Annotated in this window: 40 protein-coding genes and 1 tRNA gene (1 of these 41 only partly in view); 20 read left to right on the top strand and 21 right to left on the bottom strand. The window is 64.4% G+C overall.

Annotated features, from left to right (window positions below; all coding sequences use genetic code 11):
- The 3 genes from sbcB to XcyCFBP4188_RS09190 form a co-directional block, all read left to right on the top strand.
- A protein-coding gene (gene sbcB / locus XcyCFBP4188_RS09180; protein ID WP_104591979.1) for an exodeoxyribonuclease I crosses the window boundary here: on the top strand, positions 1–1,366 show its 3' portion. It extends 80 nt beyond the left edge of the window; 1,366 of the gene's 1,446 nt are visible here — the last part of the coding sequence; its start codon lies off the left edge, out of view; it ends in the stop codon at positions 1,364–1,366.
- On the top strand, positions 1,363–2,049 hold the full coding sequence (locus XcyCFBP4188_RS09185) for a DUF2461 domain-containing protein (RefSeq protein ID WP_006450282.1): 687 nt from the start codon (positions 1,363–1,365) through the stop codon (positions 2,047–2,049). The genes sbcB and XcyCFBP4188_RS09185 overlap by 4 nt, the downstream gene beginning before the upstream one ends.
- Before the next feature lie 124 nt (positions 2,050–2,173).
- Positions 2,174–2,740: a DUF2939 domain-containing protein gene (locus tag XcyCFBP4188_RS09190; RefSeq protein WP_043908592.1), complete on the top strand. Its 567-nt coding sequence runs from the start codon at positions 2,174–2,176 to the stop codon at positions 2,738–2,740.
- Positions 2,741–2,820: 80 nt separating this feature from the next.
- Here the strand turns inward: XcyCFBP4188_RS09190 and XcyCFBP4188_RS09195 are convergent, their stop codons facing one another.
- The 8 genes from XcyCFBP4188_RS09195 to XcyCFBP4188_RS09235 form a co-directional block, all read right to left on the bottom strand.
- Entirely contained in the window at positions 2,821–3,564 is a 744-nt protein-coding gene (locus tag XcyCFBP4188_RS09195; protein ID WP_043908566.1) for a spermine/spermidine synthase domain-containing protein, read from the bottom strand.
- Positions 3,561–4,526, bottom strand: a complete 966-nt coding sequence (locus XcyCFBP4188_RS09200) for a 5'-nucleotidase (RefSeq protein WP_006450285.1) — start codon at positions 4,524–4,526, stop codon at positions 3,561–3,563. Before XcyCFBP4188_RS09200 ends, XcyCFBP4188_RS09195 begins: the two co-directional genes overlap by 4 nt.
- Positions 4,527–4,699: 173 nt before the next feature.
- The gene (locus XcyCFBP4188_RS09205) at positions 4,700–5,476 is read right to left on the bottom strand and encodes an NAD kinase (protein WP_006450286.1); all 777 of its coding nucleotides are present in this window, start codon (positions 5,474–5,476) and stop codon (positions 4,700–4,702) included.
- 206 nt (positions 5,477–5,682) lie between these two features.
- Positions 5,683–7,818: a bifunctional 23S rRNA (guanine(2069)-N(7))-methyltransferase RlmK/23S rRNA (guanine(2445)-N(2))-methyltransferase RlmL gene (rlmKL, locus tag XcyCFBP4188_RS09210; protein ID WP_006450287.1), complete on the bottom strand. Its 2,136-nt coding sequence runs from the start codon at positions 7,816–7,818 to the stop codon at positions 5,683–5,685.
- 166 nt (positions 7,819–7,984) lie between these two features.
- Positions 7,985–9,598, bottom strand: a complete 1,614-nt coding sequence (locus XcyCFBP4188_RS09220; RefSeq protein ID WP_043908595.1) for an ABC-F family ATP-binding cassette domain-containing protein — start codon at positions 9,596–9,598, stop codon at positions 7,985–7,987.
- A gap of 183 nt (positions 9,599–9,781) precedes the next feature.
- Positions 9,782–10,288, bottom strand: a complete 507-nt coding sequence (locus XcyCFBP4188_RS09225) for a GNAT family N-acetyltransferase (protein ID WP_104591992.1) — start codon at positions 10,286–10,288, stop codon at positions 9,782–9,784.
- Positions 10,289–10,328: 40 nt separating this feature from the next.
- Positions 10,329–10,856 carry an alpha/beta hydrolase gene (locus XcyCFBP4188_RS09230; protein WP_006450290.1) on the bottom strand — a complete coding sequence of 176 codons (528 nt, stop codon included), beginning with the start codon at positions 10,854–10,856 and terminating at the stop codon, positions 10,329–10,331.
- Positions 10,853–11,344 (bottom strand): MOSC domain-containing protein, encoded by a 492-nt coding sequence (locus tag XcyCFBP4188_RS09235; RefSeq protein WP_006450291.1) that lies wholly within the window; start codon positions 11,342–11,344, stop codon positions 10,853–10,855. Before XcyCFBP4188_RS09235 ends, XcyCFBP4188_RS09230 begins: the two co-directional genes overlap by 4 nt.
- 23 nt (positions 11,345–11,367) lie before the next feature.
- Here XcyCFBP4188_RS09235 and XcyCFBP4188_RS09240 point away from each other — a divergent pair, with 23 nt between their 5' ends.
- A complete protein-coding gene (locus XcyCFBP4188_RS09240; protein ID WP_006450292.1) occupies positions 11,368–11,943 on the top strand; it encodes an N-acetylmuramoyl-L-alanine amidase in 576 nt (191 codons plus the stop codon).
- 9 nt (positions 11,944–11,952) lie between these two features.
- Here the strand turns inward: XcyCFBP4188_RS09240 and XcyCFBP4188_RS09245 are convergent, their stop codons facing one another.
- From XcyCFBP4188_RS09245 to XcyCFBP4188_RS09260, 4 genes are all read right to left on the bottom strand, one after another.
- A complete protein-coding gene (locus XcyCFBP4188_RS09245; RefSeq protein ID WP_006450293.1) occupies positions 11,953–12,906 on the bottom strand; it encodes a DUF1684 domain-containing protein in 954 nt (317 codons plus the stop codon).
- Between the two features lie 92 nt (positions 12,907–12,998).
- Entirely contained in the window at positions 12,999–13,871 is an 873-nt protein-coding gene (locus tag XcyCFBP4188_RS09250; protein WP_104591980.1) for a sulfurtransferase, read from the bottom strand.
- Entirely contained in the window at positions 13,868–14,665 is a 798-nt protein-coding gene (locus XcyCFBP4188_RS09255) for a CoA pyrophosphatase (RefSeq protein WP_104591981.1), read from the bottom strand. The genes XcyCFBP4188_RS09250 and XcyCFBP4188_RS09255 overlap by 4 nt, the downstream gene beginning before the upstream one ends.
- A 125-nt stretch (positions 14,666–14,790) precedes the next feature.
- Positions 14,791–15,489 carry an FKBP-type peptidyl-prolyl cis-trans isomerase N-terminal domain-containing protein gene (locus XcyCFBP4188_RS09260; RefSeq protein WP_104591982.1) on the bottom strand — a complete coding sequence of 233 codons (699 nt, stop codon included), beginning with the start codon at positions 15,487–15,489 and terminating at the stop codon, positions 14,791–14,793.
- 163 nt (positions 15,490–15,652) lie between these two features.
- Between XcyCFBP4188_RS09260 and XcyCFBP4188_RS09265 the strand changes: the two genes are divergently transcribed.
- From XcyCFBP4188_RS09265 to nth, 3 genes are read left to right on the top strand one after another with little or no spacing between them, the layout of a single operon-like run.
- A complete protein-coding gene (locus tag XcyCFBP4188_RS09265; RefSeq protein ID WP_104591983.1) occupies positions 15,653–16,435 on the top strand; it encodes an enoyl-CoA hydratase-related protein in 783 nt (260 codons plus the stop codon).
- 10 nt (positions 16,436–16,445) lie between these two features.
- Complete coding sequence (locus tag XcyCFBP4188_RS09270) at positions 16,446–16,826, top strand: hypothetical protein (RefSeq protein WP_043908569.1); 381 nt, start codon at positions 16,446–16,448, stop codon at positions 16,824–16,826.
- Positions 16,823–17,533, top strand: a complete 711-nt coding sequence (gene nth, locus XcyCFBP4188_RS09275; RefSeq protein ID WP_006450299.1) for an endonuclease III — start codon at positions 16,823–16,825, stop codon at positions 17,531–17,533. The genes XcyCFBP4188_RS09270 and nth overlap by 4 nt, the downstream gene beginning before the upstream one ends.
- Positions 17,534–17,778: 245 nt before the next feature.
- Here the strand turns inward: nth and XcyCFBP4188_RS09280 are convergent, their stop codons facing one another.
- From XcyCFBP4188_RS09280 to XcyCFBP4188_RS09290, 3 genes are all read right to left on the bottom strand, one after another.
- Positions 17,779–19,347, bottom strand: a complete 1,569-nt coding sequence (locus XcyCFBP4188_RS09280; RefSeq protein ID WP_043908599.1) for a SulP family inorganic anion transporter — start codon at positions 19,345–19,347, stop codon at positions 17,779–17,781.
- 11 nt (positions 19,348–19,358) lie between these two features.
- Complete coding sequence (locus XcyCFBP4188_RS09285; protein WP_006450301.1) at positions 19,359–20,039, bottom strand: carbonic anhydrase; 681 nt, start codon at positions 20,037–20,039, stop codon at positions 19,359–19,361.
- A 113-nt stretch (positions 20,040–20,152) separates the two neighbouring features.
- Complete coding sequence (locus XcyCFBP4188_RS09290; RefSeq protein WP_172839303.1) at positions 20,153–20,473, bottom strand: hypothetical protein; 321 nt, start codon at positions 20,471–20,473, stop codon at positions 20,153–20,155.
- Between the two features lie 339 nt (positions 20,474–20,812).
- Here XcyCFBP4188_RS09290 and XcyCFBP4188_RS09295 point away from each other — a divergent pair, with 339 nt between their 5' ends.
- From XcyCFBP4188_RS09295 to rnt, 9 genes are all read left to right on the top strand, one after another.
- The gene (locus XcyCFBP4188_RS09295) at positions 20,813–22,063 is read left to right on the top strand and encodes an OprO/OprP family phosphate-selective porin (RefSeq protein ID WP_006450303.1); all 1,251 of its coding nucleotides are present in this window, start codon (positions 20,813–20,815) and stop codon (positions 22,061–22,063) included.
- 197 nt (positions 22,064–22,260) lie between these two features.
- Positions 22,261–23,280, top strand: coding sequence for a phosphate ABC transporter substrate-binding protein PstS (pstS, locus tag XcyCFBP4188_RS09300; RefSeq protein ID WP_104591984.1), 1,020 nt, complete (start codon positions 22,261–22,263; stop codon positions 23,278–23,280).
- Positions 23,281–23,468: 188 nt separating this feature from the next.
- Entirely contained in the window at positions 23,469–24,563 is a 1,095-nt protein-coding gene (gene pstS, locus XcyCFBP4188_RS09305; RefSeq protein WP_006450305.1) for a phosphate ABC transporter substrate-binding protein PstS, read from the top strand.
- A gap of 112 nt (positions 24,564–24,675) precedes the next feature.
- Positions 24,676–25,650 carry a phosphate ABC transporter permease subunit PstC gene (pstC, locus tag XcyCFBP4188_RS09310; protein WP_006450306.1) on the top strand — a complete coding sequence of 325 codons (975 nt, stop codon included), beginning with the start codon at positions 24,676–24,678 and terminating at the stop codon, positions 25,648–25,650.
- Complete coding sequence (gene pstA / locus XcyCFBP4188_RS09315) at positions 25,650–26,513, top strand: phosphate ABC transporter permease PstA (RefSeq protein WP_006450307.1); 864 nt, start codon at positions 25,650–25,652, stop codon at positions 26,511–26,513. The genes pstC and pstA overlap by 1 nt, the downstream gene beginning before the upstream one ends.
- A gap of 22 nt (positions 26,514–26,535) precedes the next feature.
- Positions 26,536–27,366 (top strand): phosphate ABC transporter ATP-binding protein PstB, encoded by an 831-nt coding sequence (pstB, locus tag XcyCFBP4188_RS09320; protein ID WP_023903589.1) that lies wholly within the window; start codon positions 26,536–26,538, stop codon positions 27,364–27,366.
- 128 nt (positions 27,367–27,494) lie between these two features.
- Positions 27,495–28,199: a phosphate signaling complex protein PhoU gene (gene phoU / locus XcyCFBP4188_RS09325; RefSeq protein ID WP_006450309.1), complete on the top strand. Its 705-nt coding sequence runs from the start codon at positions 27,495–27,497 to the stop codon at positions 28,197–28,199.
- 128 nt (positions 28,200–28,327) lie between these two features.
- Positions 28,328–28,738 (top strand): RcnB family protein, encoded by a 411-nt coding sequence (locus XcyCFBP4188_RS09330; protein WP_043908578.1) that lies wholly within the window; start codon positions 28,328–28,330, stop codon positions 28,736–28,738.
- A gap of 142 nt (positions 28,739–28,880) precedes the next feature.
- Positions 28,881–29,522 carry a ribonuclease T gene (rnt, locus tag XcyCFBP4188_RS09335; RefSeq protein ID WP_006450311.1) on the top strand — a complete coding sequence of 214 codons (642 nt, stop codon included), beginning with the start codon at positions 28,881–28,883 and terminating at the stop codon, positions 29,520–29,522.
- Between the two features lie 190 nt (positions 29,523–29,712).
- Here rnt and XcyCFBP4188_RS09340 read toward each other — a convergent pair whose 3' ends face one another.
- The 4 genes from XcyCFBP4188_RS09340 to rnr form a co-directional block, all read right to left on the bottom strand.
- The gene (locus XcyCFBP4188_RS09340; protein WP_043908586.1) at positions 29,713–32,757 is read right to left on the bottom strand and encodes a ligand-binding sensor domain-containing diguanylate cyclase; all 3,045 of its coding nucleotides are present in this window, start codon (positions 32,755–32,757) and stop codon (positions 29,713–29,715) included.
- A 254-nt stretch (positions 32,758–33,011) separates the two neighbouring features.
- Positions 33,012–33,761 (bottom strand): 23S rRNA (guanosine(2251)-2'-O)-methyltransferase RlmB, encoded by a 750-nt coding sequence (gene rlmB / locus XcyCFBP4188_RS09345; protein WP_006450313.1) that lies wholly within the window; start codon positions 33,759–33,761, stop codon positions 33,012–33,014.
- 214 nt (positions 33,762–33,975) lie between these two features.
- A complete protein-coding gene (locus XcyCFBP4188_RS09350) occupies positions 33,976–34,449 on the bottom strand; it encodes a GFA family protein (protein WP_006450314.1) in 474 nt (157 codons plus the stop codon).
- A gap of 140 nt (positions 34,450–34,589) precedes the next feature.
- On the bottom strand, positions 34,590–37,148 hold the full coding sequence (rnr, locus tag XcyCFBP4188_RS09355; protein WP_043908602.1) for a ribonuclease R: 2,559 nt from the start codon (positions 37,146–37,148) through the stop codon (positions 34,590–34,592).
- A gap of 121 nt (positions 37,149–37,269) precedes the next feature.
- On the opposite strand from rnr, the gene XcyCFBP4188_RS09360 reads away from it, so the two are divergent.
- Positions 37,270–37,356, top strand: a tRNA-Leu gene (locus XcyCFBP4188_RS09360).
- Between the two features lie 120 nt (positions 37,357–37,476).
- Here XcyCFBP4188_RS09360 and XcyCFBP4188_RS09365 read toward each other — a convergent pair.
- Positions 37,477–39,000, bottom strand: a complete 1,524-nt coding sequence (locus tag XcyCFBP4188_RS09365; RefSeq protein WP_104591985.1) for a platelet-activating factor acetylhydrolase IB subunit — start codon at positions 38,998–39,000, stop codon at positions 37,477–37,479.
- A gap of 328 nt (positions 39,001–39,328) precedes the next feature.
- Positions 39,329–40,477, bottom strand: coding sequence for an acyl-CoA dehydrogenase family protein (locus XcyCFBP4188_RS09370; protein WP_104591986.1), 1,149 nt, complete (start codon positions 40,475–40,477; stop codon positions 39,329–39,331).
- Between the two features lie 122 nt (positions 40,478–40,599).
- On the opposite strand from XcyCFBP4188_RS09370, the gene XcyCFBP4188_RS09375 reads away from it, so the two are divergent.
- The 3 genes from XcyCFBP4188_RS09375 to metH all read left to right on the top strand — a co-directional run bounded on the left by XcyCFBP4188_RS09375 (position 40,600) and on the right by metH (position 45,561).
- Positions 40,600–41,595, top strand: coding sequence for an ArsR/SmtB family transcription factor (locus XcyCFBP4188_RS09375; RefSeq protein ID WP_006450494.1), 996 nt, complete (start codon positions 40,600–40,602; stop codon positions 41,593–41,595).
- Positions 41,592–42,725: a homocysteine S-methyltransferase family protein gene (locus XcyCFBP4188_RS09380; RefSeq protein WP_006450495.1), complete on the top strand. Its 1,134-nt coding sequence runs from the start codon at positions 41,592–41,594 to the stop codon at positions 42,723–42,725. Before XcyCFBP4188_RS09375 ends, XcyCFBP4188_RS09380 begins: the two co-directional genes overlap by 4 nt.
- A 79-nt stretch (positions 42,726–42,804) precedes the next feature.
- Positions 42,805–45,561: a methionine synthase gene (gene metH / locus XcyCFBP4188_RS09385; protein ID WP_104591993.1), complete on the top strand. Its 2,757-nt coding sequence runs from the start codon at positions 42,805–42,807 to the stop codon at positions 45,559–45,561.
- The last annotated feature ends 133 nt before the right edge of the window (positions 45,562–45,694 follow it).

Genomic DNA, 45,694 nt, shown 5'->3' on the forward strand with positions numbered 1-45,694 from the left:
CGTGCGCACCGATGCGCAACTGCGCGTGATCGAAGAGCCGATCAGTTTCTACGTGCAACCGGCCGACGATCTGCTGCCCTCCCCGTACGCGACCATGGTCACCGGCATCACCCCGCAGCACGCGCTGCGCGAAGGCGTGAGCGAGGCCGAAGCGTTTGCGCGCATTTCCGAACAGATGAGCCGGCCGCAGACCTGCACGTTGGGCTACAACTCGATCCGCTTCGATGACGAGTTCGTGCGCTGCGGTCTGTTCCGCAATTTCTACGATCCCTACGAGCGCGAGTGGCGCGGCGTCAATTCGCGTTGGGATCTGCTCGATGTGTTACGGCTGGTGCATGCCCTGCGCCCGGATGGCATCGTCTGGCCGCAGCGCGAAGACGGCGCCACCTCGTTCAAGCTCGAACACCTGGCCGATGCCAACGCGGTGCGCGAAGGCGATGCGCACGAAGCGCTCTCGGACGTGTACGCCACCATCGGCATGGCGCGCAGATTCCAGCAACATCAACCGAAATTATGGGAGTACGCGCTGCGTCTGCGCGACAAGCGCTTTGCGGCGACGTTGCTGGATGTCATCGCCATGCAGCCGGTACTGCATATTTCGCAGCGCTATCCCGCCGCGCGCATGTGCGCCGCCGCAGTGCTGCCGCTGACGCGCCATCCGCGCATCGACAGCCGCGTGATCGTGTTCGACCTGGACGGCGATCCGGAAGTGCTGTTGCGCCTGAGCCCGGATGAGATCGCCGACCGGTTGTATATCCGCGCCGCCGACCTGCCCGAAGGCGAGCAGCGCATTCCGCTGAAAGAGGTGCATCTGAACAAGTCGCCGGCGTTGGTGGCCTGGCAACACTTGCGGGAAGCGGATTTCCAGCGCCTGGGCATCGACCACGACGCGGTGTTGGCCAAAGCCGCGCGCCTGCGCGAACTCGGCCCCGAGCTCGCCGAAAAAGTGCGCCAGGTGTACGGCAACGAGCGCGCTGCGGCACCAGCGGTCAACGACGCCGATGCCTCGCTCTACGACGGCTTCCTGGCCGAAGGCGACAAGCGCCTGCTGGCGCAGGTGCGTGCCAGTGCGCCGGCCGAACTGGGCGCGCTGGAATCGCGCTTTCGCGACCCGCGCCTGATCGAGTTGCTGTTCCGCTACCGCGCGCGCAACTGGCCGCAGACGCTGTCGTTCGAAGAGCAGGAACGCTGGAACGTGTACCGCCGCCAGCGCCTGCTAGAAGACCGTGGTTTGGGCGAAGTCACGCTCGACCAGTTCCATGCGCAGATCGCGGATTTACGGCTTGCTCACCCCGACGATGCTACCAAGCAAGCCCTACTCGACCAGCTCGCCGCCTGGGGTTCGGACCTCCAACGCACGCTATGACCACCTATTTTTCCGACGCCAGCTTCAAGTTTTTGCGCGCCCTGGCCCGCCACAACGACAAGACCTGGTTCAACGACCACCGGCATCAGTACGAGGCGCACGTGCGCCAACCGTTTTTGCAGCTCATCACCGACCTGCAGCCGGCGCTAGCCGAGGTCAGCGAACACTATCGCGCCGATCCCAAGACCCAGGGCGGTTCGCTGTTTCGTATCTACCGCGATGCACGGTTTTCCAACGACAAATCGCCGTACAAGAACTGGCAAGGCGCGCGCCTGTTTCATGAGCGCCGCCGCCAGGTGCCGGCGCCCTCGTTCTACCTCCATCTGCAGCCGGGCGAGAGCTTTGTCGGTGCGGGGTTGTGGCACCCTGAGCCGGATACCCAGCGCAAGCTACGCCAGTTCATTTTCGACAATCCCGCCAACTGGAAAGCGGCCGCGTACGAACCCAAACTGCGCCGCAAATTCGCGCTGGACGACAGCGAAAAACTGGTGCGTGCACCGCGCGGATTCCCCAACGAGTTCGAGTTCATCGACGATCTCAAGCATCGCAATTGGGCCTATCTGCGGCATCTGGAGGACACCATCATGACCGGCCCGCGCCTGCGCCAGACCATCGAAGCGGATCTGGTGGTGCTGGCGCCGTTTGTCGATTATCTGTGCGCCGCACTGGATCTGGAATTTTGATGCAGCGCGCAGCGCAGGCAGCGATGCAAGCTGCACCGGCCATCGGCGTGAGCTGGCGGTTTTCCACTGCGTGGCGCTGTATCTCGCGATCTCGCCTGCCACCACCAGCAATGGAATGCACACCATGAAAAAACGCTGGTTGCTAGTGCCTGTGCTGGCCGTGCTGCTACTGGCCAGTTATGTCGTTGCAGGCCCGTACCTGGCCATTCGCGGCATCAGTGAGGCAGTCGCCAATCGCGATGCCGGGCAGCTGGAACGCCACGTGGATTTCCCCAGCCTGCGGGTCAACCTCAAGGCGCAGCTGGACGATTATCTGATTCGCCAGGCCGGCAGCAGCATGCAATCGAGCCTGCTCGGCGGGTTCGCCTTGCAGCTTGCCAGTGGCATCAGCGGCGCCGGCGTGGACACGCTGGTCACCCCGCTCGGCATCGGTGCATTGCTGCAAGGCCATAGCGTGTGGAATCGCGTCACTGGCGAGACCGTCAGCCCGGATACCTATGCGGCGCCAGCGCCGGCGCGTCCGCTGCAAGGCGCCGAGCAGCGCTTCGAATCCACCCGCCGCTTCACCGCGACCACGCGCACCGCAACCGGAGCGCCGGTGGTCTTCGTGCTGACCCGACAAGGCTTGCGTTGGCGGCTGACCGATATCCAGTTGCCGCTGGCTGACTCCGGGAATTCGCTCACCCCGTAACGGTGCGCTTGCAGGCGCGACTGTAGTTTCCTACATCACGCCCGCTTGCAACGAGTGTCAAACCGCCCAGCTAGAGCGGCTTACGCATACCGCCAGGCCCGTTCCATCCATGCCGCCTGCAGCCGCAGCATCGCCGGCCGCAACTGCCGACGCGCCGACCACGGCAACGACGCCAACGCCTGCTCCGCAGTGCCCGGCGTGCGTTTGCCATTCCAGGCGTACAGCACCTGATTGCGCAGATCCGGTTCGGGCAACAGCAGCACCCGCCCATCGAAGACATCGCGCAGCTTGGCCAGATGCCCGGCAAGCGGCACCTGAAACAGGTTCAACGCCAGCACACCGCTGGGCGTCAGCGCAGTGCGGCAATCGGCGTAGAACTCATGCGTGCACAGCGCGGGCGGAATGCCGTCGGCATCGTAAGCATCCAACAGCAACAGGTCGTAGCGCCCTGCGCGCGTGCCGATCCACTGCGCACCATCGCCGTGCGTAACCTCAAGCCGCGCATCGTCGCGCGGCACGGCAAACGCATCGCGCAACGCCAGCACCTGCGCATCGGCGTCCACCGCCTCGATGCGCGTGCTGCGCAGATAACGATGGCAGAACTTGGCCTGCGCGCCGCCGCCAAATCCAACAATGCCGATGCGCTCGGGACGCGGCTGCAGCCATAACGCAGCCAGCATGCCGCGCGTGTACGGCAGCATCAGCCGAGACGGCGCCCAGCGCGACATGCGGGTCTGCACGGTGTCGTCGGCGAAATACAGCTCCAACTGACGCCAGCTGGAGCGCAGTGCGGCGCGTGCAGACGGCTTCGGTGCGTCGCTCACCTGCTCGGCGGATCGTTGGCCACGCCATGCGGCACATGACCGGCCGCCACATGCTGATGCTGGCGCGCACTGTCGATGTTGTGCTGCGAATCGTCGAAGAAGATATCCGCACCAAACGCCTCCAGAAACGGCCCCTTGTGCCGCCCACCGAGGAACAAAGCCTCGTCCAGACGCACGCCCCATTCGCGCAAGGTGCGGATCACCCGCTCATGCGCCGGTGCCGAGCGCGCAGTGACCAGCGCAGTACGGATCGGCGACGCCTCACCCGGCGGAAATGCCGCCTGCAGCGTGTGCAGCGCAGACAGAAAATTGCGGAACGGCCCGACCGACAGTGGCTCGCGCGCGCGTTCGCGCTCGTGGCGTCCAAACGCCTCCACGCCCTGCTCGCGCGAAATACGCTCGCTCTCGTCGCCAAAGATCACTGCATCGCCGTCGAAGGCGATACGCAGCTGCGTCGGCAAGCGGCTCTCGTCGTTGTCCACGATCGCCGCTGCGGCTTCGGCACGTTCGCCCGGCGCGCGCGGCATGATGGTCGCCGCCGCAATGCCATGGGTGAGTGCACGCCGCACCGATTCCGGATTGGCCGACAGAAACAGATCGGTGCCGAACGGCTTCACGTACGGCCAGGTCGGCTGCCCGGAGGTGAAGGTCGCACGCACGATGCCCAGGTTGTAGTGCTGGATCGAATTGAAGATGCGCAAGCCGGTATCGGCGGAATTGCGCGACAACAAGATCACTTCCACCCGCGGCGCGTCTTCGGGCACATCGTGGTTGAGCGCCAGCAGCTTGCGCACCACCGGGAATGCCACGCCCGGCTCCAGGATGTCGTCCTCATGCTCGCGCTGGAACGCCGAATACGCCTCCACACCATCGGCCTCGAACAGCGCGTGGCCTTCTTCGAGGTCGAACAGCGCGCGCGAGGTGACCGCGACGGTCAGGAGCCTGGGGGAGTTGTCAGTCATTGTGGGGCCGGGGTTTGGGATTCGGGATTTGGGATTGGTTTGAAGCAGGAACCGTAGGTCGGGAGTTGATCGCCCATCCGCACAGCATCGTAGCGCGTGCGAGCGATTCCAAAGACGACGTGCCGCGCTGCTGCCGTTGCCAATCCCCAATCCCGAATCCCAATCCCCGCCCCTCACACCGCAAACTGCTCGCTGAAAATGCGCTCTTCCAGATTGTGTTCGGGATCGAACAGTAGCGTTACCTGGCGCTGGGTGGACTCGCGGATGGTCACTTCGATCACGTCGCGGATCTCGTGCGAATCGGCGGTGACGCTGACCGGGCGCTTGTACGGGTCCAGCACGCGGAAGCACACTTCGGTATCGGCCTTGAGAATGGCGCCGCGCCACCGACGCGGGCGATACGGGGCGATCGGCGTCAGTGCCAGCGTGTGCGAGCCCAGCGGCAGAATCGGCCCGTGCGCGGAATAGTTGTACGCGGTGCTGCCGGCTGGCGTGGCGACCATCACCCCGTCGCCGATCAGCTCGGCGATGCGGGTCTGACCATTTAGATCCACACTCAGATGCGCGGCCTGGCGGGTCTGGCGCAGCAGCGAGACCTCGTTGTAGGCCAGCGACACCGTGCTGGCACCGGACTCGGTCTGCACCTGCATTTCCAGTGGGCGCAGATGCGCCGGCTCGGCACGTTGCAGGCGCGCGAGCAGGTCGTCTTCGTCGTCGCGGTACTGGTTCATCAAAAACCCGACCGAGCCCAGCTTCATGCCGAACACCGGCTTGCTGGCAGCGCCATGCCGGTGCAAGGTCTGCAGCATGAAGCCGTCGCCGCCCAGGGCGCAGACGATGTCGGCGGTGGCCAGCGGATGATCGCCATAGCGCTGCACAAGATGGGCGCGCGCGGTCACCGCCGGCTCGGCGTGACTGGCGAGAAAGGCGATGCGGGGTGGTGCGGTCATCGTTGACTCCAAAGCATGCGAATCAGCATACCGCAGCGCTGTGCCGGGCTTGTTGCGGCCACGCCCTGCCCTCGCATGCCCGGCCGCGATTGCGCCTGCGTGATCAAGCGCCGCCGGTGGTGCGGCGCACGGCAGCCAGCCAAGCGCAGGCGATACCAGGCGCGCAACGCGCACACCGCCCGGTCAGACGCGACCGGGCCACTTCATCACGCCGTCAACCGCCACGCCCGATGGATCCGCGCATGCCGCTCAAAATCCGGATCGATGGTGCGCGGGCTGATTTCCTCGCACTGCGCGAACTCGGCCACCAGTTCCTCGTCCAGCTTGAAGCGGCGGAAGTTGTTGGAGAAATACAGCACCCCGCCCGGCGCCAGACGCGCCACCGCCGCGCGCAACAGCCGCACATGCTCGCGCTGGATATCGAAGTCTTCCGCGCGTGCTGAGTTGGAGAAGGTCGGCGGGTCGCAGAAGATCACGTCGAAATGCGCGCGCTCGGCTTCCAGCCAGGCCAGCGCGTCTGCCTGCACCAGCTTGTGCTTGCTGCCGGCCTGGCCGTTCAGGGCCAGGTTGTCGGCGCACCACTGCAGATAGGTACCGGACAGATCCACGCTGGTGGTGGAGCTCGCACCCGCCACCGCCGCCTGCACACTGGCCACGCCGGTGTAGCAGAACAGATTGAGGAAGCGCCGCCCCTTGGATTGCGTGGCCATGGTGCCGCGCAACGGGCGATGGTCCAGAAACAGGCCGGTATCCAGGTAGTCGAACAGATTCACCCGCAGCAGCGCGCCGTGCTCGCGCACATTGATGACCTCATTGCGCTGCTCGAAGCGGCCGTACTTGCTGCCGCCCTTGCCGCGCTCGCGCGATTTGAGCGCCACGCGCTCGCCCGGCACCTCGAACACCTCGCGTGCAGCGGCCAGCAGTTCGCCCAGACGACGGCGCACATCGGCTTCGGGAATCGTCGCCGGCGCGGCGTATTCCTGCACATGCAGAAACACGCGGCGATCGCCATCGGCTTGCTGATACACGTCGATGGCGGCGGAATATTCCGGCAGATCGGCGTCATAGACGCGGAAGCATTCGATGCCTTCGCGCGCGCGCCACTTCTTGAACTTCTGCAGATTCTTGCGCAAACGGTTTGCGACCATCTGCGCACCTTCGCTGAGCGCGGTCGGCGCCGCCAGCGGGGTGCGCCGCGGGACTGCGATCGGGTCGCAGACGATCAGTGCGCATTCGATCGCGCCGTTGAACAGCTGATACTTCTTGCCCGCACGCAGGCCGGTGGCATACGCCAGCTCGGCGTTGCCGCAGAGCAGGCTGGCCCGCCATTGCGGCACGGCGCGCTGCAAGGTATCGCCCAGGCGGCGATACAGCGCCGCGTCGGCGGCCAGGCGTTCGTCGTAAGGCGGATTGCACACCACCACGCCGGTGGCCTGCGGCGGGGTCTGCAGATCGCCCACCTCGCGCACGCCGAACCAGATCGCCTCGGCCACGCCGGCCACCTGCGCATTTTCCTTGGCCGCGCGGATCGCATGCGGGTCCATATCGCTGCCGTGGATCACCTGCTTGAGCGCGGCGCGGCCGAGAGTGTCGCGCTCGCGCGCTTCACTCACCAGCTGTTGCCAGCCCTCGCGGTCGAAGCCGCGCCAGCGGCTGGGGAGATCGCTGCCATAGCGTTGCAGGCCGGGTGCGACATCGGCGGCCATCAGCGCGCCTTCGATCAACAAGGTGCCGCTGCCGCACATCGGATCCAGCAGGCCGCCGCCCTCGGCGTACGCGCGCGGCCAGCCGGCGCGCAGCAGCACGGCTGCCGCCAGGTTCTCCTTCAGCGGCGCTTCGTTCTGCGCCATGCGCCAGCCGCGCCGATGCAGCGGGCCGCCACCCAGATCCACCGAGATGGTGGCGCGGCCCTTGCGCAGCGACAGGTTCAGACGCAGATCCGGGCTCTCCAGATCTACCGACGGGCGCTCCAGGCCCTGCCGGCGCATGGTGTCGACCACCGCATCCTTGATGCGCTGCGCCGCATAGCGGGCGTGCGTGATCGCAGTGCCGGAGACATGCGCATCCACCGACAGCGTGTGGCCGACAGACAGATGCTCGTCCCACGGCAACTCGGAAACGCCAGCGTAGAGCGCGTCCTCGTCCGGGCAATCGAACTCGTTCAACGGCCACAGCACGCGGCTGGCCAGGCGCGACCATAGGACAGCGCGCTGCGCGTCGCGCATGTCGCCTTCGACGTTGACGCCGGAGATGGTGGCAGTGGCCTTGCTGGCACCGAGCGACAGCAGCTCGTCGGCAAGCAGGTATTCCAGGCCTTTGGCACAGGATGCGAAGAATTTCACGTAGGCAGGTATCGATGGAGACGCTGGCCGTCGTGGCGAGCGTGAGAGCAGGACGCTGGGCCGGCGCCGTGGAGGGCAATGCCGTGGCCGCCGCGGGCGGGGCGCAAATGGTCAGCCATCGGCGCCGGCTTTACCAGCCCGGCGGCCGCATCGCCCGCTACGCGGTTCACCACGGTGCCAGCCGCCACTGCGCTTGCGCAGTATCCAGGCGCTGCCGCAGGCCCAGCCGCTGCAGGAAGGCGGCATCGTGCGAGGCGACGATCAGCGCCCCCTGGTAGCCGCGCAGCAGCGCCTCGATCGCCTTCACCGAGGCCAGATCCAGATGGTTGGTCGGCTCGTCCAGCAACAGCAGTTGCGCCGGCTGCGCCCGGTACAGCGCAAAGGCCAGCGCGGCCTTGAGCCGTTGGCCGCCGCTGAGCTGGCCGGTGGGCAGGTCGGCACGCTGCTGGTCCAGCCCCAGCAACGCCAGCCGCAGGCGCTGTGCGTGGGCTGGTGCGCCTGGGTCGGCAGCGTGCAATTGCGCAGCGGCCGAGCGCGCCGGGTCCAGCAGCCCCAGGTCCTGATCCAGATAGGCCACCGGCACATGCACCTCGCAATGTCCTGCGCTCGGCTGCAGGTGCCCGGCCAACAACCGCAGCAACGAGGACTTGCCGCTGCCATTGGGGCCGACCAGGCCAATCCGCGCCTGCCCATGCAACAACAGATCCACCCAACGCCCGCCCAGCCGCTCGTCGGCCAGTTCCACCTGCTGCAGCGTGGCCAACCGTCGCGACGCACCGGCTGGCGCTGTCGGCGCCAGCACGGCGATCGCGGGATCGGCCTCCACCTGCGCTGCGGCCTGCACCACCGACTCGCTCAGCCGTGCCTGTTTGGCCTGACGTTGCTGCTGCAGCCGCCCGGCGCTGTTTTCGCTGCGTTGCTTCTGCCCGCCGAGCAGGATCGCCGCTTGATTGGCCTGCCCGGCAGCACGGCCGCCGCGTGCCTGGCGTTGTTGCTGACGCTGCTGCTGCTCGCGCAGCGCCTGCTCGCCGCGTGCGCGTGCGTGTTTGCGCTCGGCCAGCAGATCGCTGGCCGCCTGCCGTTCCAGCGCGCGTTGCCGGGCATAGAACGCGTAATTGCCGCCATAACTGCGCAACCCGTGCGGCAACAGTTCCAGGATGCGCTGCATCGCCTCGAGCAAGCTGCGGTCATGGCTGATCACCACCAGGCCACCGCTCCACGCCTGCAGGTGATCCATCAGCCGCTGGCGTCGCGGGCCATCCAGATGATTGCTGGGCTCATCCAGAATCAACAGATCCGGCTGGGCCAGAAATGCACCGGCCAACGCCACGCGCATCGCTTCGCCGCCGCTGAGTTGCGCCGCCGGTGCATATGGATCGCGCCCGCCCAAGCCTTGTCGCTCCAGTTCTGCGGCAAATTGCGCATGCGCGCTCCAGCGCTCGCCAACCAGGTCGAAATCGGCTGGCGCCACACTGCCAGCAGCGATCCTGTCCAGCGCGTCCAGCAACGGCGCAATGCCTGCCAACTCGGCAATGGTTTGTCCAGGCGCAACGCTCACCCGCTGCGGCAGGTAATACACGCTGCCGCTGCGCACGCAGCGCCCGGCACTGGGCAGCAACTCACCGGCCAACAGCCGCCCAAGCACACTCTTGCCCACGCCATTGCGCCCGACCAGGCCAGTAGGGCGCTGGTCGATGTGAATCGTCAGATCAGAAAACAGCGGGCTGCCATCGGGCAGCAGATACGCAACGCTCTCCAGCGTCAGCGACGAACAGGTCATACGTGTCTCCATTGCATGCCAACACGCACCGATCCAAGCAGACCAGCAGCGGGTAAGGCCGTCATCACGACGGCGGCATCAATGGCGCATTGGACCAATCCTCAATGAGTTGCTGTGCGACCAGTATAAACCTGCAGGTGGTGCGACGACGCCCGTGCAGCGCTGGGCGCAAGCAAACTTGCCTCAACCCAGCCCGAAGGCCGGGTGATAAGACACATCGGCCAGCGGCAGCAACCGATCACCGAAAGCCAGCGCCTGCAGCTCGGACACCGGGACGTCGGGCAATACCAGGCCCGGTTCCACCGCAAACCCCAGACGTTTAAAAAACGCCGGTTCGCCCAGTGCCAGACAACCGGCTGCACCGCGCTCGCGCAAGTTCGCCAGTGCAGATTGCACCAGGCGCGTACCCAGGCCCTGGCGCTGATGCCCCGGCCTGATCGCCAGCGGACCCAGCGCGTGCCAGCCTGGCGAGTCGTCCGACAACGACACCGGCGATACCGCCAGATGCCCGACCACATAGCCGTCGTGGTCGGCCACCAACGACAACGCCAGCGCGCCGTCGTTGCGCAACGCGGCAATCACGTGTTGCTCGTCATGGCGGCTGTGGTCGGAGCGCATGAACGCCACCATCGTCAGCAATTCGATCGCTGCGGCATCGCCGTCGCTCGCTTCGCGGATCAACACATCCATCGGCAACTCCGCATGCAGCACGCAATCAGGTGCGGACGCATCACAGACTCTGCAACAGTTCGGCGAAGGCACGCGCCGACGCGTCCACATGCGCCGCCAACCGATGTTCGTCGTCCACCAGCAACAAGCGCGCATTGCGCGCCTGCGCCCAGGCGATCACATCGGCAGCAGGAATCAATTCATCGCGCCAGGCATGCACGATCGAAATCGGCACGGCCGCCGCATCCAGCGCCGGCAATGGCCCCATCCTGGTCGGCGGCACCATCAGAAACAACCCACGCGTTGGCACCTGCAACGACGCCTGGGCGGCGATATACGAGCCCAGGCTGGAACCGACCAGCACCAACGGGCCCTTGTCGGCCGCTGCACGCGCGATCTCCAGCAGGCGTTGCAGCCGGCCTTGCACATCACCGAGCGAACTCACCTCACGGCGCGCGTCCAGATCGGTGTAGTCCGGGCGCTCGTGGGTCCAGCCCAACTGCTCGGCGACGTCGGCCAGTGCGGTGACTTTCAACGCGTCGGGGCCACTTTCGAACCCGTGCGACAGGATGCAATGACCGCGGCTCATAGCGCCTGCACCGTATCGCCGATGCGCAGCACGCCGCCACGCAGGATGCGCGCGCACAGCCCGCCATGCCCGCGCATCGCGTTGTAGCCGCCCGCGCCCAGCGCATCTTCCATGCGCGAGCACGGGTCGCAGGGGTCGGTGCCTTCCAGCTCGACATCGCCGATGCGGAAGCGCCGCCCTTTCAAGGCGGTCAGCGGGATGCCGGATACCACCAGATTGCGCCGCAACGTGGCCGGCGCGATGGTCGCGTAGCCAGCCAGCGCTGCAATCGCCGGCAGATGCTCGGCCTGGATCAAGGTCACGCCCCGCTTGCCGCTGCCGCCTTTGTAGCGGTCGCCCACCAAGCCAATGCCGGTGGTGGCCTGCGCCGCATCCACCGCGATCATGTCCACGTCGCGTGCCGGGCGTACACCGATCCAGGTCACCTGACCGATCTGCGGCAGCGTTGACATCAATTTGCCCAAAGGGCTGTCGGGATTCAAAGCCATCGTCGAATGCTAGCATCCGCCCCATGTCCGATGCCGTCCTTCCGTCTCCGCCGATCACCTACGCGCCGTTGTCCTACGAATCCCGGCTGGCGCGACGTGCGCTCACACAGATCGACATGGTGGTCATCCACTGTACCGAATTGCCCGACATGGCAATGGCGCGTGAATATGGCGAACGCGTGCTCTACGACAGCGGCACCGGCAACAGCGGGCATTACTACATCGACCGCAACGGCAGCATCCAGCAATACGTCGCACTCGAACGCGTGGCCCATCACGTGCGCGGCCATAACCCGCATACGCTGGGCATCGAACTGGTCAATAGCGGCCGCTATCCGCATTGGCTGGACTCGCGTTACCAGGTCATGACCGAGCCCTATCCCAACGCGCAAATCGTCGCGCTGATCACCCTGCTGCAATGGCTGCAACAGCAGCTGCCATCGATCAGCCGCATCGCCGGTCATCAGGCACTGGACACCACCCAGGAAGCGGCCAGCGACGATCCATCGCGCAAGATTCAACGCAAGCTCGACCCCGGCCCCATGTTTCCATGGCCGCGCATCGAAGCGGCAGTGACGTGGTCGCACACACCCCGCTAAGCGCGGCGCTCAGCGCTCCGGCGCGCGATAGGTTTTCTCGCCTGCATTCACTGCGACATCCAGCCGATTTTCCGGTGGCGCGATCGGGCAGACCACGTGCGGCGTCAACGCGCAGGGCGGATTTTCGGCCAGATTGAAGTCCAGCACGATGCGGCCGTCGAGTGGCGCAGCGGTGTAGAGATAACGCGCACCGCCATAACTTTCCTTGCCGCTGGTGCGGTCGGCGAACAGGAAAAACAGGCCCTCCCCACCCTCCTGCGCCAGCGCCTGCAAGCGGTACTCGTGGCCATGGCGCGAAAACACCGCCTCGCCCGGTATATCGACCGTGAGCGGGGTGCCGATCGAGGTCAACAAGGTGGTCGTGCGTGGCGTGGAATAGGCCTCCCAGCGCGCCTGGAGGCGCCACCGTGGATCGGTTGGGAAATAGTCCAGCCCATCGACTTGGGTCAGCGCCGGCGCAGCCGGATCGCGAAAACGCCAGCCGAACAAACTGCCGGTCTGCACCAGATAGAACTGCCGGCCCTCCACGTCCAGGCGATCGCCACGCTGCCCTGCACGCTCCGGTTCCAACATGACGCGATCGATGCGCTGCCCGTTCAATGTCACCGGCGCACCGGCGGCCGCTTCAAAGTGCACACGGCCATCGGTGTCCAGCGTCAGCTGCCCCAACTGCGCGGGACCGGCCGGCAACACGATGTCGCTCTGCGGATCGCTGCCCACGCGGTACTGACCAGCACGCACGCGCCCGGAGCCGGTGTAGCTCAGCCAGCCATCGGGCGCACGCAAACGCGTCAGACGCTGTGCCCGCGCACGCTCAAGCTCGACCTGATACACCGCGCGCGCGTCGCTTTGTCCACGACCGGCCAGACGCGCATCGTTGACGCCAGTGGTCGAACCCGCCGAACACGCGGCCATCAACCACGCCGCAACGCAGAGCGCGCCGATCTGTAACTGCAACCGCATGAGTCACCCAACACTGCGAGAAACTGCGCTCCGCGCAGCGAACCTGCGTCCCCACAGGTCACCGTTCCTGTCGCTATTGTGCCTGCAATCGGTCAGGCAGTGGTCGCGACCGGACGTGCCGGGTCCCGCAACCAGCCGCTCCACGAGCCGGCGTAGACACGCGCGCCAGACAGACCGGCCACTTCCAATGCCAGCAGCAAATGGCAGGCAGTCACGCCCGATCCGCACATCACCACCGCGTGCTCGGGTGGAGTTGCACCCAGCAGCGCAGACAGCTCCGCACGTAATTCGTCTGCCGGCTTGAAACGGCCATCGCGCAGGCTAACACCCAATGGGCGACTCACCGCACCAGGCACATGCCCGGCCACCGGATCGACCGGCTCCACCTCGCCGCGAAAACGCTCGCCGGCACGCGCATCCAGCAGCCATCCCGGCGCCTGATCCAGACGCGCCAAAAGTTGCTCGGCCTCGACCACCGCAGCGTTATCGAAGCTGCCCGGATACGCCGCGCCAGCGTGCAATGCAGGCGGCTCGATACGTTCCGGCAATCCGGCAGCGCGCCACGCGGCCAATCCGCCATCCAGTACCGCCACGCGACGATGCCCCATCAATCGCAGCATCCACCACGCACGCGCGGCGGCCATGCTGCCGTCGGCAGCGTCGTAGACCACGACCTGACTGTCCGGATCGATACCCCATTCGCCCAGCCGCTTGGCGAAGGCCGCGCTGTGCGGCAGCGGATGCCGCCCCTGACCAGGCCGCGACAGATCGGCCAGATCGTCATTGAGATCGGCGTAATGTGCGCCCGGCAAATGTCCCTGCGCATACGCGTTGCGCGCTGCATCCGGGTCCGGCGCAGTCGGCGGCGCGGCGCGGGCGTCCAGCAGCCGTAGCTGTGGATGGTGCAACGCGGCCGCCAAGGTGGCGCTATCGACCAGCGTGGTCCAGTCGGGATCAACACTCATGCAACCTGCTCCAGGCGACGACGAAGATTGAGAAGAATGGCAGCGGTCGCGCCCCAGATACGCTGGCCCGGCCAATCGTATTCGAGCACACGGCGTGGCCGGCCGCGGAACTCCAGCTCCACGCTGCGCAGATTGTCCGGGTCCATCAGATACGCCAACGGCACCTCGAACACATCGGCCACTTCGTCCGGCTGCGGCACCGCCACAAACGCCGGGTCGATCACCGCAACCACCGGCGTCACGCGAAACCCGCTCACGGTCAAAAACGGATCCAGATAACCCAATGCATGCACTTGATCTGCGCCGAGCGCGATTTCTTCGCAACTCTCGCGCAGCGCCGCAGCCGCCGCATCGGCATCGGAAGGCTCGATCCGCCCACCGGGAAAACTGACCTGCCCGGCGTGATGGCGCAGGCTGTCGGTGCGTCGGGTCAACAGCACCATGCTGCCGTGCTCGCGTGGAATCAGACCGCACAACACCGCCGCTTCGGCAGAGGCGCCGCCTTCGGTCAGATCGATCAATTCGGCATGGTTCCAACCCGGCCCATCGGGCGCGGTGTCCAGCGGATACAGCGCACGCCGCAGCTGCGCGCATTCGGGCAGCCGCGCCGCCAATTCGCGCGCAGGCAGAACCGTCTGCAGATATGTCCGGCGTTCGGCGTCGCTCATGCTCATCCAGCGTGCAATTTCATCCAGGCTGCGCAGGCAGCCGACACAGTGCGACTGCGCGTCCAACGAACATACACCGATACATGGGCTGGGCAGACTGCCGTCGTTCGAATCGGTGTCGGTCATCGCTCGCTCCTGCCGCCCCGCATCGTCAAGACCTCCAACCGAATTTTGCGCTCGCGCATGTCCGGTGGACCCAAACGACAACGCCGGCCTGGTGGCCGGCGTTGTCGCAGCAACATCAAACGCAATTACTTGACGCTGACCAGCTTGATCTCGAACTGCACAGCCACGTTCGGCGGGAACGGCGTACGCGGGTCGGCACCGTAGGCCTTCTCCGGCGGCAAGGTCACTTCCCACTTCGAGCCGGCCGGCATCTGAAGCAGCGTATCGCGCATGGCCTGCATCTCGACTTCGCTGACCTTGATGGTCGGAATCTGCTGCGCCGGACGTGCCTTCTCGCGATCGCCGAAGGGGAACGGACCGGCCACTTCCAGCTGCACGGTGCTGGCCTGGGTCGGCTTGGCGCCCTTGCCGGCTTCGATCACGCGGTACTGCACGCCGCTCGGCAGCGTCTGCACGCCAGCGGTGCCCTTGTTCTTGGCCAGGAACTGGTCGCTCTTGGTCTTGTTGGCGGCAGCAGCCTTGTCATACTCGGCCTTGGCCTGCTGGGCACGGCCCTGCTCACGCTTCTGGAACGCCTCGACGGCCGGCTTCAGCTGATCGGCAGTGATCGACGGCTGCTTCTTGGCATAGGCGTCTTGCAGACCCTTCACCACCGCATTGATGTCGAGCTGCTCGCCGCGACCGGTGAGCTCGGCAAGGTTGTTGCCGTAGTCATAGCCGAAGTAGTAGCTCAACTTGCCTTTCTCGGACGTTGTGTCCTGGGCCAGTGCATTGCCCGTCAGGGCCAGGGCCGCCACAGCGACCGCGATAGAACGCAACTTCATCAAACAATTCTCCAGGGTGGTGGCACAGGACGGGTCTGCCGCCTGAGATGACGCGCTAGGATAGCGGCCGCGATACCGAACCGCTACTTATCACGAAAGCTATGACCAGCAAGGCTTTCGGAAGTTCCGTATTTACTAATTTTTTACGTTCGCAAGGATTTCCATGTCCAATCACGTCATTCTGATCGCCGACCACGCCAGTGTACGGACGATCACGGTCAATCGACCGGACAAACTGAACGCCTTGAACCAGGACACGATGCGGGCGCTGGATCAGGCGTTCCAGGATGCCGCCAGCGCAGATGACGTGCGCGTGGTGGTTCTCACCGGCGCGGGCCCGAAAGCCTTCGTGGCCGGCGCGGATATCGCCGAAATGCGCGATCTGTCGGCGATGCAGGGGCGCGAGTTCTCGCTGCTCGGCCAGCAGCTGATGCGCCGGATCGAGCGCATGCCCAAACCGGTGATCGCGATGATCAATGGTTTTGCGCTGGGCGGCGGACTGGAGCTGGCCATGGCCTGCCATCTGCGCATTGCCGCAGCCACTGCACGCCTGGGGCAGCCCGAAATCAATCTCGGCCTGATCCCCGGCTTTGGCGGCACCCAGCGGCTGTTGCGCCTGACCGGTCGTGCTGCTGCGCTGGAACTGTGTCTGCTCGGCCAGCCGATCGATGCAGCACGCGCATTGCAGCTGGGCCTGCTCAACCGCGTGGTCGAGCCGGAGGCGCTGCAGGAAGAAACACTCGCCTTGGCACAACGCCTGGCCGCTGCTGCACCGCTCGCATTGCTCGGCATTCTGGATGCGGTGGTGTTCGGCGGCGAATGCGCGATCGAAGAAGGTCTGCAGCTGGAAACCGCACAATTTGCGCTGTTGTTCGCCAGCGACGACATGCGCGAAGGCACCCGCGCCTTTCTCGAAAAACGCCCCGCACACTTTCTCAATCGCTGATAGATTCGCCATGACGTCTGACCCCATACCGGTATCACGTCCCCTGCCGCTGCAACTATTCGACTGCGTGCAAGCCGACGATCTAGACGGCGCGCTGGCGCTCGGCCTGATGGAGTACCTGCCCGATCCACGCGACGACCTGCTGGATGCGGCCTGCCCGCAGGTGAGCGTGGTATTGCTCGCCGCACAACAGCGCCTGCGTGACGCCTGGGCCGCGCGCGAACGCTACCGCGCACGCGCCGCGCGCCTGCAGCGCCGCGCTGCCGAACGCGATGCTCGCCGCACGCCCGCACCAGCACCCAGCCAACCCGTCGCTGCCGCATTGCCGCCGTTGGCGGCCGCCATCCTGGCGCGCGCCAAGGCCAAGGCCGCAGGTGGAACACAGCCATGAACGCGATCCGCCCCACCCTGCCGGCACGTCGCGGCAGCATCATGCACAAGCCCGAAGTGCAGGAAATGTTCGAGCGCCTGCGCGAACTCAACCCGCACCCGACTACCGAGCTGGAATACACCACCCCGTTCGAGTTATTGATCGCCGTGCTGCTTTCGGCGCAAGCCACCGACGTCGGCGTCAACAAGGCCACCCGCAAGCTGTACCCGGTTGCCAATACGCCGCGCGATATTCTCGATCTCGGCGAAGAAGGCCTGAAGCGCTACATCGCCACCATCGGTCTGTTCAACGCCAAGGCCAAGAACGTCATCGCTACCTGTCGTATTTTGCTCGAGCAATACGCTGGCGAAGTCCCGCACGACCGCGCTGCGCTGGAAGCATTGCCCGGCGTCGGCCGCAAGACCGCGAACGTAGTGCTCAATACCGCATTCGGCGAGCCCACCATGGCGGTGGACACGCATATCTTCCGCGTGGCCAACCGCACCGGACTTGCGCCGGGCAAGGACGTGCGCGTGGTCGAAGACAAACTGGTGAAGGTCATTCCTGCGGAGTTTCTGCACGACGCGCATCACTGGCTCATCCTGCATGGCCGCTACGTCTGCAAGGCACGCAAACCGGATTGCCCGGCCTGTGTGATCCACGACCTGTGCCGCTATCGCGACAAGACCGTGGCGTCTGCCGAGCGGCCAGCACCTTTGCGCAGCTGACGCACTCCCACTCAAACGTGGCTGATCTAGCAAAACCATCGACGACTGCGCAGCGCCCAGTCGCACCAGTTGCATCGTATCGGCACCGCAAACCCAGGCTTTTTACGAATCTCCACTCCCAAATCCCGAATCCCGAATCCCGGCCGAAAAAAAATCGCGACCGGATGATGCGTCTTACGGCGCCATGCATCATCCGGTCACGACAGGGGTCACCCGGCGCGAACGCCGGGCGGTTTGCAGCAGGTTTACGCCGCCTTGGCTTGTTCGACACGCTGTTCGACCAGCACGCTTTCCACCGTTGGCTGACCTTCCACGCGTCGATCCAGCTCGTTCCAGTCCACCACCAACTCGCAGCCGCGCGAGGCCGCATTCCGGCTCCAGTCGCGCAGCAATTCGATGCAGGCGTGGTCGACGTGGTGCAGCTTGGCCACGTCCAGATGCAGTGCGGTATTGGGCGGCACGCTTTCCAGCGTCCGCGCCATCGCCGGCACCTTCAGGAACGTTGCCGAACCCTGCAGGGTCAGATGCATCTCGTCCTTCTTGTGCTCGTGCTCACGCACGTCCACCTTCAGGCGCGAAGAATGCAGGGCCAGACGGAACAGCGACAGACCGAAGCCGATCAGCACGCCGGTCAGCAGGTCGGTCGCCACGATCGCAAAGGTGGTCGCCAGGTAGATCGCCGCGGTGCCACGACCATAGGTCGCCAGCTCCTTGACCTGCCCGATCTTGATCATCTTCACGCCCGTGTAGACCAGGATGCCGGCCAGACACGCCACCGGCGTCATCCGCAACAGCCACGGCAGCAGCATCGCGAACACCAACAGCCAACCGCCATGCAGCACCGTGGACATGCGCGTGGCCGCACCGGCCTGCACGTTGGCCGCACTACGCACGATCACGCCGGTCATCGGCAATGCGCCCAGGAAACCGCACAACATATTGCCCACACCCTGCGCCGCCAGTTCACGGTCGTAGTTGGTGCGTGCGCCCTGATGCATGCGATCCACCGCTGCCGCCGACAGCAAGGTTTCTGCGCTGGCGATGAAGGCAAACGTCACCGCAGACACCAGCAAGGTCGCGTTGAACACGCCGAAGATGTCCGAGATGCTGGGGATGCTGATCGCAGAGAACAGGTTGGTCGGTACATCGACCTTGGCGACGTTCAAACCCTGCAACTGCACTGCAGCCGTGACCGCCACCACCGCGATCAACGCACCCGGCAGGAACCGCAGACGCTGCGGACGCAGCTTGTCCCACGCCAGGATGATGCCGATGGTGGCCAGACCCACGAACAAGGCGGTTCGACCGGTGCCTTCGCTGATCGCCTGCCACAACACGGCCGGCAGTGCAGCGAAGTTTTCCAGACCGCGGGCCTTGGGTGCGGCATCCATCAACACATGCGCCTGCGAGGCCACGATCAGGATGCCGATACCGGACAACATGCCGGCCACCACGGCCGGCGATGTCATGCGGAACCACACGCCTGCACGGCACAGACCGGCGACCAGCTGAATCGCACCGGCCAACAGGATCACCGGCCCGAGCGCGGCGATGCCGTGCTCCCGGACCAACTCGAACACCAACACAGCCAGGCCGGCGGCAGGCCCACTCACCTGCAACGGAGAACCCGCCACAAAGCCAACGACCAGACCACCGATGATGCCGGTGATCAGACCTGCGGCCGGCGGCATGCCGGATGCGATCGCAATGCCCATACACAACGGGAGCGCGACGAGGAAGACAACGACAGACGCCAATAAATCACGCCCGAACAGTCCCTGACGGAAATATCCGCCGATACCTGATGTGTTCATGATGTGCTCCATCAGGCCAGTTCAGCGCGCACGACTTGCTGCAGTCGCGGACGTGGGGTGGCTTCGGGGGTGTTTTCCGCCAACAACGGACGGAAGCCACCCTTCTCGGCATCGAAGGCGCGGATCTCGCCATGGGCGATGTCGTAGATCCAGCCGTGGATACGCAAGGTGCCAGCGGCCAGACGTGCCGCAACCACCGGCTGCGTCCGCAGATGGTCCAGCTGCGAGACCACGTTTTCTTCGGTCATGCAGTCCAGCGCATCCTGACTGTGCGGATCGTGGCCGTGATGGGCGGTGACATGGCGCGCCGAGTCGGTGTGCTTGAGCCACGCCGCCACGGACGGCACATCTTCCAGCGATTCCGGCTTGAGCACTGCCTTCATGGCGCCGCAATCGGTATGGCCGCAGATCACGATATGACGCACACCCAGCACGGCGATGGCGTACTCGATCGCAGCGACAACGCCGCTGACGTGTTGCGAGTAAGGCGGCACGACGTTGCCGATGTTGCGATAGACGAACAATTCGCCAGGTTGGGCGGAGAAGATCAGCTCCGGCATGACGCGCGAATCGGCGCACGTAATGAACAACGTGTGCGGACTCTGGCCACCGGCCAATTCCTGAAAGCGCGCACTCTGGCGCGGATACACTTCCTTACGGAAATGACGAAAACCATCTAGCAAGCTTTGCATGGGAGATACCTCTAGGCAACGGATGGCAATCCACGGCGCAAACCGCGAAGTGCAAAGACGAACAAATCAAATAAGTCCGGTGCGCAGCACCGGTTGACGCGACAAACGAAGGATCAGGCGCGCAGTGCGTTAGGAGGACGCAGTTGCGGAATCAGGTCGCGTTTTTGAGATGCCGGCGCGTAGTGCGCGTACCAAGAGGGAAAATAGCGTGCGACCACCGGCCATGCTTGGGAGAGCAAGGGGATGTCGTCTGCAGAATGGGTATCGACCTGGGTCTGTGCGTCCCCGTCGTCCTGCAAATCTTCGGCTGCGTCACGTTCTTCGCCAGCATCCACCATCACCGCCAAGCCATCGCCCACAAGCGCATCGTGGATGCGATCGTGCGCATTGGCTACCGACCACGCGGTGAGCGCGAGTAGGCAGACCAACAGCAATTGGAGGAATCGAGGAAACATGCCCTCGAAACTAACAATTTAGAACGCGCCTGCGCAAGTGGTGCGACGCACAAAGCGCTTGATTGGTCGGCATTTCACGGCATCGATTCAGGTCGCCATAAGCTTGAGCCCGCCAGCGGCAAGTAAAGAAGCGCTATCGCAACTGTCATAAACCGGCCGTCGTTCAGACTTATGACACACACTGACAAAGTTTAAAAACTCGTAAATCTTTGTCTTTATTGGAAAAAATCAAATTGCGATGCAGTCCGAAGTTGTCACATTAACGCAACTTTCACGCCCTAGCCTGCGCTCACTTTCTCCTCAGGTCGCAAGGCACCCATGAAACTTTCTCCTACCCTGCTTGGCTCGGCCTTGTTGCTGGCGCTGGCCGCGCCCGCTGCGCATGCCGAAATCGCCATCGATGTGATCGGCGGCTCCGAAGTCTCGCTGGAAGGCCTGGTCCAGGCCGACGGCAACTGGTTCCACAACGATGTGCAGGACCTCAATGGCCCGATCGGCGCCAACGGCGACAATTCCGAATTCAGCATCCGTCGCGCCGAGCTGGTGCTCAAGGGCAAGGGCCCGGGCAACTTCGAGTGGGTGGCCGGGTATGACCCGAGCGTGCTGAAGGAAGTCACCATCCGCGGCACCACCATCCGCAGCACCGGGCGTTTCCTCGACAACAACATCAAGTACAAGTTCGCCGGCAACGCCAACAACTACCTGCAGATCGGTCAGTTCAAGCAGCCCAACAGCCTGGAAGAACTCTCCAGTACCAAGAACAACGATTTCGTCTCCAAGGCCGCGGTGACCAATACCTACGGCATCTCGCGCCGGCTGGGCGTGGCCTACGGCATGGGCGACAACAACTGGAGCATCACTGCCAGTGCGTTCGGCCGCGAACTGACCCGTAACCAGGCTCATGGCAGCGGCTACGGCGCGCGCGGCACCTGGGCGCCGATCAACGAAAGCGGAAACGTGCTGCACTTCGGCCTCAGCTATCTGGGCTACGACACCGATGACGACACCCTGCGCCTGCGCGCGCGTCCGGACGCCGACCTGACCACCATCCGCCTGATCGACAGCGGCGCCATCACCAACGTGGACAGCGTGGGTGTGGCCGGTGCCGAGGCGATGTGGATCACCGGCCCGTTCAAGCTGCAGAGCGAATTCTTCCAGGAAAACGCCAAGCGCATCGGCAACAACGCCAACGATTACAAGAGCGATGGCTGGTATGTCAGCGGCGTCTGGAACATCACCGGCGAGACCTGGGGCTACAAGGCCGGCGTGCCGACCACCCCGCTGCCGAACGCGCCGGCCTCCGGCCTGTGGCAGCTGGCGGTGCGCTACGACACGCTGGACCTCAACGACGGCCACCTGGTTTCCAATGGCAGCACCCCGTTCGTGGACGGCGTGCTGGGCGGCAAGATGGATGTGTGGACGATCGGCGCCAACTGGTACTGGCGCTCCAACTTCAAGTTCGCGCTGGACTACGCGAAGGTGGAGAGCACCCGTTACAGCAGCGCCACGCGTGGCCTGGTCGACGACAACCCGTCGATCATCGAGGCACGTGCGCAGTTCTATTGGTAAGTGAGCAACGGTTCGGCCGCCGCGGCGTTCTTGGCTGAGCGCGCGGCGGCGGCAACCGCCTTCGCCACACCCGGCAAAGCGCGTCAGCGCAACGCCGTCATGGTCATGTCATCTCTCCGACATCGCGCGGTCATGCCCCTGCCCTGCAATGGCATGCACGCGGGACGTCCTTATCCCTTCGCTACAGGAGCTGTTCCGTGATCCACTCTTTGAAGACCCGTCTGGCCGTGGGCGTGCTTGCCGCCTCGCTGGCGCTGTGCGCCCAGGCCGCCGATGTCACCGGCGCCGGTGCGTCGTTTATTTACCCGGTGATGTCCAAGTGGTCGGCCGACTACAACGCGGCCACCAAGAAGCAGGTCAACTACCAATCGATCGGTTCGGGCGGCGGCATTGCCCAGATCAAGGCGGCCAGTGTGGACTTCGGCTCGTCCGATGCGCCGCTCAAGCCGGAAGAACTGGCAGCGGCCAGTCTGGCGCAGTTCCCGGCGGTGATCGGCGGCGTGGTGCCGGTGGTCAACGTGGCGGGCATCGCACCCGGTGCGCTCAAGCTGGATGGCAAGACCCTGGGCGACATCTTCATTGGCAAGGTCAGCACCTGGAACGATCCGGCCATCGCCGCGCTCAACCCGGGCATGAAGCTGCCCGAGGGCAAGATCACCGTGGTGCATCGCTCGGACGGTTCGGGCACCAGCTTCAACTTCACCAACTACCTGTCCAAGGTCAACCCGGACTGGAAGAGCAAGGTCGGTGAAGGCACCGCGGTACAGTGGCCGACCGGCATCGGCGGCAAGGGCAATGAGGGCGTGGCCGCCTACGTCAAGCAGATCAAGGGCGGCATCGGCTATGTCGAGCTGTCGTATGCGCTGCAGAACAAGATGGCCTATACCGCGATGAAGAACGCTGCCGGCAAGTTCGTGCAGCCGTCCGATGAGACCTTCGCCGCCGCTGCCAACAGCGCCGACTGGGCCAACAGCAAGGACTTCTATCTGGTGATGACCAACGCCGCCGGCGACAACGCCTGGCCGATCACCGCCACCAACTTCATCCTGGTTCAGAAAAAGCCCAAGAGCCCGGAAGGCCTCAAGAACACGCTGGACTTCTTCCGTTGGGTCTACAGCAAGGGCGATGCCCAGGCCAAGCAGCTGGACTACGTGCCGCTGCCGGACAGCCTGGTGACCCAGATCGAAGGCTACTGGGCCAAGAATCTGCCCAAGTAAAGAGAGAGCCATAGCAACAGGAACGACGCCGTCTCTCTCCCCGGCGTCGGCACCGGGACGCGGCCCTTTCGGGGTCGCGTCTTTTTTGTGATGCCTTCGCCAGGAGGCACTGTCATGCGTGTGTAACAAAAACATCATTTCATAGCGTCGCCTGCCGGACACCCGGCCAATCCAGCCTCGGAGCTTCCATGAAACTGCAGTCGGCCAGCCTGACCGCCCTGTCTCTCACCATCGCCCTCGCCCTGGCCGCGTGTTCGCCCGGCGGCAAGGATGCGCAGTCCGGCGACACCGCCAAGGGCGCTCCCAGCGCAGGCGCCACCGCCGGGGACAGCAAGATCGCTGAAATCTCCGGCGCCGGTGCCTCCTTCATCTACCCGCTGGTGTCCAAGTGGTCGGCCGATTACAACGCCGCCACCGGCAACAAGGTCAATTACCAATCGATCGGCTCCGGCGGCGGTATTGCGCAGATCAAGGCCGGCACGGTGGACTTCGGTTCGACCGACAAGCCGCTGGACAGCGCCGAGCTTGCCCAGGCAGGTCTGGGCCAGTTCCCGTCGGCGATCGGCGGCGTGGTGCCGGTGATCAATCTGGAAGGCATCGCCCCGGGCAAGCTGCGTCTGACCGGCGCGCTGCTGGGCGACATCTTTCTGGGCAAGGTCACGATGTGGAACGACGCGGCGATTGTCGCGGCCAACCCGGGCGTGACCCTGCCGGCGACCAAGATCAACCTGGTGCATCGCTCTGATGGCTCGGGCACCACCTTCAACTTCTCCAACTACCTGTCCAAGGTCAGCCCGGAGTGGAAGAGCAAGGTCGGCGAAGGCACCTCCGTGCAGTGGCCGGGCGGCGTCGGCGGCAAGGGCAATGAAGGTGTTGCCTCGTACGTGCAGCAGATCAAGGGTTCGATCGGCTATGTCGAACTGGCCTATGCCCTGCAGAACAAGATGCCCTACGCCTCGCTGCAGAATGCAGCCGGCCAGTGGGTGGAGCCGAATGCGGAAAGCTTCGCCGCCGCGGCCGCCAGCGCCGACTGGGCCAATGCCAAGGACTTCAATCTGGTGATCACCAATGCACCGGGCGAGAAGGCCTGGCCGATCACCGCCACCAACTTCATGCTGATGCACAAGCAGCCCAAGGATGCGGTGCGCAGCAAGGCGACGCTGGAGTTCTTCAAGTGGGCGCTGGAAAACGGCCAGACCCAGGCCAGCGAACTGCATTACGTGCCGCTGCCGCCGGAGCTGGTGAAGCAGATCCAGGCCTACTGGGCCAGCGAGTTCAAGTGATGCCCTGCACCCGCTGTTGTGGCGGGTTGCGCTGCGGTGAGGTGCCTGCGGGCGCCTCGCCGTTCCTGTTGTCTCACGCTCCCGCGATTGCGCGGGTGACGAGTCCAATCGAATGAATGCCACCGCCATTCCCGAAGCGATGACCGCACCACGCGGCCGCGATCTGCGCGATGCGCGTGCCGATCGTCTGTTCAAGCTTGCGCTGGCCGCCACGGTCGTTTTCGTCCTGCTGGCGCTCGGCAGCGCCGCGCTGTCGATGCTGTGGGGCGGACGCCATGCCTTGCAGATGCAGGGCCTGAGCTTTTTCTATTCCGCCGACTGGAATCCGGTGGAAAACAAATACGGTGCACTGGCGCCGATCTACGGCACCCTGGTCACCGCGTTGATCGCGATGGTGATTGCGGTGCCGGTGAGTTTCGGCATCGCATTCTTCCTCACCGAAGTGGCGCCGCGCTGGTTGCGCGGTCCGGTGGGTACCGCGATCGAATTGCTGGCCGGCATCCCGTCGATCATCTATGGCATGTGGGGCCTGTTCGTGCTGGTGCCGGTGATGACCGAGCACGTGACGCCCTGGCTCAACGATCACCTGGGCACGCTGCCGTTGATCGGCCCGTTGTTTCAGGGCCCGCCGCTGGGGATCGGGTTGCTGACCGCAGGCTTCGTGCTGGCGATCATGGTGATTCCGTTTATCTCTTCGGTGATGCGCGAAGTGTTTCTCACCGTGCCCACGCGTTTGAAGGAATCAGCCTATGCGCTGGGATCGACCAAGTGGGAAGTCAGCTGGGACATCGTGCTGCCCTATACCCGCTCCGCCGTGATCGGCGGTGTGTTCCTGGGCCTGGGCCGTGCGCTGGGCGAAACCATGGCGGTGGCATTCGTGGTCGGCAACACGGTGCGGCTGTCGCCGTCGCTGCTGGAGCCTGGCACCACCATCGCTGCCTTGATCGCCAATGACTTCGGCGAGGCCACCGAAACCTACCGCTCGGCGTTGTTGCTGCTCGGCTTTGTCTTGTTCATCGTGACCTTCATCGTGCTGGCGATTGCGCGCTTCATGCTGATGCAGCTGTCGCGTCGGGAGGGCAACTGATGTCCTCGGTCTCGCAATCCCTCTACAACCGCCGCCGCGTGATCAATGTGGTGGCGCTGCTGCTGTCGTGCGTCACTGCGCTATTCGGCCTGTTCTTCCTGGCCTGGATCCTGTGGACCTTGTTGTCCAAGGGCGTGCCGGGCATCGACCTCAATTTGTTTACCAAGATGACACCGCCGCCGATGCAGGAAGGTGGTTTGCTCAACGCCTTCTTCGGCAGTGCGGTGATGTGCGGCCTGGCGCTGGCGATCGGCACCCCGCTCGGCATTGCCGCCGGTACCTGGCTGGCCGAATACGGCAATGCGCGCAAGACCGGTTTGGTGGTGCGTTTCGTCAACGACATCCTGTTGTCGGCGCCGTCGATCGTGTTGGGCCTGTTCGTCTACACGCTGTACGTGATGCAGACCGGCGGGCGCTTCTCGGCGTTTGCCGGTGCGTTGTCGCTGGCCTTCATCGTGCTGCCGGTGGTGGTGCGGACCACCGACGAAATGTTGCGTCTGGTGCCGGCGCAGATGCGCGAAGCGGCGTTGTCGCTCGGCATCCCGCAGTGGAAGGTCACCGTGCAGGTGCTGTATCGCGCCGCCTCGGCCGGCATTCTCACCGGCATCCTGCTGGCGCTGGCACGCATCAGCGGCGAGACCGCGCCACTGCTGTTCACCGCCTTCGGCAATCAATACTGGAACAGCAATATCTTTCAGCCGATGGCCAGCGTGCCGGTGATCATGAATCAGTTCGCCGGCAGCCCCTACGAGACCTGGCAGACCCTGGCCTGGTCCGGCGCACTGGTACTGACCGCGTTCGTGTTGTTGGTGAGCCTGGGCGCACGCGCGCTGCTATTGCGCAACAAGATTTCCAATGACTGACCTTTCCTTCCGGACACCCGACATGAACGATCTCCAAAACGCCAAGCCGATGCATCGCATCGCTGTTCCGGCCGCCAAGGGGGCGCCGACGGCGCAGGCGCCGGTGAAGGTGGCCGCACGCAATCTGGATTTCTATTACGACAAGTACCACGCGCTCAAGAGCATCAACATCGAGATTCCGGAAAAGCGCGTCACTGCGCTGATCGGGCCTTCGGGTTGCGGCAAGTCGACCTTGCTGCGCATCTTCAATCGCATCTATGCGCTGTATCCGAAGATGGAAGCGCGCGGCGAAGTGCTGCTGGACGGTGAAAACATCCTCTCGCCCAAGTACCCGATGAACCGGCTGCGCAGCAAGGTCGGCATGGTGTTTCAGAAGCCGGTGCCGTTTCCGATGACGATCTTCGAAAACGTCGCCTACGGCATTCGCCACCACGAAAAACTGTCCAAGGCCGACATGCAGAACCGTGTCGAGCAGGCGCTGCGTCAAGGTGCGCTGTGGGACGAGGTCAAGGACAAGCTGGGGCAAAGCGCACTGGGTCTGTCCGGTGGTCAGCAGCAGCGGCTGTGCATCGCACGTGCGGTGGCACTGCGACCGGATGTGTTGTTGCTGGACGAACCGACCTCGGCGCTGGATCCGATTTCCACCAGCCGCATCGAGCAGCTGGTGGAAGAACTCAAGCGCGAATACACCATCGTGATCGTGACCCACAACATGCAGCAGGCCGCGCGCGTGTCCGACTACACCGCTTTCATGTATCTGGGCGACCTGATCGAACACGACCGCACCGAAACGATCTTTTCCCAGCCGTCCAAGCAGCAAACCGAGGATTACATCACCGGTCGTTTCGGCTGATGTAGCGCCAGACATCGCAACGCCGCATTGACGCAGCTCCGTCGCACCGCCCGGCACGACATCAACATCACGTGCGATGTCGCCAAGGTGACGGCGGACATCCACCACTGCCACGAATCGAGATCACGATGAACCAGCACCTCAACGACCATATCGTCAAAAGCTACGACGAGGAGCAGCACCGTCTTGTCGCCGAGATCGTGCGCATGGGCGACACGGCGGTGGCGCAGCTGGAAGCCGCGCTGGATGTGGTTGAGCGTCGCGACGACAACGCCGCACATCGCATCGTGGTCAACGACGAAGCGATCGATGCGCTGGAGCATGCGATCAGTCACGACGTGATGCGCCTGGCGTTGCGCGGTCCGATGGCGCGCGACCTGCGCGAGATCCTGGCCGGCCTGCGTATTCCTGCCGACATCGAACGCATCGGCGATTACGCGGCCAACGTCGCCAAGCGCTCGATCGCGCTCAACTCCGCACCGCCGCTGCCACAGACCGTGGGCCTGCGTGCGCTGGGCCAGATGGCCGCGCATGCCGTGCGCGAAGCCGTGCAGGCCTATCGCAACAAGGATGCCGATGCGGCGATTCGCGTACGCGATGAAGATGCACGCCTGGACGCGCAGTACACCGCGCTGTTTCGCGAATTGCTGACCTACATGATGGAGGACCCGCGCAACATCACTCCCTGCACGCATCTGCTGTTCATGGCCAAGAATCTGGAGCGCATCGGCGACCACGCCACCAACATCGCCGAGAACGTGTGGTTCCTGGTGCATGGCGAGCAGCCGCTGCCGCCGCGAGTGAAGAGCGACGACACTACTCGCGTGATCTGATTCAAGACGCCGACGGCCTCCGCCGACAGCCCAGGAATAGGCCGCAGCGCTTTATTTCATTACGTATTCAGCTAATCAAGCCTAGGGTGAAATCACACAGGCCGTTCCTGTGACGCAGGAGTACGCAGATGAAACGCATCATTGGATCTCTCATGGCTTTGTCGCTGCTGACCTCCGCTGCAGCGTTCGCTGCGCCTCAGCAACACGATGACCGCGATCATGATCGCGACCGCGCTGCGCAGCGTCACGATGATCGCGGCAACGACCGCCACGACGACCATCGTAATGACAGGCACGACGACAAGCGCGACGATCGCCGCAGCACCCATAACGACGATCACCGCAACGACCGCCGCGGCCCGCCGTACCGGCGCGGCGAGCGCCTGGCGCCGGACCATCGCGGCAATCGCGTCGCCGATTACCACAAGCATCATCTGAACAAGCCGCCGCGCGGGCACGAATGGCGCCAGGTGGACAACACCTACGTGCTGATTGCAGTAGCCACCGGCCTGATCGCAAGCGTGGTCGCCGGCCGCTAACGCGGATTCTTGAACGCGTCGTCAAGCAGGCCCGATCCGTGGCAACACGGGTCGGGCTTTTGTTTGCCGCAGCGCTTTGCCCACAGGGCATGTGCGGCCGGCACACGGCCACGATCGAGCACGGCGTGCGACCTGCTAGGCTATGCCGATGAACGAACCGGTCGACCTGCAGCCTGCTTCCTCCTTTTTGCCCATGTCGCGGCGCTTTCGCGGCTATCTGCCCGTGGTGGTGGATGTGGAAACCGGTGGATTCGACTGGAACAAACATGCGCTGCTGGAAATCGCCTGCGTGCCGATCGAAATGGATGCCGAAGGTCGCTTTTTTCCGGGCGACACCGCCAGCGCACATCTGGTGCCGGCGCCGGGCCTGGAGATCGACCCGAAGTCGCTGGAAATCACCGGCATCGTGCTCGACCACCCGTTCCGCTTCGCCAAGCAGGAGAAAGACGCGCTGGATCATGTGTTCGCACCAGTGCGTGCAGCGGTGAAGAAGTACGGCTGCCAGCGCGCGATCCTGGTCGGCCACAACGCGCATTTCGATCTGAACTTCCTCAACGCCGCAGTCGCGCGCGTTGGCCACAAACGCAATCCGTTCCATCCGTTCAGCGTGTTCGACACCGTGACCTTGGCCGGTGTGGCGTACGGGCAGACCGTGCTGGCGCGCGCGGCGCAAGCTGCGGGCCTGGACTGGAATGCGGCCGATGCGCATAGCGCGGTGTACGACACCGAGCAGACTGCGCGGTTGTTTTGCAAGATTGCCAATGCCTGGCCGGGGCCTGTTTGAGCTGGGATTGGGGATTCGCAAAAGCATGGGGTGCCTCTGCTTGAAAAATTTGCATTTGGCGGCGCCATTGCGTGCGGCCTTACCCTCATCCGCCCCTGCGGGGCACCTTCTCCCGTAGGAGAAGGGAATCGCTAGTTAGCTCGCTTTTGCGAATCCCTAATCCCTAATCCCCAATCCCGATACCCAGCGCCTAGCCCACGCAGATCCGATCGCGCCCTGCACTCTTGGCTTCGTACAAGGCATGGTCGGCGCGTTGCATCAGTGATGAGCCGGTGTCGTCATCGCGCAGCTCGGCCACGCCGGCACTAAAGGTCACTTGCAGGCCGTCCACGCCGCCCCAGTCTTGACGCGCATGGAACAGCGCGCGGATACGCAGGCATAGCGCCTGCGCCTCTTCCAGCGAAGTGTCGGCGAGCAGCAGGGCGAATTCTTCGCCGCCCAGCCGGGCCGGCAGATCCGAGGCACGTGCAGCGGCAATCAGCAGCACACCCACTTCGTGCAGCACCGCATCGCCACTGGCATGCGAGTAATGGTCGTTGATGCGCTTGAAGTGATCGATATCCAGAATCGCCAGTACCAGCGAGCGCCCACTGCGGCGTGCGCGACTGATGTCGCGCGCCAGCGCTTCGTCGAAGTGGCGACGATTGGGGAGCCCGGTCAGTGCGTCTTCGTGCGCCTGGCGCTCGAACACGTCGGACTTGATGCGTAGCCGCGTCAGCAGCTCGCTCTTTTCCTGGTTGGCCTGCAGCAGGCGCTGCGCCTGCAATTGCAGATCTTCGGTGCGTTTGCGCACCAGTTCGGCCAGGCGCGCGTTGTGGGTCTTGTAGCGATGCAACAGCAACCGGTACAACAAGGCGAGCGCAAGCAGCGCAGCGAGCACTGCCGCAAAACGCACGTCGTGGCGTTGCCACCACAGCGGCAAGACCTCGAACGCCCACATCGCCTCGTGCGGACTCCACGCACCGCCAGGGTGCCGGGCCGCCACGTACAAACGATAGCGCCCGGGCGGCAATCCGATGAATTCCACGCTGCGCTGTCGGCCACGTTCGGTCCAGTCGTTGTCCAGGCCTTCCAGGCGGGTGCGGTACTCGATCCGCTCCGGCAACAGAAAACTCATGCCGACGTAGGACACGTTCAAGCGATGCCCGCCGGGCAGCTTTGCCTGCTGCCGCCAGGCCAGCGGGCGGCCATCCTGCTGCACGCTCTCGATCAATGCAGGCGGCGCGCGGCGCTCGCGAAAGCGCTGCAACCGCGATGGATCGACCGTACTGATGCCGCCTGCAGTGACCACCCACAACGAGCCGTCGGCGCGCGCGATCATGCTCGGGCTGGAACTGCCATTGGCCTGCGCGTTGCCCATGCCATCGATCTCGCCATAACGTTCGACGGTGAGCTGGCCGCGTCCATCGGCGACCGCGTCGAGCGTGCCGAGTTCGGTGCGCAGGACGCCGCGATTGCTGCTGATCCACGCGTTGCCGAGGCGGTCGTTGACCAGCTGGAACACCGTATCCACCGGCATGCCCTGCTCCAGGCCCACGCGTGCGAGCGCGCCCTGGCGCACCCGATACAGGCCGCGGTCGGTCGAGATCCAGACAGCGTTGCCGATGCTCTGAAAACCGAACACGCTGCGGGCCCCGCCAAGTCGCTCCAATCCCAACTGCTGCAGCTTGCCGTTGCGCAGCACTGAGGCGCCATCGACCGACCCGATCCACAGCGCACCATTGATGCGCGCCAGCGCGGTCACCACACCGTCGGGCAGGCCGTCGATCGTCAACGCCACTCGCTTGCCGTCCACCAACTTCACCACGCCGCGCTGCGTGGCCAGCCACACCACTGCGTGGTCGGCGGCGTGGTCGTCGATCACAATGGCGCGGATATGCCCGCTGGGAATGCCCTCGGCCTCGCCGTAGTGCCGCAGCACGCGTCCGTCGCGCAGGACGAAGACGCCATCGGCATAGGTGCCCACCCACAGGTCGCCGTGCCGATCCAGCGCCAGGCTCAGCACCGAGAGCTTGCGTCCGGAGGGAGTGGCAACCGGCACCGGCACGATGCTCCCGTCCGGCAGCATGCGATCCAGGCCTGCGGTGCTGGCGATCCACAGACTGCCGTCGCGGTCTTCCAGCACCGCGCGGGCGTAGTCCCCGCTCAAGCCATCGCGCTGGCTGTAGCTGCTGAACAAGGTTTCGCGCAGCCGGAACAGGCCACCATTGGCACCGACCCAGATGCTGCCTTCGGCATCCTCGCGCAGGCTGACGATGCGCCCGGTCGGCAGGCTGCGCCCGGCCGGTAGATGCTCTACACCGTGGCTGCCGATGCGCAGCAGCCCCTGGTTTTCGCTGCCCAGCCACAGGTCGCCATGGCGATCCTGCAACATCGCGGTGAAGTGTCCCTGCCCCGGCACGCGATGCACCAGCTCGGCGTGCTCGCCCTGCAGGCGATACAACTGCTCGCCCGCGACGACCCACAGCGTGCCGTCCGGGGCGCGATACGGCCATGCCAGGCCGGGCGACAGGCCGAACGCCGCAGGCGCGCGATGCATGTGTCCATCCAGTTCGCGGTAGATCAACCCGTCGAGCGTGCCGATCAGCAACCGCCCCTGGTCGTCAAACAGCATGCGTGGAAAGCTGCTCTGCAGCGGCACGCCATCGCGCGGGGGGAAATACTCGAAGCGCCCATCCGGCCACAGGCAACCAAGCCCGTGCCCTTCGAACAACAACCACATGCGACCTTGCGCATCCATGGTCATGGCGTGGATCAGCGCTTGCGGCCATTGCCCTCGTCGCTCCCAGCGCCGCCATTGCCCATCGGCGCTGTGACGTACCAGATTGCCGCGTGCATCGCTCAGCCACAGTGCGCCGTCGCGATCGACATACAACGCACCGACGCCGTTATCGGGCAAGCCCGGGCGCGTGCTGCGATCGATCACGCTGAATTCCAGCCCGTTGTAGCGCACCAGGCCTTCCCAGGTGGCGAACCACAGGTAGCCGTCGTGGGTCTGGGCGATATCGCGCAGCGAGTTGTGCGGCAATCCGTTGCGCGAACTCCAGCTGTCGATCGCGTAGTCGCGCAATTGCGCCGTTGCAGCGGGTGCGGCAGCCGCGGCGAACGCGCATAACGCCAGCAGCAGGCAGGCACCGGCATTGAGCCAGCGCTGCCACTGTCTATCTCCTCGTGCCGGCGCCCTGACGGCGCACGTGCTCTGGCCTGTACGACAGGCGCCCACCCCATGATTCATCGGACACAACACGCCGTTTGCTGACGATATGGTAGGCAATAACGCATGCGCGCGTCGGTAATCGATAGGCGTGTTGTCGAAAGTGCTGATGCACAAGCGTTGCGTCTTCGCTCGGCAACACATCGCGATCAACATCTGCGCAATCGTGCGCGCAACTGCGCGATTGTTGCGGGTACATGCGATGCGTGCGTGTTGAACGAGACGGCTTCGGGCTGGCGATCAATCCGCGCGCATATCTCTAGGCGCGAATGCGATTACGCGCCCAGGCGCTGGCGCACGGCTTCGAACAAGGTCACACCAGCCGCCACCGACACGTTGAGGCTTTCGATATCGCCAGGCATCGGAATCTTGACCAGGCCATCGCAATGCTCGCGCGTGAGCCGGCGCAGGCCATCGGCCTCACCACCGAGCACCAGCCCGACATTGCCGCGCAGGTCCACGCTGTACAACGACGCCTCGGCTTCGCCGGCCAGGCCGTACAGCCACACGCCCTGCTTCTGCAGATCGCGTAGGCACCGCGCCAGATTGGTCACCGCCACCACCGGAATCCGGTCGGCCGCACCGGCCGAGGTCTTGCGCACGGTGGCATTGACGGTGGCCGACTTGTCCTTGGGAATCACCACCGCAGTGACGCTGGCGGCGGCAGCGCTGCGCAGGCAGGCGCCGAGATTGTGCGGGTCCTGCACGCCATCCAGGATCAGCAACAGCGCACGTCCTTCGGCGGCCGTCACCAGGGCTTCGAGCTCGTTTTCTGCCCACAGCCGCGCCGCTGCGTACCGCGCGACCACGCCCTGGTGGCGGACCTGCCCACCCACACCGTCGAGCGCCTGCGTGTTGACGCGACGCACCTCGATGCCCTTGCGGCGCGCCTGCTCTTCGATCTCGGTCAGGCGCGGATTCTTGCTACCGGCCTCGATCAACACCTCGCGCACGTTGTCGGCGTCGTTCTCGACCGACGAGGCAACGGCGTTGACGCCGACGATCCACTGATTCTGCTTGCTCATTGCGCGGGCATACGAAGAGATAAAGGGGAATGGTAGGGCCTGCGGCCTGCCACGTCACGGCCGGGGCGCGGATGGAGGTGCCGACGAGGAGCTCGCGGTGGAGCGGATCGCGATGAGCCAAGATCACGCTCGCACCGTGGTGATGCTGCCGACACCTACGCTCGCTGGCCGCCGCGAACCGGTGCGAGGTGCGCTCATGCCTGCGGGCGCGAACTCACACCGGCCACTGCTCGGTATCGTGATCCGGATGCTGCCTTGACACGAGGTCGGCCAGAAACGCCAATGCAGCCACATCGTCCTCGGTGGTACGCGCCGGCAGATCACCCAACGCATCGATGAAGGGCAGCTTGCGCTCCACACCGTACTGGATCAGCGGTGGCAACCGTTCGGGCGTATCGAACGCACCGGCAGCAATCGCGATGCCATCGGGTGCTTCATAGGTCAGCGGCGTCCCGCATTCGGCGCAGAATCCACGCGACACCAGCGAGGAAGAAGCGAAGCGTTTCGGCTCGCCACGTGTCCAGCTGAACTCGGTGCCGCGCACGGAGACCAACGGCGCGTAATAGGCACCGAAGGCTTTCTGACACATGCGGCAATGGCAGATCGAGGCGTCCATAAGCCTGCCGCGCACGCGGAAACGCACCGCGCCGCATTGGCAGCCACCGCTGTACTCGAGTGCTGCGTCCATCGTTGCCTCAGCGCTGTTGAACACGGATGACCGGAGATCGTTGCGAGCTTGTGCTCGCAAGGACCTGTAGCGTCATATCTTGCGATCCGCACGCATCGCGAGCCGCCGCCAGGCAGCGACTCGCGATGGTGTCGTCGCGCTTAGTACTGCTTTTTCTTGCGCTTGGCCGGCTTCTCGCGCTGCGGCAACGGCGCTTCGGGCGCTGCGCCATCTTCGGCCAGACGGAAGTCGATCTTGCGCTCTTCCATGCTCGCCTTGAGCACCAGCACCCGCACCGGGTCGCCCAGGCGGAACGCGCGGCCGCGGCGCTCGCCGCTGAGCGTCTTGCGGATCGGGTCGAACTGATAATAGTCCTGCGGCAACTGGGTGACATGTACCAGGCCGTTGACCTTGGATTCGTTCAACTCGACGAACAGGCCGAAGCCGGTCACACCGCTGATCACGCCATCGAACTGGCCGCCGACATGCTTTTCCATCCACGCGGCGCGATAACGCTCGTCGACCTCGCGCTCGGCTTCGTCGGCACGCCGTCCGCGCTCGGAGCACTGCAGCGACAATGCCGACATCTGGCGCGGGGTATAGATATATTTTTCCGGGCTGGCGCCGGTCAAGGCATGCTTGATTGCGCGGTGCACCAGCAGATCCGGGTAACGCCGGATCGGCGAGGTGAAGTGCGCATACGCTTCCAACGCCAGACCGAAGTGACCGTTGTTGTCGGGCGAGTACACCGCAAGGCTCTGGCTGCGCAGCAACACCGATTCCAGCAACGCGGCGTCGGGGCGCGCACGCACCTTCTTCAGCAGCTTGGTGTAATCGCCAGGGCGCACCTTGCTCCAGGCCGGCAGGCTCAGCTGGAATTCCTTGAGGAACTCCAGCAGGTCTTCGAACTTGCTCTCCGGCGGCCGCTCGTGCACGCGGTACGGCGCCGGCACATGCATGCTCAGCAGATAACGCGCGGCCTCGACGTTGGCGGCGATCATGCATTCTTCGATCAGCTTGTGCGCATCGTTACGCACCAGCATGCCGGCCTGAGTGACTTCGCCGGTGTTGTCGAGCACGAAGCGCACTTCGGAGGTCTCGAACTCGATCGCGCCGCGATGCGTGCGCGCCTTCGACAGCACGTTGTAGAGCTGATGCAGACGCTGCACCTGCGGCAGCAACGGGCCGATAAAGGCCTTGGTGTCGGCATCGTCTTCGCCAACCGCCTTCCACACTTGGTTGTAGGTCAGACGCGCGTGCGAGTTCATCACCGCTTCGTAGAAGCGCGAGCCGGTGACTTCGCCATCGCGGCCCACCTGCATGTCGCAGACGAAGCACATGCGGTCGACCTTGGGCATCAGCGAGCAGATGCCGTTGGACAGCGTCTCCGGCAGCATCGGCACCACGAACCCCGGGAAATACACCGAGGTGGCGCGCTTCTGCGCTTCGTCGTCCAGCGGCGTGCCCGGACGCACATAGTTGGAAACGTCAGCAATTGCCACCACCAGACGGAAGCCGTCGGCGTTGGGTTCGCAATACACCGCGTCGTCGAAATCCTTGGCGTCTTCGCCATCGATGGTGACCAGCGGCATCTGCCGCAGGTCCACACGCCCACCGATCATCTGCGGCTCGACCACTAGCGGCACCGCGGCCGCTTCGTCGAGCACTTCCTGCGAGAACTCGTGCGGCAGCTCGTGGCCGTGGATGGCCATTTCCACCACCAGCGACGGGGTCAGCTTGTCGCCGAGCACCGCGATGATCTTGCCGATCGCGGGGCGACGCGCATCCGGCGGCGCGATCAGCTCGCACACCACCAACTGCCCTTCGCGCGCTTCACCGATGCCGTCCGGTGCGATCTGCACATTGCGTTGCACGCGCTTGTCGTCGGGGTCGACGTAGGCCACGCCATGCTCGTAGAAGAAACGCCCGAGCATGCGCGACATGCGGCGTTCGAGCACGCGTGCAATCGCACCTTCGCGACGGCCGCGGCGGTCGATACCGGTGACGTTGGCCAGCGCACGATCGCCGTGCATGACCTTGCGCATTTCGTACGGCGGCAGAAACAGGTCGTCGCCGCCTTCGTCCGGCTTGAGGAAGCCGAAGCCTTCCGGATTGGCGATCACCACGCCGGCGATCAGGCTGGTCTGCTGCACCGGTGCGTAGCCGCCGCGGCGGTTCTGCACCAGCTGCGCTTCGCGCACCATCGCGGACAGGCGCTTGCCCAACGCGTCGATGCGGTCGCTCAGATGCAGTTGTTCGGCGATTTCTTCGGCGGTCTGCGGGCCGTCGCAGGCTTCGAGCAGCTGCAGGATGGCCTCGCGACTGGCGATCGGCTCGGCGTAGCGCAGTGCTTCGCGATCGGCGTGCGGATCCTTGAATTCAGCGGCGGCAGCAGGAGAAGCAGTGACAGCTGCTGCAGGCTGGACGGACTGCAGGCGTTCCGGAGGCGGCGCAGGCGGGCCGCTCTTGCGCGGATGCGGTGCGCGTGGAGCCGGCGGCTCAGGCAGCGGCGGCGCTACTTGCAGCTCCGGCGAGGCTTGCGCGGCTTTATCGGCAGCGCGCTTGTTTGCGGACTTGGTCGAGGCGCCAGCGGCGGCGCGAACCAGAAAGTCAGGCATCCACCCCGGCAACTTCTGTTTTTCGGCGGTGGTGGGCTCGCCAGTGTTGGCGGAATTGCGGCGACTCGGCCGATCGGAATCTGGGGTGTTTTTCTTGGTCATTGCCACCATATTACCCCGTGCAGCCGTGATGTGGGCTGAAAGCCGGCCCGTCCAGGCGTAGATCGCAGCGTTCACCCGTTGACAATCCCGCCAGGAGCCTGCAAAATTCGCGGCTCACCTTGCCCAGGTGGCGGAATTGGTAGACGCACTAGCTTCAGGTGCTAGCGGGGGCAACTTCGTGGAGGTTCGAGTCCTCTTCTGGGCACCAGTTTAAAAAGACCTCCGAGCGATCGGGGGTCTTCTGGTTTCTGGGATCTGAAAATTCTTGAGTGCTGCTACACGGCTTGACCGACAGCAGCCTCATTCGAAGCTGCTGCTGACTCTATCGTTACGGCAAGGCCGTAATGCCCGCCTCGCGCAAGGCCTTCGCCCAGATCGCATAACCGGCCTCACTGGGGTGCGTGCCGTCGGGCATCAGCGTCTCGGGCAAGGTCCCGTCGGGCTGCAGCAGTTGCTTACCGATATCGAGCAGACGCACCGACCGGTCCTTGCCGTAGCGCGCGGCCAGCAGCCGGTTGGTTTCGGCGATCGGTGCGCGCTGCGCATCGCCCGCATGGCGGCCGCGCGGCATGATCGCCATCAGGATCAGCTTGCTGTTGGGCAAGCGGCGACGCACTTCGCTCACCACCGCCTCCACGCCCTGCGCGGCCTCGGCCGGTGTGCTCGCGCGCGACTGCGCGGTGCCGGTGAGGTTGTTGGTGCCGATGTGCAATACCACCCATTGCGGATCCAGGCCGTCGAGCTCGCCCTGGCGGATCCGCCACAACACGTTCTGGGTGCGATCCCAGCCGAAGCCCAGATTCAGCACCGGCCGCGCGCCGTACAACCACTGCCACGATGCCGCACCACTGACGCGTGTGGCCTGCGGCGGGCCGGCCCAGAAGTGCGTGATCGAGTCGCCGATCATCACTACCTCCGGCTTCAATATGCGTGCTGCGGCCAACGCCGTATGGTGACGGGCGTACCAATCGTAGGAATCCTGCTCCAGTCGATCGACCGGAATCAGCGAGGTCGCAAAGTCGTGGCCGAGCTCTGCAACCGGCTTGACCGGCGGCTCGCCCAGCAAGCGTGCCAGGGTCGGCTCGATCGCTTCGGCCAACATGCGCTGGCCCCGAGTGTCGGGATGCAGCGCGCCGGCCGGCGGACGGAAGCGCGTGTCGTAGAACAACTCGGTGCGCAGCTTTCCGGTGCGCAGAAAGATCGACCCCACATCCAGATAGGTCACGCGCGGATTATCGCCGTAGCGCACCGCCAGACCCTGATTGATCTGCGCATCGCGACGCGACTTCTCGCTGGAGATATCGCTAGGCAGCACGCTCACCAACAGAATGTGCGTGCGCGGCAGTTTCTGTTCGATTGCCGCGACCACTGCGTCGATGCCCAACTGGGTCTGCTCGGCCGTTTGGCCAAGATGACCGGTGTTGTTGGTGCCGATCAATACCAGCGCGACCTTGGGTTGCAGACCGTCGAGCTCGCCATTGGCCAGCCGCCACAACACGTTTTCGGTGCCGTCGCCGCTGAAGCCCAGATTGAGCGCGCCGCGGCTGCCGTAGAAGGTTTGCCAGGTGGGCTGGAAATCTTCATCCGGCGCCTTGGATTTTTCGTAGTTCTGCGTGATTGAATCGCCGACCAACAACAGCGGCGTGTCGGCGTGCTGCTTCACCTGCTCCAGCACCTGCGCGTGTCGCTGCGCCCACCAGACCTCCTGCAAACGGTCGGTGGGCACGATCGAGGGCGGTGGCGTTTGTGCACTTGCCACGCCGCAGACCAGCAACAGCCCCCAGCACACCAGCACGGGCGCAATGGATGACAGCGAAAGGCGAGGAAACACAGCGTGCGAAGACCGGAGCATGTGCGCACCAGAGGCTGGAGAAGCAGCGATTGTGCTCCGCGCGCGGCGCGCACGACAAGCGAGGACGCAGCCATTCGCGATGAAGTGCTTGCAATGTGCCGTTGTCAGGCCACCGGCACGGCGCATCCGTGATGCCAGACCGCTCATGTTCGCGTAGGAACGCGCTTGCGCGCGATGAAGCGTTATCGATAACGCTTCATCGCGCGCAAGCGCGCTCCTACCCGGCACTGCGAAGCAATTGCCTGCACCAAGCTGCCGGATCGACCGCTGCGCACCTTGGGCCGATGGCGTTGCCGCATCCAGCGGCAGCGCTGAAATGTGGCCGGCTTCAGCGCAGACCGGTCTCGGCGCGCGCAATCACCAGACGCTGGATTTCCGAGGTGCCTTCGTAGATCTCGGTGATCTTGGCATCGCGGAAGTAACGCTCCAGTGGCATTTCCTTGGAATAGCCCATGCCGCCGTGGATCTGCACCGCCTGATGGGTGATCCACATCGCCGCTTCCGAGGCGGTGAGCTTGGCCACGGCGGCTTCGGTGCCGAACTTGCGCCCCTGCCCCTTCAACCAGGCCGCACGCAGCGTGAGCAGCAGCGCCGCATCCAGCTTGCACTTCATGTCGGCGATCTTGGCCTGGGTCATCTGGAAGGTGCCGATGGCCGCGCCGAAGGCCTTGCGCTCCTTGACGTAGGCCAAGGTGGCTTCATACGCCGCACGCGCGATGCCGACCGCCTGCGAGGCGATGCCGATGCGCCCGGCGTCGAGCACGCTCATCGCGGTCTTGAAGCCCTCGCCCTCCACGCCCAGCACCTCGTCGGGCTGCGCGATGTAATCGGCAAACTCGATCTCGCAGGTGGCCGAGGCACGGATGCCGAGCTTGGGTTCGGTCTTGCCGCGGTGGAAGCCGGCGCGGTCGGCGTCAACCATGAAGGCGGTGATGCCGCGCGAGCCCTTGTCCGGCTCGGTCACCGCAAACAGCACGATGTACTTGGCGACCGGGCCGGAGGTGATCCAGCTCTTCTTGCCGTTGATCACGAAGCTGCCATCGGCCTGTTTGACCGCGCGGCAGCGCATTGCCGAGGCATCCGAACCGGACTGCGGCTCGGTCAGCGCGAATGCGCCGATCTGCGCACCTTCGGCAATCGCACGCACGTACAGCTGCTTCTGCGCCTCGCTGCCGTTCTTCAAAATACCGGTGCAGAACAGCGAATTGTTGACCGACACGATGGTGGAGTGCGCGCCGTCGGCGGCAGCAATTTCGATCATCGCCAGCGCGTAGCTGATCGGGTCCATGCCGGCGCCACCGTACTCGGCCGGCACTTCGATGCCCATCAGGCCGTTTTCGCCGAGCAGGCGAATGTTGTCCAGCGGGAACTCGCCACTGCGGTCGAACTGCTCGGCGCTGGGGGCGATCTTTTCCTGGGCGATGCGGCGCGCCACATCCTGGATCATCAATTGTTCTTCGGTAAAGCTGAAATCCACGTCGCATCCCTCCAGGCCTAGGCTGAGCACCCATTGTAGCCCCAACCATTCGCATGCGTATGTAGTTGACCCCACACCCTGCCGGGCCGAAAATATCTCCATATCGCGATATAGAGATATTCATGGATCTGGAAGACTGGTCGGCGCGCCTGAAGGTGTTTGCCGACGCCACCCGAGTACGCCTGCTGACCTTGCTTGAGCAGGAAGAACTCACCGTGGCCGAGCTGTCGGCCATCACCCGTCTGGCCCAGCCGCGCGTGTCCACCCACCTGGCCAAGCTCAAGGAAGCCGGGCTGGTACGCGACCGCCGCGCTGGCGTCTCGGCCTATTACCGCTTCGACGAAGTCTCGCTGGACCCGGCGCAGCGCGCCTTGTGGCTGGCGCTGAGCACCGGCAGCGACGACCCGCTGTTGCGCCAGGACGCCGAGCGCGTGGCCGCGGTGCTGGCCAACCGCGCCGCCGACCAGAACTGGGCCGATTCGGTGGCCGGCGATATGGAGCGGCATTACTCCCCGGGGCGCACCTGGGAAGCGCTGGCGCGCACGGCGCTGCCCTTGCTGGAAACCGGCGACGTGCTCGACATCGCCTCCGGCGACGGCGTGCTGGCCGAGCTGGTGGCCCCGCACGCCACCCGCTACATCTGCATCGACACCAGCGCGCGCGTGGTCGCCGCCGCCAGCGAACGCCTGCGCAAGCTGCGCAATGTGGAAGTGCGCGAAGGCGACATGCATGCGCTGCCGTTCCCCGATGCCAGCTTCGACCTGGTGGTGCTGATGCATGCGCTCACCTACGCGGCCAAGCCGGCGCAAGCGGTGGCCGAATCCGCGCGCGTGCTGCGCCCCGGTGGCCGCTTGCTGTTGTGCAGCCTGGCCAAGCACGAACATCGCGCCGCGGTGCATGCCTATGGCCACGTCAATCTCGGCTTTGCGTCCAAGGAATTGCGCAAGTTCGCGGAGAAAGCCGGGCTGGACGTGTCCAGCCTGGAGACGGTGACGCGCGAGAAGCGCCCGCCGCATTTCGAAGTGATTTCGTTGATTGCGATGAAGCCGGGAGTGGTTACTCGGGATTCGGGATTGGATGAAAGCAAGAGCATTGACTCAGGGAGAACTGGATCATGACGTCTGCACAGCTCCCTACTCCCCCAATCCCGTTCTCGCTGCCCTGGCTGCATCCCGAGCGCGCCGAAAAACTCCGTGCTGCGTTGCGCGAGCGCATCCTCATCATCGATGGCGCGATGGGCACCATGATCCAGCGCCATGATCTGCAGGAACCCGACTATCGTGGCACCCGCTTTGCCGACGGCTACGACAGCGCACAGGTGCATGTGCACGGGCCGGGCTGCGATCACGCGCCGCAAAGCCACGACCTGAAAGGCAACAACGACCTGTTGCTGCTGTCTAGCCCCGAGATCATCTCCGGTATCCATCGCGCCTATCTGGATGCCGGGGCCGATCTGCTGGAAACCAACACCTTCAATGCAACCTCGGTGAGTCAGGCCGACTATCACCTCGAACACCTGGTGTACGAATTGAACAAGGCCGGCGCGCAGGTTGCGCGCGCGTGCTGCGACGAGGTCGAAGCGCTCACTCCGCACAAGCCGCGCTTCGTGATCGGCGTGCTCGGCCCCACCAGCCGCACCGCATCGATCAGCCCGGACGTCAATGACCCCGGGTACCGCAATACCAGTTTCGATGCGCTACGCGAGACCTATCGCGAGGCCATCGACGGCTTGATCGACGGCGGTGCCGACACGCTGATGGTGGAAACCATCTTCGACACGCTCAACGCCAAGGCCGCGCTGTATGCGATCGAAGAAGTGTTCGAAGCACGCGGCGGGCGCTTGCCGGTGATGATCTCCGGCACCATCACCGACGCCTCAGGTCGCACCTTGTCCGGCCAAACGGCAGAGGCGTTCTATGCCTCGGTCGCACACGGGCGGCCGCTGTCGGTGGGCTTGAACTGTGCGCTTGGCGCCAAGGATCTGCGCCCGCATGTGGAAACGCTGTCGCAGATCGCCGATGCCTATGTCAGCGCGCATCCCAATGCCGGCCTGCCGAATGCCTTCGGCGAGTACGACGAAAGCCCGGAAGAAACGGCCGCAACCTTGCGCGAATTTGCGCAAGCCGGCCTGCTCAATCTGGTCGGCGGCTGCTGCGGCACCTCGCCGGATCACATCCGCGCGATTGCCGAGGCCGTGGCCGATCTGCCGCCGCGCCGACTCCCTAGCGCTTACGAGCAAGCCGCATGAGCGACAGGCTCACTAGCGACACTTTTTCAGCCAACGTGTCACGCGCTTTTGCGTGCGCAACACCATTGCGGATGCGCGCATGAACGACCAACTCCGCTATACCCGCCTGTCCGGCCTGGAACCGCTGGTCATCACCCCGGATCTGTTGTTCGTCAACGTCGGCGAGCGCACCAACGTCACCGGCAGCGCGCAGTTCCGCAAGCTGATCAAGGAAGAGCGCTACGAAGAAGCGGTAGAAGTCGCACGCCAGCAGGTTGCCAGCGGCGCGCAGATCCTCGACGTCAACATGGACGAGGGCCTGATCGATTCCGAAAAAGCGATGACGCGCTTTCTCAACCTGATCATGTCCGAGCCAGATATCGCGCGTATTCCAGTGATGGTGGATTCGTCCAAGTGGAGCGTGATCGAAGCCGGCTTGAAGTGCCTGCAAGGCAAGAGCGTGGTCAATTCGATCTCGCTCAAGGAAGGCGAAGCACAATTCATCGAACAGGCGCGCAAGGTGCTGCGCTATGGCGCCGCCGCAGTGGTGATGGCCTTCGATGAAGTGGGCCAGGCCGACACCTGTGCGCGCAAGGTCGAGATCTGCGCGCGCGCCTACAAGGTGCTGACCGAGCAGGTGGGATTTCCGCCGGAAGACATCATCTTCGACCCGAATATCTTTGCCGTGGCCACCGGTATCGAGGAGCACGACAACTACGCGGTGGACTTCATCGAAGCCACCCGGGAGATCAAGCGCACGCTGCCGCATTGCCATATTTCCGGCGGCGTTTCCAATGTGTCGTTTTCGTTCCGCGGCAACGAAATGGTGCGCCAGGCGATCCATTCGGTGTTCCTGTTCCATGCGATCAAGGCCGGCATGGACATGGGCATCGTCAACGCCGGCGGCATGCCGATCTACGACGAGCTGGACCCGGAGCTGCGCGAGCGTGTGGAGGATGTGATCCTCAACCGCCGCAAGGACGGCACCGAACGCTTGCTGGAAATTGCAGAGCGCTACAAAGGCAGCAAGGGCGCCGCCAAGGTCGAAGACCTGGCCTGGCGCGAGAAGCCGGTGCGCGCACGTCTGGCGCATGCGCTGGTGCATGGCATCGATGCGTTCGTGGAAACCGATACCGAAGAGGCGCGCCAGCAATCCACGCGCCCGCTGGATGTGATCGAAGGCCCGCTGATGGACGGCATGAACGTGGTCGGCGACCTGTTCGGCGCCGGCAAAATGTTCCTGCCGCAGGTGGTCAAATCCGCACGTGTGATGAAGAAAGCGGTGGCGTATCTGTTGCCGTACATCGAGGCGGAAAAACTGCGCACCGGCGATGTCGGCAAATCCAACGGCAAGATCATCATGGCCACGGTCAAGGGCGATGTGCACGACATCGGCAAGAACATCGTCGGGGTGGTGTTGGCGTGCAACAACTTCGACGTGGTGGATCTGGGCGTGATGGTCTCGGCGCAGGTGATCCTGGACCGGGCGCGTGCGGAGAATGCCGATCTGATTGGGCTATCCGGCTTGATCACTCCGTCGCTGGAAGAGATGTCGCATGTTGCGCGCGAGATGCAGCGACAGGGATTCGAGATTCCGTTGTTGATCGGTGGCGCCACCACCTCGCGCGCGCACACTGCACTGAAGATCGACCCGCATTACAAAGCGCCCACAGTGTGGGTGAAGGACGCCTCGCGCGCAGTGGGTGTTGCGCAATCGCTGATCTCGCGCGATCTGCGCCAGGCCTTCGTGGCCGCCAACGATGCCGACTACGCGGAGATCCGCACCCGCCACAGAAATCGTGGCGATGCAAAACGCCTGGTCTCGCTGGAAAAGGCACGCGCGCAGCGTTTCGATGGCGATTGGGACAACTACGTGCCGCCTACCCCGCGTCAGCCGGGCGTGCATGTGTTCGACGACTATCCGCTGCAGGAGTTGATCGAGCTGATCGACTGGACCCCGTTCTTCCAGGCCTGGGAACTGGCCGGCAAGTTCCCGGCAATTCTCAGCGATGACGTGGTCGGTCCGCAGGCCAACGAGTTGTATCGCGATGCGCGCAAGATGCTGCGCACGATCGTCGCCGAGAGGTGGCTGACCGCGAAGGCCGTGTTCGGGCTGTGGCCGGCCAATAGTGTGGGCGATGATGTGGAAGTGGTCCTGACGGACCACCGGGATTTGGCAATCGGGATTGGAGATTCGCGGCAGCCCAGCCAATCCCACATCCCCGATTCCCAGTCCCGGCAGCTGCTGCACTTCTTGCGCCAACAGGTCGACAAACCCGTGGACCGCCCCGACTTCTGTCTGGCCGATTTCATCGCGCCCAAGACCAGCGGCAAACAGGACTGGATTGGTGCGTTTGCAGTCACTGCCGGCATTGGTATCGACCCGCATGTGGCCCGTTTCGAAGCGGCGCACGACGACTACAATTCCATTCTGCTAAAGGCCTTGGCCGACCGTCTGGCCGAAGCACTCGCCGAGCGTTTGCATCAGCGTGTGCGTACCGAGTTCTGGGGGTACATCGAAGACGAGGGCTTGGACAATGAGGCATTGATCGCCGAGCGCTATCGCGGCATCCGTCCTGCGCCCGGCTACCCTGCATGCCCGGAACATAGCGAAAAACGCACCTTGTTCGATCTGCTCGACGCCGAGCGCAACACCACGATGACGCTGACCGAAAGTTTCGCGATGCTGCCTACCGCAGCGGTGTCGGGTTATTACTTCAGCCACCCCAAGAGCCAGTATTTCGTGGTCGGGCGAGTGGGCAAGGAACAGGTTGCCGATTACGCCAAACGCAAGGGCATCACACTTGCGCTGGCCGAACGCTGGTTGGCATCGAATCTGGATTACGACCCGGAGTAAGGGCGGTTGATCTGCGGCTTGGCTGCAGGGTCCTTGCCGGCCCACCGTCGCGGGACACGCCGCAAGTACGTCCCTGTAGCAACTGTGTTGTTGGAGGGGCTTTGGCCACTCCGTAAGCCGGGCACGGTGGTGC

Origin of the sequence: Xanthomonas hortorum pv. cynarae (assembly GCF_002939985.1) — a bacterium.
GTDB lineage: Bacteria > Pseudomonadota > Gammaproteobacteria > Xanthomonadales > Xanthomonadaceae > Xanthomonas > Xanthomonas hortorum_D.

Coding starts and splice junctions, on each gene's coding strand:
- XcyCFBP4188_RS09185 (WP_006450282.1), top strand. CDS start 1,363: ATGACCACCTATTTTTCCGACGCCAGCTTCAAGTTTTTGCGCGCCCTG.
- XcyCFBP4188_RS09190 (WP_043908592.1), top strand. CDS start 2,174: ATGAAAAAACGCTGGTTGCTAGTGCCTGTGCTGGCCGTGCTGCTACTG.
- XcyCFBP4188_RS09200 (WP_006450285.1), bottom strand. CDS start 4,526: ATGACTGACAACTCCCCCAGGCTCCTGACCGTCGCGGTCACCTCGCGC.
- XcyCFBP4188_RS09205 (WP_006450286.1), bottom strand. CDS start 5,476: ATGACCGCACCACCCCGCATCGCCTTTCTCGCCAGTCACGCCGAGCCG.
- XcyCFBP4188_RS09220 (WP_043908595.1), bottom strand. CDS start 9,598: ATGACCTGTTCGTCGCTGACGCTGGAGAGCGTTGCGTATCTGCTGCCC.
- XcyCFBP4188_RS09225 (WP_104591992.1), bottom strand. CDS start 10,288: ATGGATGTGTTGATCCGCGAAGCGAGCGACGGCGATGCCGCAGCGATC.
- XcyCFBP4188_RS09230 (WP_006450290.1), bottom strand. CDS start 10,856: ATGAGCCGCGGTCATTGCATCCTGTCGCACGGGTTCGAAAGTGGCCCC.
- XcyCFBP4188_RS09235 (WP_006450291.1), bottom strand. CDS start 11,344: ATGGCTTTGAATCCCGACAGCCCTTTGGGCAAATTGATGTCAACGCTG.
- XcyCFBP4188_RS09240 (WP_006450292.1), top strand. CDS start 11,368: ATGTCCGATGCCGTCCTTCCGTCTCCGCCGATCACCTACGCGCCGTTG.
- XcyCFBP4188_RS09245 (WP_006450293.1), bottom strand. CDS start 12,906: ATGCGGTTGCAGTTACAGATCGGCGCGCTCTGCGTTGCGGCGTGGTTG.
- XcyCFBP4188_RS09250 (WP_104591980.1), bottom strand. CDS start 13,871: ATGAGTGTTGATCCCGACTGGACCACGCTGGTCGATAGCGCCACCTTG.
- XcyCFBP4188_RS09255 (WP_104591981.1), bottom strand. CDS start 14,665: ATGACCGACACCGATTCGAACGACGGCAGTCTGCCCAGCCCATGTATC.
- XcyCFBP4188_RS09260 (WP_104591982.1), bottom strand. CDS start 15,489: ATGAAGTTGCGTTCTATCGCGGTCGCTGTGGCGGCCCTGGCCCTGACG.
- XcyCFBP4188_RS09265 (WP_104591983.1), top strand. CDS start 15,653: ATGTCCAATCACGTCATTCTGATCGCCGACCACGCCAGTGTACGGACG.
- XcyCFBP4188_RS09270 (WP_043908569.1), top strand. CDS start 16,446: ATGACGTCTGACCCCATACCGGTATCACGTCCCCTGCCGCTGCAACTA.
- nth (WP_006450299.1), top strand. CDS start 16,823: ATGAACGCGATCCGCCCCACCCTGCCGGCACGTCGCGGCAGCATCATG.
- XcyCFBP4188_RS09280 (WP_043908599.1), bottom strand. CDS start 19,347: ATGAACACATCAGGTATCGGCGGATATTTCCGTCAGGGACTGTTCGGG.
- XcyCFBP4188_RS09285 (WP_006450301.1), bottom strand. CDS start 20,039: ATGCAAAGCTTGCTAGATGGTTTTCGTCATTTCCGTAAGGAAGTGTAT.
- XcyCFBP4188_RS09295 (WP_006450303.1), top strand. CDS start 20,813: ATGAAACTTTCTCCTACCCTGCTTGGCTCGGCCTTGTTGCTGGCGCTG.
- pstS (WP_006450305.1), top strand. CDS start 23,469: ATGAAACTGCAGTCGGCCAGCCTGACCGCCCTGTCTCTCACCATCGCC.
- pstC (WP_006450306.1), top strand. CDS start 24,676: ATGAATGCCACCGCCATTCCCGAAGCGATGACCGCACCACGCGGCCGC.
- pstA (WP_006450307.1), top strand. CDS start 25,650: ATGTCCTCGGTCTCGCAATCCCTCTACAACCGCCGCCGCGTGATCAAT.
- pstB (WP_023903589.1), top strand. CDS start 26,536: ATGAACGATCTCCAAAACGCCAAGCCGATGCATCGCATCGCTGTTCCG.
- phoU (WP_006450309.1), top strand. CDS start 27,495: ATGAACCAGCACCTCAACGACCATATCGTCAAAAGCTACGACGAGGAG.
- XcyCFBP4188_RS09330 (WP_043908578.1), top strand. CDS start 28,328: ATGAAACGCATCATTGGATCTCTCATGGCTTTGTCGCTGCTGACCTCC.
- rnt (WP_006450311.1), top strand. CDS start 28,881: ATGCCGATGAACGAACCGGTCGACCTGCAGCCTGCTTCCTCCTTTTTG.
- XcyCFBP4188_RS09340 (WP_043908586.1), bottom strand. CDS start 32,757: ATGAATCATGGGGTGGGCGCCTGTCGTACAGGCCAGAGCACGTGCGCC.
- rlmB (WP_006450313.1), bottom strand. CDS start 33,761: ATGAGCAAGCAGAATCAGTGGATCGTCGGCGTCAACGCCGTTGCCTCG.
- XcyCFBP4188_RS09350 (WP_006450314.1), bottom strand. CDS start 34,449: ATGGACGCAGCACTCGAGTACAGCGGTGGCTGCCAATGCGGCGCGGTG.
- rnr (WP_043908602.1), bottom strand. CDS start 37,148: ATGACCAAGAAAAACACCCCAGATTCCGATCGGCCGAGTCGCCGCAAT.
- XcyCFBP4188_RS09365 (WP_104591985.1), bottom strand. CDS start 39,000: ATGCTCCGGTCTTCGCACGCTGTGTTTCCTCGCCTTTCGCTGTCATCC.
- XcyCFBP4188_RS09375 (WP_006450494.1), top strand. CDS start 40,600: ATGGATCTGGAAGACTGGTCGGCGCGCCTGAAGGTGTTTGCCGACGCC.
- XcyCFBP4188_RS09380 (WP_006450495.1), top strand. CDS start 41,592: ATGACGTCTGCACAGCTCCCTACTCCCCCAATCCCGTTCTCGCTGCCC.
- metH (WP_104591993.1), top strand. CDS start 42,805: ATGAACGACCAACTCCGCTATACCCGCCTGTCCGGCCTGGAACCGCTG.